We start from the raw sequence: 47,246 nt of genomic DNA, 5'->3' as shown, positions 1-47,246 counted from the left end.
TTGATTAATCGAAATAATTTTCATTGATTGATTGGTTTAAATTACTCGAAGTTTATTTGAGCGAAATTTAAGTCAGTAATTGATGAGCCAGAATTGGTACCTTGTCTTTAAATAAGGTACAAAATGATTTTAACTGAAGAGTTTGATCATGGCTCAGATTGAACGCTGGCGGCAGGCTTAACACATGCAAGTCGAGCGGAGAGAGGTAGCTTGCTACTGATCTTAGCGGCGGACGGGTGAGTAATGCTTAGGAATCTGCCTATTAGTGGGGGACAACATCTCGAAAGGGATGCTAATACCGCATACGTCCTACGGGAGAAAGCAGGGGATCTTCGGACCTTGCGCTAATAGATGAGCCTAAGTCGGATTAGCTAGTTGGTGGGGTAAAGGCCTACCAAGGCGACGATCTGTAGCGGGTCTGAGAGGATGATCCGCCACACTGGGACTGAGACACGGCCCAGACTCCTACGGGAGGCAGCAGTGGGGAATATTGGACAATGGGGGGAACCCTGATCCAGCCATGCCGCGTGTGTGAAGAAGGCCTTATGGTTGTAAAGCACTTTAAGCGAGGAGGAGGCTACTTTAGTTAATACCTAGAGATAGTGGACGTTACTCGCAGAATAAGCACCGGCTAACTCTGTGCCAGCAGCCGCGGTAATACAGAGGGTGCAAGCGTTAATCGGATTTACTGGGCGTAAAGCGCGCGTAGGCGGCTAATTAAGTCAAATGTGAAATCCCCGAGCTTAACTTGGGAATTGCATTCGATACTGGTTAGCTAGAGTGTGGGAGAGGATGGTAGAATTCCAGGTGTAGCGGTGAAATGCGTAGAGATCTGGAGGAATACCGATGGCGAAGGCAGCCATCTGGCCTAACACTGACGCTGAGGTGCGAAAGCATGGGGAGCAAACAGGATTAGATACCCTGGTAGTCCATGCCGTAAACGATGTCTACTAGCCGTTGGGGCCTTTGAGGCTTTAGTGGCGCAGCTAACGCGATAAGTAGACCGCCTGGGGAGTACGGTCGCAAGACTAAAACTCAAATGAATTGACGGGGGCCCGCACAAGCGGTGGAGCATGTGGTTTAATTCGATGCAACGCGAAGAACCTTACCTGGCCTTGACATAGTAAGAACTTTCCAGAGATGGATTGGTGCCTTCGGGAACTTACATACAGGTGCTGCATGGCTGTCGTCAGCTCGTGTCGTGAGATGTTGGGTTAAGTCCCGCAACGAGCGCAACCCTTTTCCTTATTTGCCAGCGAGTAATGTCGGGAACTTTAAGGATACTGCCAGTGACAAACTGGAGGAAGGCGGGGACGACGTCAAGTCATCATGGCCCTTACGGCCAGGGCTACACACGTGCTACAATGGTCGGTACAAAGGGTTGCTACACAGCGATGTGATGCTAATCTCAAAAAGCCGATCGTAGTCCGGATTGGAGTCTGCAACTCGACTCCATGAAGTCGGAATCGCTAGTAATCGCGGATCAGAATGCCGCGGTGAATACGTTCCCGGGCCTTGTACACACCGCCCGTCACACCATGGGAGTTTGTTGCACCAGAAGTAGCTAGCCTAACTGCAAAGAGGGCGGTTACCACGGTGTGGCCGATGACTGGGGTGAAGTCGTAACAAGGTAGCCGTAGGGGAACCTGCGGCTGGATCACCTCCTTAACGAAAGATTGACGATTGGTAAGAATCCACAACAAGTTGTTCTTCATAGATGTATCTGAGGGTCTGTAGCTCAGTTGGTTAGAGCACACGCTTGATAAGCGTGGGGTCACAAGTTCAAGTCTTGTCAGACCCACCATGACTTTGACTGGTTGAAGTTATAGATAAAAGATACATAACTGATGATGTAAGCTGGGGACTTAGCTTAGTTGGTAGAGCGCCTGCTTTGCACGCAGGAGGTCAGGAGTTCGACTCTCCTAGTCTCCACCAGAACTTAAGAGAAGTTCGGATTACAGAAATTAGTAAATAGAGATTTCGGTCTTGGTTTATTAACTTCTGTGATTTAAGTATCACGGTATTAAGCATGACCTGACGAAGGCGTGTTTATTCATTAACAGATTGGCAAAATTGAGTCTGAAATAAATTGTTCACTCAAGAGTTTAGATTAAGTAATTAATCTAGATGAATTGAGAACTAGCAAATTAACTGAATCAAGCGTTTTGGTATATGAATTTAGATTGAAGCTGTACAGTGTTTAAGTACACAGTACTCTAAACTGAAATGTTGAAGTTACTAACTTGTAGGTAACATCGACTGTTTGGGGTTGTATAGTCAAGTAATTAAGTGCATGTGGTGGATGCCTTGGCAGTCAGAGGCGATGAAAGACGTGATAGCCTGCGAAAAGCTCCGGGGAGGCGGCAAATATCCTGTGATCCGGAGATTTCTGAATGGGGGAACCCACCTACTTTAAGGTAGGTATTGCAACATGAATACATAGTGTTGCAAAGCGAACGAGGGGAAGTGAAACATCTCAGTACCCTTAGGAAAAGAAATCAATTGAGATTCCCTCAGTAGCGGCGAGCGAACGGGGATCAGCCCATTAAGTTATGTGTGTTTTAGTGGAACGCTCTGGGAAGTGCGAACGTAGAGGGTGATATTCCCGTACACGAAAGGGCACACATAATGATGACGAGTAGGGCGAGGCACGTGAAACCTTGTCTGAATATGGGGGGACCATCCTCCAAGGCTAAATACTCCTGACTGACCGATAGTGAACCAGTACCGTGAGGGAAAGGCGAAAAGAACCCCTGTGAGGGGAGTGAAATAGATCCTGAAACCGCATGCATACAAGCAGTGGGAGCCGACTTGTTCGGTGACTGCGTACCTTTTGTATAATGGGTCAGCGACTTATATTCAGTAGCGAGGTTAACCGTATAGGGGAGCCGTAGAGAAATCGAGTCTTAATAGGGCGTTTAGTTGCTGGGTATAGACCCGAAACCAGGCGATCTATCCATGAGCAGGTTGAAGGTTGGGTAACACTAACTGGAGGACCGAACCCACTGTCGTTGAAAAGCCAGGGGATGACTTGTGGATAGGGGTGAAAGGCTAATCAAGCCTGGTGATAGCTGGTTCTCCCCGAAAGCTATTTAGGTAGCGCCTCGGACGAATACCATAGGGGGTAGAGCACTGTTTCGGCTAGGGGGTCATCCCGACTTACCAAACCGATGCAAACTCCGAATACCTATGAGTACTATCCGGGAGACAGACTGCGGGTGCTAACGTCCGTAGTCAAGAGGAAAACAATCCAGACCGCCAGCTAAGGCCCCAAAATCATAGTTAAGTGGGAAACGATGTGGGAAGGCATAGACAGCTAGGAGGTTGGCTTAGAAGCAGCCACCCTTTAAAGAAAGCGTAATAGCTCACTAGTCGAGTCGGCCTGCGCGGAAGATGTAACGGGGCTAAAACTATGTGCCGAAGCTGCGGATTTGACATTAGTCAAGTGGTAGGGGAGCGTTCTGTAAGCCGATGAAGGTGTATTGAGAAGTATGCTGGAGGTATCAGAAGTGCGAATGCTGACGTGAGTAACGACAAAACGGGTGAAAAACCCGTTCGCCGAAAGACCAAGGGTTCCAGTCCAACGTTAATCGGGGCTGGGTGAGTCGACCCCTAAGGCGAGGCCGAAAGGCGTAGTCGATGGGAAATTGGTTAATATTCCAATACTTCTGTGTAATGCGATGAGAGGACGGAGAAGGTTAAGTCAGCCTGGCGTTGGTTGTCCAGGTGGAAGGATGTAGGTATGTATCTTAGGCAAATCCGGGGTACTCTATACTGAGATCCGATAGCAAGCTGTACTTGTACAGTGAAGTGGCTGATACCATGCTTCCAGGAAAAGTCTCTAAGCTTCAGTTACACAGGAATCGTACCCGAAACCGACACAGGTGGTCAGGTCGAGTAGACCAAGGCGCTTGAGAGAACTCTGCTGAAGGAACTAGGCAAAATGGTACCGTAACTTCGGGAGAAGGTACGCTGTTGTTGGTGATGGAACTTGCTTCCTGAGCTGATGACAGCCGCAGAAACCAGGCCGCTGCAACTGTTTATTAAAAACATAGCACTCTGCAAACACGAAAGTGGACGTATAGGGTGTGATGCCTGCCCGGTGCTGGAAGGTTAATTGATGGGGTTAGCGTAAGCGAAGCTCTTGATCGAAGCCCCAGTAAACGGCGGCCGTAACTATAACGGTCCTAAGGTAGCGAAATTCCTTGTCGGGTAAGTTCCGACCTGCACGAATGGCATAATGATGGCGGCGCTGTCTCCAGCAGAGGCTCAGTGAAATCGAAATCGCTGTGAAGATGCAGTGTACCCGCGGCTAGACGGAAAGACCCCGTGAACCTTTACTGCAGCTTGACACTGAACTTTGACCTTACTTGTGTAGGATAGGTGGGAGGCTTTGAAGTTGGAACGCTAGTTCCAATGGAGCCGTCCTTGAAATACCACCCTGGTAATGTTGAGGTTCTAACTCTGTCCCGTTATCCGGGACGAGGACCGTGTCTGGTGGGTAGTTTGACTGGGGCGGTCTCCTCCTAAAGAGTAACGGAGGAGTACGAAGGTGCGCTCAGCGTGGTCGGAAATCACGCGTAGAGTATAAAGGCAAAAGCGCGCTTAACTGCGAGACCCACAAGTCGAGCAGGTACGAAAGTAGGTCTTAGTGATCCGGTGGTTCTGTATGGAAGGGCCATCGCTCAACGGATAAAAGGTACTCTGGGGATAACAGGCTGATACCGCCCAAGAGTTCATATCGACGGCGGTGTTTGGCACCTCGATGTCGGCTCATCTCATCCTGGGGCTGAAGCAGGTCCCAAGGGTATGGCTGTTCGCCATTTAAAGAGGTACGCGAGCTGGGTTTAGAACGTCGTGAGACAGTTCGGTCCCTATCTACCGTGGGCGCTGGAAATTTGAGAGGATCTGCTCCTAGTACGAGAGGACCAGAGTGGACGAACCTCTGGTGTACCGGTTGTGACGCCAGTCGCATCGCCGGGTAGCTATGTTCGGAAGGGATAACCGCTGAAAGCATCTAAGCGGGAAGCCTACCTCAAGATAAGATTTCCCTAGGAATTTATTCCTCTAAAGAGCCGTTCGAGACTAGGACGTTGATAGGTTGGATGTGGAAGCATAGTGATATGTGAAGCTGACCAATACTAATTGCTCGTGAGGCTTGACTATACAACACCCAAGCAGTTGTATATAAAGCATCAATCGATTCATAAATCTACAAACAAACTTGATTTAGTTACTTCACTAGATAAAATGAACAAGTCAGATTCAATCAGCCCAATCTGTAAAGATTTGGAAAACGCTTCGGCAATCAATAAGACCAAAGCAAGTATCCATAAACAGTTGTGCTGGCGACCATAGCAAGAGTGAACCACCTGATCCCTTCCCGAACTCAGAAGTGAAACCTCTTAGCGCTGATGGTAGTGTGGGGTTACCCATGTGAGAGTAAGTCATCGCCAGCTCATTATTCAAACACCCCGGTCTCGAAAGAAACCGGGGTGTTTTTTTATGGATAATAAAAAAATAAAGATAAAAAACAACTCTAAAAGAACATTTGTACAGATACTCTGTTCTAGAAATTATTAGTGGGAAATGAATAAGAGCTAACTTTAAAATTAAGAAAGCTCTTCTAAATGTATTATTTTAACTGTCTACGTGCATGTTTTAGAGCCGTGCGGAGACCTTCTTCTAAAGTAGGGTGATAGAAAGGCTTTTCTAGAATATCATTTAAAGTTAATCCTTCACCAATAATCCAGCTTAACAAATGCGCCATATGTTCTGTTGCTTCTGTAAATAACTCGGCACCAAGTAGTTTTTGAGTTTCTCGTTCTATATAAACTTCAATAGCACCTTTATTTTTTCCTAGAACAATAGCTCTTCCTTGTCTTTCATAAGAAACTTCACCCGTAACAAACTGTACTCCATTTTCTTTTAGTTGCTTATAACTTTGCCCTACAATTGCCATTTCTGGATGACTGAACACTATTCCTAATGGAGTGAGTGTCTTAACTGGATTAACTTGTGGGTAATTCAAACAGTTATAAACTATTTTTCTACCTTCATGGGCTGCTTCATGTTGCAGTGGCGTTGAAGTATAAGCGTCCCCAGCAATAAAAATTGGATAGTTATCTAGCTGTTTTGTTTTCGCATTTATAGGCAATAACTTAATATCCATAAAAGATTTATCAATATTATCTAGCTTTAGGGTATCAAGTAGGCTTGAACGACCTGTTGCAGATAACACATACTCAGCTTGAATAGATTTTTCTTTTTCATCAATTTTATAATTTAATATAACGCCATTAGAACCAGACTTAACTTCAGTAGGTAAAGTCTCAAATAAAATCTTTAATTCTTTCCCTAGTTCTTCTTGAGCAAGTTGCTGTAATTTAGAGCTAGTAAATATCCCAATTCTTTTACTTCGTGCAAATATAGTTGTTTCTACACCTAAACGGTGTAAGGCTTGCGCAATCTCTAGGGCGATTACTCCACTTCCAATAACGGCAATAGATTTAGGTAGAGTGTTTAATTCAAATATTTGGTCTGTGGTAATAAGGCGATCACCTAATTCTTGTTTCCATTTTTGATCATAATTAGGAGTGGAACCAACTGCTAGGATAAAGCTTTTTGATTGGTATTGTTTACCATTCACTTCAATAGTTTCCGAATCAATAAAACGTGCTCTACCTGAAATTCTATGTTCAGTTGGCCATTGCTCTACATCGTTAAGGGTCGCCTTCGTAAAGCGGTCACGTAAGGTTCTTACATGTTCCATAACCTGATCAGTATTAATATCTACTGAAGCATTCAACCCAACTTTTTGAGCATTTTGTATGTCATACATACGATTTGCAGTAGAAATTAAGACTTTACTTGGCATGCAGCCTACACGTGCGCATGTGGTATCCCATGGCCCATCATTTATAATTAGAAGATTATTGGTGTACTTTACTGCTTCTTTATAAGCGCTAATACCAGCAGTACCTGCGCCAATGATAATAATATCGAACATTGTCATTAAGCTATTTTAATAGATATTTAGAATATATAGAAAAACCCTCTTAAGCAGAGGGTTTGATTCTAATTATTTAGCTTTAAAATGTAAATTTTTGCTCAAAAGGTGATTTTAAAGTAGTTGAAACAGTTCCATTTTGATTAGTAGACTGACCTTCAACATTTATACTATTAATTATATGTTTAAAATTTAATGTGGTTCCATTCGGAGACTGTTTAAAAGTGAAAATATTTTTTCCTTCCAGATAGATGCTACCATTAAATTTTTGCGTATTCGTTGTTGGAGATTGATTCTCAACACGACTTCCTTCAATACCCGTAATACTTGGTAAACTCAATACTTGATTACCGTTGAGTTTCACTTGATATGTCGCATTATTCTTATTGCCTGGAGTCGAATTTACAACAAATGAAATTGGTTCTGCGTAAGGAACATTTGGATTATCATTGATGAGTACGTTAAAACCTGATCCCCCTTGAATTACATATAGATCACCATCAGTTGATGTATTATCTTTATATACACTCATCGCACCTGTAGTGACCTCTTTTTCAGTTGGTTGACCTGTTTGTGGATCTTGAACTGTGGCCGTTGTAGTAATTTTATAATCACTTGTCGTTGAGTTAATTAATACAAATCTTTTTTGCTTGGTTTGTTGGAGTCCCCATGATTGTTGGAATGGGTATGCAAAAGCTCCAGTAATAGTTACATCTTGGAAATTTTTATCCTTATTTTCATTTTCAAAAATATAAATTCTGGTATTAGATTGATATTCCTCTAGATTTGGTGAGATATTGTCAGATGCTAGTTTAATATTCTTTAAATCATCTGCCGTAATATCAAAATCCCAATCGTTATAACCTGTAAGTAATGATTTTATTTCTTCCCCTTTAAAAACGTAGCAAGCGCGATAGTCTGTAGTACTATTAATAAAACATTTGTCACGATAGTGATCTGAATATTGAGTGAGATCTACTTTTCTAATATCTAGAGTTAACTTTAAGGGTCCTTGTGCGAAAGTATCTAATGCATGATCGATATAACCTTTTGATAAGTTTTCATCATTAAGGTTATAGGCACCAAATAAATATTTTCCTTCTTGCTGTACGCTTTTTAAAACAGAAGTAGCCAACTCTTGATCTGTTGATGGTGTAGTTGGTGTAGTTGGTGTAGTTGGTGTCGTTGTAGAGTTAGAATTTGAATTTTGGTTATAGTAGCCATCACCGCCACCTCCACCACAAGCTGTCAAAAAAGCAGCCAGAGTAATCCCACATACCCCATGAGTAAGTTTCATCATTATCCCCAATTAAAATGATAAGTTATTTAAAATAATTTTTTAGATTTATAAAATAACATATATTTCATGAGGTTGCTCATTATATTTATGAGCGGTTAGCTAATCAAATTCTTGTACTCATAGTTACTCCAACCGTAGGTTTTACTTGTATTGAGGAGCATGCTGTAAGAATTAAACAGCTTAAAAGTGCAAATATGAACTTATTCATAAAAATTAATAAATGATTCAACAAAAGACTTAAATACTTTAGATTAATATTATTATTGGTTCTGTTGAATTTGTGCAGACTTATGCAAAATAAGTTATTCAAAAACCCTACTTTAAGGAACAAATAGGGTTTTATAGAATATTAATTTCTTAAGATTAATCGTCTAACAAATCCATTTGTTTTGCTAATTGATAAAGATTGTTTGAACGGTTTCCTGTACGGCAGAACATAAGTACAGGTTTTGGAAGTTCATTATAGTGATTTGCAAAAGTACGGACATCAAGCTCAGTAATTTGACCTGCAACTACAGGTTGGTAAACGTAATCTAGACCTGCTTGACGTGCTGCTTCTTCAATTTGAGCACTTGTTGGTTGCTCTGGACCGCCTTCCATGTCAGGACGGTTATTTATAATAGATTTAAATCCTTTTTCTACAACTTGTCCCACATGTTCTGGACCAATTTGACCTGCGAAACCAACATTATCTGACATTTCGTCACTCCAAAATTTAATAAAACCTCTTATGCTGTATCATAGCATTAAGCTTAACCTGAGATACAAGACACTAAAACGTTGTTCCTACATAGATAAAAATTATGTAAAAGAACAGCTATAGATTTTTAAAAGGCGATCAGGATGTTTTTTGTAAATTCATTACTTCGACCATAATGCCACGGAGCACATATGCACGCTTATACGGTTGAGCCTTTATATGTTCCATGTGATCAGGAAATGATCGCAGCTGACTTTTATATTCCAAAAACAAATAATAAATCCGCGGTAATTATCATGGCACATGGTTTTGCCGGATTACGTCAATTCAAGCTTATCCAATATGCCCAGCGTTTTGCTCAGGCAGGCTATGCCGTTATTTTATTTGATTATCGATACTGGGGAGGGAGTACAGGTAAGCCACGAGAGATGATTTCTATCAATTCTCAACTTGAAGACTGGAAGACCATTATTCAATACGCGTCTACCTGTAAATTAATAGATAATCGAAGAATTGTTTTATGGGGCACATCTTTAAGTGGAGGATATGCTTTAAGTCTAGCTTCTGAACTGAAAAATATTCAGGCCATTATGGTACAAATTCCATATGTAGATGGTGCAGAAACTGCAAAACTATATCCGTTACAGCGTTACCCCCAAGCTTTGAAGCTATCGAGCCAAGATTATATGGGTTCAAAAATGGGCCTTAATCCAAAGAGATTACCTGTTGTTGATCAACTTAAATTATGTTTTATGCCAACAGCAGATAGTTACTATGGGTATTTGTCGATTGTAAATCCAGATTATTATTGGAGTGGTGAAGTACCAGCACGTGTCTTTTTTAATTTGATGCGTTACCGTCCAATTCAACTCGTACGTCAGATTAATATTCCCGTTTTATTTATTGCTGCTCAGCATGATTCTTTGATCCCGATTGAGTCTAGTCGTGAAGCTGCGACTAATATTGCACCTTTTGTGAGTTATCATGAATGGGATATGAAACATTTTGATATTTATCATGGCTCATGGTTTGAAAAAGCAGTGACGACCCAATTAGAATTTTTACATCAGCATATAGGAGTGATGTAAATGATTATTGTATGTGCATCGTGTGGTGCAAAAAATAGAGTGCCAGAGGAAAAACTTAGCGCGCAACCGAGTTGTGGCCAATGCCATCAGCCATTACTTCCGCTTGCACCGATTGAGTTAAATGAACAAAACTTTAGCAACTATATCACGAATAGTGATCTGCCTATTTTGATAGATTTATGGGCAGAATGGTGTGGACCTTGTAAAATGATGGCACCACATTTTGCACAAGTTGCAAAACAGAATCCACGTGTCATTTTTGCCAAGATTAATACCGAAGAGTCTCCTCGCTTAAGCCAAGCATTTAATGTGAGAAGTATTCCTACCCTTGTATTAATGAATAAAACCACAGAAGTTGCTCGAATGAGCGGTGCATTACGCGCGCCTGAATTGCAACAGTGGCTAGATCAACAACTTCAAACGAATTTCGGGAGCTAAGGTGTCAGAAGCTTATACCAAACCAGAAGGAATTTTATCCTTACAAACGATTGCCATGCCAGCAGATACAAACTGGAGTGGTGATGTGTTTGGTGGGTGGATCGTGTCACAAATGGACTTGGCTGGAGCAATTCACGCGGAGCGTTTTAGTCGTGGACGTTGTGCTACGATTTCCATTAATCAGATGACCTTTTTGGTTCCGGTAAAAGTAGGCTTTGTGATTAGCTGCTATACCAAAATCTTAAAAGTGGGTAATACCTCTATTCAAATGCAAATTGAAGTTTGGGATAGTCATGATGATTCTCGTGCTCCAATTCGTATTACCGAAGGGGTCTTCACTTTTGTCGCTGTTGATGTAAAAGGTAACAAGCGCCAAATTCCAGAAGAGGCGAAACAAAAGTTTTTAGAAACTCAATAAAACGTATTATAAAGCCTGAATATCAGTATTCAGGCTTTAATTTTTGTCACTAAAACATTGTATTAGAGTTTTTACTTTGCTCTGGAATGTTTTGTATCACATCCCAATGCTCTACGATTTTTCCATTTTCTACCCGGAAAATATCAACAATTGCTCTGCCTCGATCTTTTTCGTTTTCAGTAGAATGGACATGTAAAACAACCAAGTTGCCTTCTGCGATTGCACGCTTAATTTCATTTTTTGCTTGTGGATTTTTCTGGAATTTCTCAGTAAAGAAATTAACGAAAGGTGCCTTCCCATCAGGAACATTAGGGTTATGTTGTATATATTCATGACCAATATAACGGTCGGCATATTCTTTAACTTGATGTTTTAAAAAGACACCTTCATAGAAATCGGTTACGATTTTTTTATTCTGGGCGCTTATTTTATCTGCTGCCTCAGTTTTAGTTTGAATAATTTTACTGGTTTTGTTTGTAGGTTCGGCAGCTTGAGTAGCCACTGCTGTAAATATAAAACTGGTAAATAACGAGGATAGAATCAGTGTTCTTTTCATTGTGACCTCAAGATATAAATTTGTAGTTTTATATCTTGAGGTAAATAACAATCTAAAAATATTTTAAATTAGTTATCATTTCTTACGTTTAGGTAACCATGCCCAGAGCATTTGGCATTGGATTGGTTCATTACCTGCATCATCAATAACTGTAACAGGAATGACAAGTTCGCCTTTTTCATGATCAGCAATATATTTTTGCTGTTCGATAGAGAGCGTAGCCGTTGCTGTTAAACCACCTTCTACCACTTTTAAATAATCAACATGTAATGATTTGATTAATAAAATACGGTTATCAGGAATATGTAAACCCGTTAAAAAACCTGTTGCAGTCTCTGCTAAAAGTGCCATTGCAGCAGCATGAACACCTTTAATATGGTTCTGCATGTTTTTCTGGTTTTCTAAGCGAACAGTCACATGGCTTACATCTACTTCTAGATAGCGAATATTGGCTGTACCCACCATTGGCACAATACGGCCAAATGCCTTGCTCCAAAGCGTACTTCGAACACCTTTAGGAAATTTTGAAGTTGCTTTTACCAGTTTTAATAGTCGATTGGATTGAGACATGGGATTACCTTAACTTTGAATGTCACTAAAAGATATTAATCTTTAAAGTTATTAAACTGTAATGGCACACCAAATTGTTGTTCACGTAAAAAAGTCATGACTTGTTGTAAAGTGTCACGTTTTTTATCGGTTACACGGATTTTGTCGCCTTGAATAGAAGATTGCACTTTAACGCCGCTTTCTTTAATGGCTTTATTAATTTTTTTTGCTGTATCAGAGTCAAGGCCATCTTTAAGTTTAATGACTTGTACAAAATTTTTACCTGAAGCAGCAGCTTTTTGTGGATCTAGTGCTTGCACATCAATTTTACGTTTATAAAAATGGTTTTCTAACATGTTATAAACTTGTTCACACTGGAAATCGCTTTCAGTGCTGATTTTAATCTCTTTATTTTTTTCGTTTAGTTCGATAGAAACATCGTGACCACGGAAGTCAAAGCGTGTTGCAATCTCTTTTTGTGTGTTTTGAACCGCATGATTAACTTCAAATAACTCTAATTCAGAAACAATATCGAAAGAAGGCATGGTTTAGACCTTTACAAAGTGAAAGAATATTTGAGATGCTAAGAGGGTTTTCTTCATTTGCCAAGTGTTGTTTACATCAAAGGAGTGCACAATGATCCGTAAACAAGAAATTACAACATTTGAGTTCCCAGAAAATGCTGTTATCTGGGATGTCCGTGATTCAAGTGCTTATGCAGAAGGGCATGTTAAAGGTGCGATAAGTCGCCCGATTAATGATTTAAATGCTGATATTTTGAGCCAAGTCGCTGCGGATCAGCCGATTTATATTTTATGTGGTGGTGGTAGCAAAGCTCCTCGTGCAGCTGAGAAACTAGAAGACTTAGATGCCTCGCGTGAATATGTCGTGCTGATGGGGGGGACGCGTGCAGCTCGTGATGCAGGTTTACCTCTAGAGCAGGGCGCATAAAAAAAAGCACCTTCGGGTGCTTTTTTATTGGAACCAAATTTTCTCAAGCGCACTATTGAGATTTAAAATAAGGTTTCTTTGGTTTAACTTTCTTTTGAAAGCGTAGAGTACTTAATTTCTGTAATAGACTTTCCGGGACAGGACAAGTCTCTCCTAAAATTTCCGCTACAAGTACTTCACTGCAAAGCGGTGCAAATAGAAAACCTTTTGAACCTAACCCTGCAAAAGTTGAAACACGACGTTCATTCTGCATTTTACCTATTACTGGGAAATAATCTGGGCTTTGAGCCCGAACCGCTGCTCGACCTTGCCATTGTTCTACAGGTGGCAATTGTTTTGCATAAGTAGGGAAGATGCTGTGGATTAATTCAAAGTTATGCACATGGTCGTCGCTAAGTACATCTTGATCTTCTCGGTTCGGATAGAAAGATGCCCCTAAAATGAGTTGAGAAGAGTCAAGCTGCATACAGTAGCCACCATAGCTATACGCTTCATGCAAAGGTAAAGGCGCAAAAGAGTTATTAACCCAGCTCACTTGTCCACGTATTGGCTTTAAAGGGGGATAGTTCTCAAATAAAGCGGCACTTTCTCGGGCACAGCACACCACAACATGATCTGCCTCTGCAATAACATCATTATTAGTCTTTAATTGAACTGTATTGTCAAAAGATGTGAGTGCCGTGATATTAGCAATTTTTAATTCAATACCTGAATGCTGCAAAATTTCATCACGTAACTGGTGTGGAGAAACTGCTCCAGCCTCATTTAATACAATATGGGGATAGTCCGATTCAAGTGAGCTTGTTTGATGCGTAACAATATCAGCAGGATATTGATCAGCAAGATCGAGAAGATCTTGGGCATTTTTTAATGCCATTTGCTGTATTTGAATTGGACGAAATGCTTGAAATTTTTTATAGAAATTCAGCGCATGTTGCCAGCTTAAAGTCATTAGATGCTCATGACTTTGTTCAATTGGGCAGAGCTTTGGGTTGAGCAATGCTAGAGGGTTACCAGAAGCTCCTGATAAAGGCGCTGTACGCTCGAATAGGGTAACTTGGTGCCCACGCTCAGCAAAAGCCCATGCTGTGCTTAAACCAGCAATTCCTGCGCCAATCACGGCAATATGCTGCTGTTTAAAATTGAAAGTATGGCTATCTGGTTCTAGTGCAGTGTCTTCACTTAACGATGCTTTCCAGACTGCTTTAAGCATTTCACGTTTATGCCCAAAGCCGCGAGGACGTGAAATATCAATGCCATGAGCTTTTAGTCCACGTTTGAGAACACCCGCTACACTAAATGAGGCAAAGGTAGTGCCATAGTCAGAAAGACGAACAATATTGTTTAAAACGTTTTGTTCCCACATGTCTGGATTACACGAAGGTGCAAAACCATCTAGGAACCAAGCATTCACTGCTTTCGTTTTTACCATACTTGGAAAAATATCTTGCGCATCTCCTAACCATAGGTCGATGCTAAAACGTTCATCGGGAAAACTTAAACGATGGCAGCCAGCCAGAGGTAACGGATATTGCTCAATAAGTTGTTTAGCAAGCGGTTTAAGTTCATCCCATACATTGAGGGCACGAATGAGGTCTGTTTTACTTAATGGAAATTTTTCTACACTAATTGCATGTAAATGGCTGTGATTATTAGGACGGACCTGTTGCCAAAGCTGCCAGAGTGCAAGAATATTTAAACCAGTTCCAAAACCGGTTTCTCCTACACTAAAATATTCAAAGTCTTGTAAATTGGCTAATCGTTCTGATAGGTCATTGCCATTTAAAAATACATGTCTTGTTTCAAGCAGACCATTATCTTTAGAAAAATAGACATCACCAAATTGTTTGGAAATGGGTACCTCAATACCATCAATAGATACCCAATCCAGCTCAGCAGTTTGTATACGATTTGATTTGTTCATTCGGTTTAATAAGTCGCTCAGGTTTACCACTGACGACGACGTTTTGTATGAATATAACTAGCGATAAAGAAACCAAGGAGTACGCCACCCGCTAGAGTTACCGCACCATATAAAAACATTTGTGCGCTACGTTCGCTCTGTAAAACTTGCACCTGAACAGACAAGTTATCGTTTTTTAGCTGTAGCTCTTGGTTTTGTGCAAGTGCTTCAAGGTTTGCATGTTCTAGCTGTTTAAGGCGAGATGCTTGATCTTGAACTAAAGCTTTGATTTTTGCATCTTGCTGCTGCTTATTCTTTGCGATTTGTTCTGCTGTAAGCGGCTGTGTTGTGGCTGCCGTCGTGGTAGCCGCAGGTTTAGCTAGAGTTGCAGAAGTAGGTGCTGGTTTGGCAGCCTGAGTTGAAGGTGCAGTTGTTGCTGGTGTCGCAGCAGGTTCAACTGCGCCAGCAGTTGAACAGATCAAACACAAGCCAAGAAAGCTTTTGGTTGCAAGCTGCATGCGGTTACCCTTTTGGAAATGCTTTATTAAACGGTTTGACATCAATATGGCTATAGATACCTTCTTTCAGGAATGGTTCTTCTTTTAACCATTCATCTAAAGCTTCACGGCTATCAAACTCTACGATCATGGTACTGCCATAAAAACCAGCCTGAGGGTCATTCGGATCTTTAGGCATAGCTCCAGCGGCAACAAGACGACCTTCATCATCAAGCTTTTGTAAACGTTCGATGTGTTGAGGGCGAACTGCTAAACGTTTCTCTAGAGTTCCTTCGTTATCGGTACAGCTTAGAACAAAAAAAGGCATGTCATCGTATCTCTATAATCAAACCGAAATAACATTAAGCTTCTGGTGACTTAAAATGTTTACGTAAAATAATGAACTGAATAATGATAAATGAAAACATGACGATCATGTCACCAAATGCGGTAAATTCGCCCCAATATTTTCCGCCGTGAAATAAAAACGCGAAGAAAACATGTAAACCAGACATGACGACAAACATTGCAGCCCAAGCAAAATTTAAGTTTTTCCAAGCTTTTTCGCTTAGGTCTAAAATCGGGTCAAATAATCGTTTAATGAGAGGCTTACGTTCTTTACCAAACCAAGGTGAAACCAAGAAAGCACCAGCAAATACCAAGTTCAAAATTGCAGCTTTTAAACGAATATAAAAATCATCGCTTAACATGAGCGTAATACCACCAAAAATAACGGTCATAAACAATACAAACCATTGTTGTTTATCTAGACGGAATTTTTGGAAAATAAATAAGGCGCCATATACCACAAGCATTGAAATAATTAAGCCTGTCGTTGCGACAAGAATATTATTGTTATTTACACCCCCAGCGGAACCGATCAGTTTAAGCAACGGGTGATGAGCATTTGCAGGATCAACAGTTTTATATAAATAGAAGAAAATAATTAATGGAACAAAGTCCAGAAGTGCTTTCATGTTAGAGTATCTGATCAGGTTTGGTGAATGGCATAGTATAAAAGATGCAAGGCATAGATTTACATACACATAGCAATATTTCTGATGGAACTTTGTCTCCGGAATTGTTGGTGCAAGCTGCTGTGGATGTGAAGTTGCATACTTTAGCACTCACGGATCACGACACAATGGACGGCTTGCAACGTGCGAGAAATGCTGCACAAGCTTATGATTTACAAATTATTTCTGGTGTGGAAATTTCAAGCCAATGGTCTAGACCAAGCACAAAAAAAAGCTATGGTGTACATATTGTGGCTTTGAACATGCAGGATGAAGCACCAATTTTGGAAGCATTAGAACAACAAAAAAGAATTAGAGCACAAAGGGCTGAAGTTATTTGCGAACTATTAAAAAAATGTATTGGCTTTGATATTTACCAAGATGTGCTTGATAAAGTTGAAAATCAGCCAGACCGTATTACCAGAACCCACATTGCCAAAACCTTGGTTGAAAAGAATGTAGTGACTCGTCCTCAACAAGCTTTTGATCGTTTTTTAAAAGAAGGTAAGCGCGCCTTTGTAAAGTTTGAAGGATTGGGCTTAAAAGAAACAATTGAAGTTATTCATAACAGTCAAGGTTTGGCAGTTTTAGCTCATCCAACTCGTTATGATTTGTCGGCAACTAATACGCGATATCTGATTGAGTTATTTGCCAGTTGTGGTGGAGACGCTGTGGAATTGCCGCCTCCTGTAGATCCATTATCTACTCGCCAAATGATTGATCGTATGATTGATCAGCATCATTTGGCTGTTTCAATTGGCAGTGATTTTCATGGTGAAAATATGCCATGGATTAAATTAGGTAATACCCCTAAACCAAAAAGTGACCAGCAGGGGATTTGGGAGCGTTTTCTCTAATACAGCTCTAGAGCAAGTTGTTATCTTGAGCTTGAATTGGAGGAGGTGTTGGTTTCCCCAGCGTTCCTAAGAGTTCAATTTCGATATTACGTACCATTGCATCTAAAGGTAAATCATTACTTTGAGTACCAAAAGGCTCTTCAATTTCAGAGCTTAGGGCATCTAGACCTAAAAATGTATATGCCAAAATTCCAACCAGTAAAGGTGTAGCTAATCCAAGCAAAGAACCCAAACTAAATGGCAGCATAAAACAGAAAAAGTAAACAGTGCGGTTGAGCAAAACTGAATAGGCAAAAGGTATAGGCGTATTTGCAATACGGTCACAGCCAGTCTGTACCACACTTAAATCTGCAACATTCTTATTCATTTGAGCATAAATAATATCTGAGATTTCGCCTTCTTTAAGCGCTTGTAATAATTCCCACTGAATAAGGCTAAGCGTATATTGTGGCGCGTTATTTTGTTGATATAACTGGGTTAATGCTTGTTGACTCATGCCACTAGTTTGAATTAATTCAGTTGGGTTGGCTGTTTGGCGGCGTAAACGGTCGCGTAATACGTTTGCAAAAACAATAACATGGTGAATGACACGTTCGCGGCGAGCCTGAGTTAAAATACGGCAGTCTCGATCAAAATGACGTGAAGTTGCGATCAGGACACCCCATAGTTTGCGTGCTTCCCACCAACGGTCATAACATGCAGTATTTTTAAAACCTAAAAAAATAGAAATGACCACGCCAATTAGGGTAAAACTAACTAAAGGAATTTCTGGAAAACGGTAGAGATTAATATATTCAACTCCACCAATGATTGACGAGATCAACATGAGTACCCCTAAAGAGGGTAGAATTTTTGGTAATATCGTCCCTCGCCAAGAGAATAAAACTTTAAAAATACCAGGCTGTTCACGAACAATCATTTTATTTTAAACGTCGCTATTTTTGTTTTTGATATTCTAAGCTTAGTGAAGCTTTGTCAATATCATTGAACGGCTATTGGGATGGGGTTGAGCAGTTGTTGTTCAGCAAATGAAAAGCTACCCTCTGGTGAGATAATAAAATGGTCCAGTAAAGGTATTTCAACCAACTGACAAGCCTGTTGAAGTTGCTGTGTAAGTTTAATATCTTCAGGAGATGGCTGAGCGGAACCAAAAGGATGGTTATGTGCTATTACCAGTTGGCAAGCATGTTGTTGTAAGGCATAACGTAAGGTTTGATTCACTGAGACTGCACAGTGCTGAATTGATCCAAAAAATAATTTTTTAAAATGCAGTTTTCTTAATTCAGCATCTAAGCAAAGTACTGCGAAGACTTCTTGTTTTTCACCTTTTAATTCATAGCGCAAATAATCCAAAACTAAATCAGAAGAATGAAGACTAAGATTATTTTTCTGAAAGTGATGATCGAGATAACGCCGTCCAAGTTCTTTTACGGCCAGTAATTGCGAATACTTGGTGGCTCCAATACCATTAAATTGAGTCAATTCATTGAAAGATGCATCAAAAACGGCATTTAGGCTTCCAAATTGTTGAATCAGTAAGCGTGCGAGTTCAACTGCTGAATGTTGGCGTGAACCTGAGCGAAGAAAGATCGCAAGTAATTCAGAGTCAGAGAGGCTTTGTGGGCCTTGTTGTAATAACCGTTCTCTTGGCCGTTCTTGTTCTGGCCAATTTTTAATAGAAGTATTCATATTCCCCAGCAATATTCTGCTTAAAATTTTATTTTGTTTGCCCAATCAATCTTGGGTCTGCGCGTATTTAATGCTATTGTGAGCGCCACTGCAACAGTAAGGTATCCTGTTCGTGAGCTTTGATTTAAGTGTTATTCCTCATAAAAACATTGTTTTAGCCGTTACAGGTGGAATTGCTGCCTATAAGAGTGCCATTTTGGTTCGTCGTCTTAAAGATTATGGTTTCGACGTTCGGGTTGTGATGACACACGGGGCTCAAGCATTTATTACACCTCTAACGTTTCAGGCTCTTTCGGGAAATCCTGTACATACCGAACTCTTAGACCCTGAGGCTGAAGCTGGAATGGGCCATATTGAGTTGGCTCGTTGGGCTGATTTATTACTGGTTGCGCCTGCAAGCTGTGACACTCTGGCTAAGTTTGCTAATGGTTTAGCAGATGACTTACTGAGTACTTTGTTTTTAGCGACTAAAGCACCTGTGTGGGTTGCCCCAGCGATGAACCAGCAAATGTGGGCTGCAAAAGCAACACAACGTAATTTGCAAACGCTAGTTGAAGATGGCGTGCATGTGATTATGCCAGATTCAGGTGAACAGGCTTGTGGTGATGTGGGGTTAGGCCGTATGCCAGAACCAGAAGAAATAGCCCGTCAAGTGGCTGGTTATTTCCATCAAGCCCAACGTGCCATTGCTGAAAAATTTGGTTTGCTGGCTGGTAAGCGAGTTGTGATTACTGCTGGACCAACACGTGAAGCGATTGACCCAGTTCGTTATATCTCAAACCATAGTACTGGAAAAATGGGCTTTGCTTTAGCGGCTGCATGTTATGCGGCAGGGGCAAAAGTCACTTTAATTGCTGGTCCTGTAAGTTTAGATACACCAAATGGTGTTCAACGTGTCAACGTTGCATCTGCACGACAAATGTTGGATGTCAGCATGAACTCACTTGAGACTGGTTGCGACATTTTCATTGCGACAGCAGCAGTAGCCGATTATCGCGTTGCGGAAGTCGCTGAGCACAAGATTAAGAAAGCAGGGGATGAACTGAATGTTTCCCTTGTGAAAAATCCGGATATTGTGGCAACCATTGCAGCTCAGGAAAAACGTCCATTTATGGTGGGCTTTGCTGCCGAAACGCAGAATGTTGAAGAATATGCAGCAGGTAAACTGGTTGCTAAAAAACTAGACATGATTGCGTGTAACGATGTTTCTCGTGCTGATATTGGTTTTGCTTCGGATGAAAATGCGATGACTGTTTTCTTTGCTGAAAGTTACCATATGAAAAAGCGTGAGTTAGAGAAAGCATCTAAGCAAGAAATTTCTCAACAATTGGTTGAAGCTATTTCGGATGTATTACGCCGTAAATAAATTTTGAGCTTAATAAAAAAACCGCGAATAAATCGCGGTTTTTTTATATGTCTTGGTTTAACAATCAAGGAATTTCATCTTCAAATTCAGGTTTAACCTGAACGATGAAGTCTTGACGGTTAAGACCACGCCATAACGCAAATGCTGTACCGATATAAATCGAAGAGTAAGTACCGACAAAGACACCCACAAACATTGCTACAGAGAACCAGTGTAAGCCATCACCGCCCAAGAACATCATTGCAAGTACAACAAGCAATAAGGTCATTGAGGTATGAACTGTACGACGTAAAGTCTCAGTTAAAGCAATATCCACGATTTCACGTGGAGTCGCGCCGCGAATCTTACGGAAGTTTTCACGGATACGGTCTGAAACAACGATGTTATCGTTAAGTGAGAAGCCAATCACCGCGAGTACCGCAGCTAATACGGTAAGGTCAAATGGCCATTGGAATAATGCAAATGCACCAATAATGATGATGATGTCATGGAATAAAGACATTACAGCACCCATCGCGAGTTTAAACTCAAAGCGAATGGTCACGTAGATCAACATTAAGATAAGCGCAAGAGCAACCGCTCCAGCCGAACGTACATAAAGCTCATTACCAACCTGACCGCCGACAGAGTCCACTTTATGAACTTCGGCAGCGTTATTTGGTAATTGCACAGCTTTGGTAATCGCGTTATTAAGATCTTCAACCTTAACTTCTTGTACCGGCATACGCACGAGTAAGTCTTTATTACTACCTAGCGTTTGTACTACCGCATCTTTAAAACCAGCTTTGTCGAGAGCCTGAATAACTTCAGTCTGATTTGCTGGTTGCGCATAGTTAAGCTCGGCAGAAACACCACCTGTAAAGTCCAAACCTAAGTTAAGACCTTTAGTCGCGATAAAGAAAATACTCGCTAAAGTAATAAGGATCGAGAAGATTGCTGCTGGTTTAGCAATCTTCATGAACGGGATGATTTTTGCATCATCCGGACGACCATATTGTTTTGAAGGCTGTTGAGTCACTTTAGTCATCATAGATCTCCTTAAATGCTCAACTTTTTCAAATTACGGCGTTTACCATAAATGAGCTGTACGATTGCACGTGTTACTGTAATTGCAGTAAACATCGAACACACAATACCAATCATTAATGTTACGGCGAAACCTTTGATCGGGCCTGTACCAATTGCAAACAGAATGAATGCAACGAGGAACGTGGTTAAGTTCGAGTCAAAAATGGTGTTATAGGCTCGATCATAACCTGCCACAATGGCCTGTTTGGGTGAGGCACCCCAGAGCATTTCCTCTCGAATACGCTCACATATCAGTACGTTCGCATCGACCGCCATACCAATGGTAATAACGATACCCGCAATACCTGGTAAGGTGAGGGAAGCCCCTATCCAAGACATCACTGTTAAAATCATTGCCAAGTTAACAACAAGCGCAAAGTTCGCAATTAAACCGAATACGCGGAAGAACACGATCATCCAGATTGCAACAAGCAAGAAACCGATTTGAGTTGAAAGTACACCTTTATCAATGTTTTCTTGACCAAGGCTTGGACCAACAACACGCTCTTCAACGAAGTACATTGGCGCAGCTAAAGCACCGGCACGAAGCATCAACGCAAGTTCAGATGCTTCTTGAGGAGAACTTAAACCAGTAATACGGAAAGTTGAACCTAAAACAGCTTGAACTGTTGCAGCATTAATGACGACAGACTCGGTATATGGCGTACGAACTTCTGTTTGAGCGCCAGTTTTTGGATCTGTAACGTAAGTAATCTTTTGCTTGTTTTCGATGAACAATACCGCCATGCGTTTACCAACAGCATTACGGGTTGCATCTGACATGAGCTTACCACCAGCACTGTCGAGCGTAATATTTACTTCGGCACCGCCAGAGTCTTGGCTAAAGCCAGAACTTGCATTTTGAACACGTTCACCAGTCAAGATACGGTTACGTTGCAACAAAAGTTGACGACCGCTATCTAAAGATTGATAAGCAAAAACTTCTGTACCTGGAGGTAACGGTTGACCGTTATATTTACCTGTATATGGGTCAATATATTGATCATTTAAGTCAGATACTAAACGGAATTCGAGGTTAGCAGTACGACCTAAAACACGTTTAGCTTCTGCTGTATCTTGAACACCCGGTAATTCAACGACAATACGGTTGCTACCCTGACTTTGTACTAATGCTTCTGCAACACCAAGTTCGTTAATACGGTTACGTAGTGTTGTTAAGTTCTGATTGACTGCATATGCCTGAATTTCTTGACGACGTACATCGGTATAAGTGAGTTTTAAGGTAGAACCTGTCGTACTCGCTAATGCCTGTTGGGTATATTCATTACCATTACGGCGTAAAAAATCCATTGCTGCATCACGATCAGCATTGTCAGCAAATTGAACAGTGATCACATTATTATTTAACGCAAGGTTGTTAAATTTAATTTTGTTTTCACGGAACTGACGACGCAAATCGGTTGCAGAGGTTTCCATACGTTGGGAAATGGCTTTGTCCATATCTACTTCTAGCAAGAAGTGGACACCACCACGTAAGTCCAAACCAAGTTTCATTGGTTTAGCCCCAATTTTTTGCAACCATTCTGGTGTAGTTGGTGCAAGGTTTAGGGCAACAACATATTGATCACCTAAGTCACGGCGTAATACTTCTTTTGCTTTTAACTGCGCTTCAGAAGAGCTGACACGCAAGAGAGCTGCATTATTTGTAAAAGTATTATCGTGGCTCGCAATATTTGCTGTTTTTAAAATTTGCTCTGCTTTTTGCACCACACTTTGATCAATTTGGGTACCAGCTTTGGCACCGGAAATTTGAACTGCGGGCTCATCCGGATATAGACTAGGCAGTGCGTATAATGTACTGACTACCAGAACAACCAGAATCAGTAAATATTTCCATGCAGGGTAACGCATTCGCTTTCTTCTTAAATGAAAAAGCCGTGCTAAAGCACGACTGTTTTATGATTAAAGGTTATTTAGAGTGCCTTCAGGTAATACAGAAATTACGCTGGCACGCTGAATTTTTACTTCTACACCACGGTTAAGTTCAACAACCGCATAGTCACCTTCAAGTTTGGTTACTTTGCCCATTAAACCACCAGCAAAAACAACTTCGCTACCTACACCTAAGCTTTCGATTAAAGAACGGTGTTCTTTTGCACGTTTTGCTTGAGGGCGCCAGATTAAGAAATAGAAGATTGCAACGAATACGACAATCATCAAAATGTTTGGCAAAAGACCCGGGCTTTGGGCTGCTGCTGGAGCTGCATGTGCAGTAGAAATGAACAAGCTCATTTTAATTTCCTAAAGTTAAAAAATATGAGTCAGATACCTGACATAATCCTAATTCGTTTTGCAATTTACCTTGTCTTGCGGTTGAGCGCAAATCTCGCTTATTCATCGACAGGGCAAGGTGGAACTTCTAATCCGCGGCGGGCATAAAAGTCCTGAACAAATTCATCAAAAGTGCCATTATCTAATGCATCACGTATACCTTCAGTTAAACGTTGGTAATAACGTAAGTTATGAATGGTACCAAGCATAGATGCTAGCATCTCTCCACATTTTTCAAGATGGAACAGATAAGCACGGGTAAAGTTCTTACATGTGTAGCAATCGCAGTGTGGGTCAAGAGGGCCTTGGTCATGGCGATATTTACTATTACGAATACGTACCAGACCATCAGTGACAAAATAATGACCATTACGTGCATTACGAGTCGGCATTACGCAGTCAAACATATCGACACCACGGCGCACCGCTTCAACGATGTCTTCAGGTTTACCTACGCCCATTAAGTAACGAGGTTTGTCTGCTGGCATTTTATTTGGAAGATAATCTAAAACTTTGATCATCTCTTCTTTTGGTTCACCTACAGATAAACCACCAATTGCATAACCATCGAAACCAACTTCAAGTAAGCCATTTAAAGACTCATCACGTAAGTCTTCATACATGCCGCCTTGAATAATGCCGAATAAGGCATTTTTATTTTTAAGCTCATCATGGTGATGCGTTTTACAACGTTTTGCCCAGCGCAAAGAAAGCTGTAATGATTTTTGTGCTTCTTCGTGTGTTGCAGGGTACGGTGTACATTCATCAAAAATCATGACGATGTCAGAGTTCAATACATGCTGAATTTCCATTGAAATTTCAGGCGATAAAAATACTTTTGAACCATCAATCGGCGAGCGGAAAGTAACACCCTCTTCCTTAATTTTACGCATAGCGCCAAGACTAAATACTTGGAAGCCGCCAGAGTCAGTTAAAATTGGCTTATTCCATTTAATAAAGTCGTGCAATCCGCCGTGTTGCTTGATTACTTCAAGGCCCGGACGCAAATATAAATGGAAGGTATTACCTAAAATAATTTGTGCCTGAATATCTTCGATATCACGCGGCAACATGCCTTTGACTGTACCGTAAGTCCCCACTGGCATAAAAACAGGTGTTTCAACAACACCATGTTCTAAAGTTAAACGACCACGACGGGCACGACCCGACTGACCTAATTTTTCAAACTTCATTTAAAAATCCTGAACAATAGCAAGCAATACCGTAGGGTAGTGCAAGGGCGAAAAAACAGTTCGCTGCTAAATAGGGGCTGTAACATTATGAGCTTTAAACGGGAAGACCAATTTAAAAACACAAATAGCCCTAAAAATAAGAGGGCTATTTTCCTTGATTCTGCCAAGTAGTTCTACTACTAAATGTAGCTGGCTATAAAATAGGTCAATTTTCCGATTGAATGACCAATTTTTTATTTAGACTAAAAGTTAGGTTTGTAGTCAAAATTGTCTGTAGCCAAATTATCGCGAAAAGGACGAATTGCTTTTTTAGATAACGTCATTGTATTGATCAGGTTATTTGGGAACACTTCAATCTGGTTGTTAAATACTTCGACATTGCGGTTAAAAATGCTGATTGCCGCACCAACATTTTCATTTTGTTCCTGAATATCATCCATCATTTTGCTATAGAGCGTATCTGCTTTTAATTCAGGATAGTTTTCAACTACGATATTTAGGCTGCGGATCAGCTCTTTGCTCATTTTTTCAATCTGCTGTAATTGAGCAATATCAGTATGATCGACATTTAAACTGAGAATTTGCTGACGTAAGGCAGTCACTTTTTCTAGAGTCGACTTCTCGAACTGAGTATATTGATTGAGAGTAGTTTCTAATGCTTCAAGTGTTTTTACTTTTTGGCGTTCGAAATTTGCAACCTCAGCCCAAGCGCGTTTGGTCGCGTTAAAATAACGCACAATGTTGTTACGAATGTGAATGCCCCATGCAATCAGTACAACGAATATCCCCAAGAAAATGAATAAACCTTTCATTTTCACTCCTCTTATTTTTATTCCCTCGTTGAGCCTTTTAACTTCTTATTTTTTATAAGTTGCCAGTTCAGCACTACGAGAGATTTATTTAATTAAATTAAGCATGAATTGCTGAAATTTTTCATATTGCGGCATGGTCATGGTACGTAAATGTCCACGTAATGCTGGAATATCATGAATTTCACTACGTTTGCTGGTGGTTTGAAAAAGATCTTGCTCACCGAGATAACATAATATTTGCTCTTCATGATGATAAATTAAATCACCTTTAAAATGTTGAAAAAAATCATGAAGTTTTAAAGTTAGACTTGGGCTAATTTCTTTAGCTAACTGGTGTTGGTCAGTACCGAAAATATTGAGCTCTTGGTTAATCAGAATGTCAGTACTTTGCCATTCGCTTAAGTAGGGTGCAAAAAAGCGAGAACGTTGATTACTTACGGCAATACCTAAGGCTGGTATTTGAAAAATAAAAGCGCCCCACAAATCTTTATGAATCTCTTTTACTATTTTTTTATCGCTGTTTTGATCTTGAAGAATAGGTAAATTATTTACATAGTGATATTTAAATAGCAGGACTTGATGATCTGTAATGCCATCATTCCATGTCACTGAAGCAAACTCTGTAATTTCATTTGCTTCATTGCCTCGATTAAACAATGGGAAATATTGTTTTAGTCTGCTCAAGACTAAAATGGGTTGGGCTTGAATTGGAAGATAAGCTGGTAAGTGTTGAAACTGTAAGCCATAACGTAAAGCAGTCATACGCTGCTCTAAATAGTGAATGACTTCGCTTAGAGGTTTTTGCGGTTCATAGAGCAAATAGGCCAGAAAACCAGTTAAAAATGCCCATAGGAGACTTAAAATATATTGAATATGAGGATGAAAAAAGTATCCAAATAATAAAGTCGTAATACTGCAAATACCTAACAAATACGGCAGTACATTTACAAAACGAAGGTTATGATCTTCACGCCATGGATGTAACGCGTTTAAGAGCTCTTGATCTGTTTGTGACTTTTGCCCCGCGTCCCAAAGTCGAGCAATATTACGAAAGACCTGTGCATTTTTTTTACGTCTTATATGAAGTGCTTGTTGTACGGTATCAATTGGCATGAAATTAATGAGTTGATTATCATAAAGTGCTAACTCTAGATTATCTTTTAAATTGAAAGAGATAAATAGAAATACCAAGACTATTTTTATTTTAATTATAGTTGCTGGGTTAAACCTTAAATTAACTTAGTAGGTTTAACCCATTTATAAATTTTAAACTTCTAATTTATCAATCAACATTGCATCGCCATAACTAAAGAAACGATAGCGGTTTTTAACTGCATGTTCGTAAGCAGCCAAAATATTGTCTCGATTCGACAATGCTGAAACTAACATGAGTAGGGTAGACTCAGGTAAATGGAAGTTAGTAATTAAACGGTCTACGATGCAGAACTCATAACCCGGATAAATAAAGATTTGTGTGTCGCCCGTCCAAGCTGCGATTTTTCCGCCGTGTGCTTGAGCTGCACTTTCTAAGGCACGTGTTGCGGTTGTACCGACAGCAATGACTTTATTGCCGCGCGCTTTTGTCGCCAAAATTAAATCAATAGTTTCTTGAGGAACATCACACCATTCACTGTGCATAACATGATTGGTAATGTCATCAGTACGGACAGGCATAAATGTGCCAGCGCCGACGTGTAAAGTCACAAACGTTTTCTTAACATTTTTTTGCTCTAACTTTGCTAGTAATTCTTCGTCAAAGTGCAGGCTCGCAGTTGGCGCAGCCACACTGGCAATTTTCTCAGGGTTATGGAAAACCGTTTGATAGCGTTCAGTATCAATTTCTTCTGCTTCACGGTTAAAGTAAGGCGGAATAGGTAACTGACCATATTGTTCAAGTACAGGCAAAATTGGCTGCGAAAACTCAACCACAAATAAGTTTTCGTGACGACCACGCACAATCACAGGAATATTATCTGTACCTACATAAAGCTCGGCACCAGCTTTAGGAGAGTTACTCGATTTGATATGACAATACGCAGTGGTGTGGTTCAACATACGCTCAACCAAAATCTCAATCGCACCGCCTGTCGAGCGTTTTCCTTTAAGTCGAGCTTTCATGACTTTGGTGTCATTCAGCACCAACAAATCACCTTCTTCAAACAGATCGATAATGTCTGTGAACATGTGATCGTGATATTGACCCTTTGAATCTAGGTGCAATAACCGTGAAGCACTACGTGATTCAAGAGGGTAACGGGCAATAAGTTCATCGGGTAATTCAAAGGAAAAGTCAGACAGTTGCATATTTAGGAAAAAACACCGCAAAAATTGGGCCTAGTATAAACTTTTTCGCTTTTTTATGGCTGTGCTTCTGGCCTAAATCATGAAAAATGTTTAAATGATCTAAAAGTGAACGATAATATTCACTTAGGGTTTGACAAGTTTTACAAACGCGCTAATATACGCAACACAAACATACTTCCTCTCCCGAGGTGGTGAAATTGGTAGACGCGGCGGACTCAAAATCCGCTGTCAGAGATGACGTGTCGGTTCGAGTCCGACCCTCGGGACCATATTCAGAATTGTAAGATTCTACGAAAACCCCTAAGCTAAAGGCTTAGGGGTTTTTTTGTTGGTCTAATTTTTAATTTGCTAAAAGCTTTAGTTCAATTAAAGATATAAGGGAAGCTTATTGGTTTAATGAAATTATTCCTGAAAAGAACCGTATTGAAAATACAATCAATGAATGGGCAGGGGATACAATCGTTCAATTTAAAAAAAATAAGTGAATTACATTAGAAAAAAATAGTTAAAAATTAATTTTTAATCTGTAAAATTCAATAAAAGATACTAATTAATTTGGATTAAAAATGTCAATTGAGCTTTATGACCTTTTAGCAAAAATGAATAAGAATGGTGGAAGAGGTTTATTTTTAGTTGGGTTGATAGGTGCTTTCGGAATTGCATTCTACTTATCAGCTCTTTATTATTTTGATGACCATGCTGTTTATTTGACTGCATTTAGAACCTTAATACCATTTATGGCAATTTTTATATCTGCAATTATAACCCCATTACTCTTAAGGTATTTAAATGATTCTAATTATGAAATTGCTTCAGAAAATAATGAGGAATTGGGGTTAAAGGTTAATAAAATTGAAGAAAGATTGGTGGAGATAGAACAATTATCTTTTGATAAGAGCTTAGTAGAAAGTTCTGCAAATGATAGTGATGAGCATAAAAAGGAAAATTTATGGAAACTAATTTCAAAATACTCTTATGAATCAATTCAAAGAATAAATATTGAAAAAGAAAGTTTATCTAGAAGAAGTAATCTAAATCTAATAATTGGTATGTTCTTAAGTATCAGTGGAATAGCTGTACTCGGAAGTTCCGTTTTTAACTTTATAAATATTAATGACTTTAATGTTTTATTAACAAAAATGATTCCAAGATTTTTGTTTGTAATTTTGATTGAATTATTTGCTTATTTCTTTCTAAATTTATATAGAAAGAGTCTTGAAGATATTAAGTATTATCAAAATGAGTTGACTAACTTAGAGGCAAAGTATTTGTCTTTGCAGACATCACTTGCTCTTAATAATTATAAGCTAATTAATAATGTAATCGACCAACTTGTGAAAACAGAAAGAAATTTTATTTTAGAAAAAGACCAATCAACAATTGAATTAGAAAAAGAACGTATCAATTCTAATAATACGAATAATACTTTACAGGTACTGAAAGATATTTTTAAAAATAAAGTTTAAAACCTTTATTGCTCCCACTATCCCTTTACTCTAAGTTTTGGGAGGTCAGATAGGGAGGTGAAATCCTGTCGTTCAATCACATGAGATGATATTCTTGCTGTCTTCCGAATACCATTCCAACTAGTTGGTATTATTCATTCAACAAATTAATTTTTTGAATTTAAAAGATAGAGATACTTAGTGTCTTTATCTTTTTTTGTTTATACTTCAAAGTGACTTAACAATTACCATTTTGAACATGCAAGAAATAGAAAATAATTCAAATAAAGATTTAGAGAAAATAGATAAAGATATTAATTTTCATCGAATCATTATTTTTTTAATCATCATTGCAGTCATCTTTTTTTATCTCATAATGAAAGATATAGATGTTAAAGATGCAGCTCAACATTGGGGGCCAGTAGGGGATTTTTTTGGAGGCATTTTAAATCCAATATTTGCACTCTTTGCTTTCTATTGGCTGACATATTCTGTACGACTACAAATTAATGAACTCACAGAAACTAGAAAAGAATTAAAAAAAGCAGCATCAGCACAAGAGGAATCAGCTCGGCATCAAAAAGCAATTGCCGAGTTGGAAAATGAAAATGTTATTACTCAAAAAGAGTTATTAGATTTACAGAAAAAAACACTTCTTTCACAACAAATATCAAATCAAGATCAACAACAACAAATTGAAATTCAGAATTTTGAAAGTTTATTTTTTGAGTTAATTAAAACTAAAAATGAAGCAATTAATATGATTCGAATGAGTGAAAAATTTGAGGGTAAAGAGGAATATTTTGATGGAATGAATGTATTCATAATTAAAGTTAAGGATTTAAAAAATAGTGAACTAACTTGGCATGGTTATTATGAAAACTTTTTAATTGATCTGTTTTCTAGTTATATTAGTATATGTAATCAAATCATGATATTGATTTTAGATAATAAGAAGAGAATGAATAATAGTAGGTCATATGAAGATATCTTTAAGGCTACCTTAAGTACAGTAGAACTGGAAATTATTTTCTATAGTGGCATTTATAATTCCAAATTAAAGAAAAATGTTGAGGAAACATCATTATTAGAAGCTTTAAGTCCAAATTTAGGTTTTAAAGAAAATAATAAAAAATATTTAATAAAAAATGCTTTTTTTTATAAGAGAGAAGCCTTTGGGTTTAATAATGAATGGTTACAGTATTTTGATGATTTTGAAAGATGTGAGTTAATTTATTCTGATTGTGAAAAGCTTTTAAGCGATAAATATAAATTTAATAGGGTTTTTAATATATATAGGTTTGATGATGATATTAAAATTAATGATGTGAATTGTTTAATAAATCTAGTAAATAATGGAATATTGGAATATGAAAAGAAATTGAAGACGTATAGTGAAATGGATAGAGAAAAATTTGAATTGAAAAATTTAAAGGGTGAATATAATTCCTTTATTGATACATTAAATGATTTAAAAAATATAAAAGTTACAAATGAATTATATTTTGTGCTTAAGTATAATATCAATGATATAAGTCTAAAAAAGTTTAGTTCAAATGCATAAGATATTGACCCTAGAAAGTATCTAAGCTACTCTAAATTTACCACCCACATGGTGGTCGAGTTTGGTCGCTCGTTTAGAAACATATGGTAGACAACCGCTACTAGCGGATTTTTTTTGTCTATAATTCGGTACACCCGTTGTTATGGTGGATCGGATGGGGAGGCTAACGCCTGCCGTTTTACCTGTGTTTCACGGTCGACCAACCCCGTTCGGTCTGCCACCCTAGTTTGGTCGCTGGGATGGCATAGAAAAAACCAAACACAGGTGAATAGAACTATGACTCCATTATTAAAAGCTGGTAACAAACCAGCAAGTCCAGAAGACTTACTTCAAACAGTCAATGACTCTCTTTCTAAACTAGAACATTACCTATCAGCTCTGTCACGCATGCATTTTGACGATGACCTACCTAGTGATGAGTTCAATGCCATCATGTGTGGGTTACACCTTCAGGTACATGAGATCTACCAGCAAATCAAAGCCTAACTAAAATCTGAAGAGAATGGTCCAAATTTGCTCATTCTCCTTCAGCGCGGGCGGTTGTTCCCCCACCACACCTGGTCAGTAAATATGTCGATTTCTCTACAAAAATTCAGCTACCCACATTTGTAGGTAAAACCGCTTTAGATATGGCATACGTTAGCGCAAACCCAATCAAAATTGATTCTGCATTTTTCTACACGGTTTCCTCAAATTTCTACAGAAGGAAAATCATTGAAAAGTCCTAGCTCAAAACATGCTTTTTAAAATCAAAATAAAAAATCTGAAATTAGGTAACACACTCATGAAACTATGTGTAAATGCATGAATTAAATAAGAAAAAAATGTCACAAAGAAAGGTGACATTAGGGAACAGGTTAGGTAATAATATGATTAAGTTATTGATAAATAATAATTTGTTTAGTAACGCTCTGTTACCTGAAAAGTGGGTAACTTGTCACCTAGTTGTCACCTGATTGTCACTTTATAAAATTATTAAATTAATTATATAATTCAGATGTTTAAATGCTATTTCTTAAAACTGTTACTTTTGTTACCTATTTTTTTCGTCATTAGAAATTTTGAGTTTTCATTATTTTGGTACTTCTTTTGATGCTTTATAAAAATCACCATAAATCGTACCTTTCTCCACATTTACCCACATTATTTTGATTAAACCTCTGTTATTCAATTATTTTCAGATCCCGACCCTCGGGACCATATTCAGAATCGTAAGATTCTACGAAAACCCCTAAGATAATGGCTTAGGGGTTTTTTGTTGGGTTAAAATAACTGCCTATCAATTATAATTTTATCTTTTATTATTAATTCTTAATTTATAGAAAGTTTAGATCTCTTATGAAATTTCATTTGGGAGCCGATTTGTGAAAATAAGTGATGATCAATAATTTTGGTGGAATAAATAGATCTGTCCTTCATTCAAAGTCTTGAGCTGTAAATTTTGATTAAAATATAAAAGACAAGATAATGTATATGATTTAGGTAGGATTATTTTTCTACTTATTATTTTACAATTAGAGAGTAAATTATGAATAAAAAAATGATAGGGGTAATCTTCGGATTAATCATTTTGATTTTTGGATATTTATACGCTTCGCCTTATATCATCTTAAATAGTATTAAGAATGCATTGAAAGATAATGATAGTGAAAAGGTTTCTGCTTATATTGACTATACAAGCGTACGCCAAAGTCTGAAAGATCAGATGAATGCTTATATGTTAAAAGAGATCACAACTAAAGAAGCAAATGGTTGGGAAGCTTTAGGTGCAATGATGGTTTCAACTTTGGCCGAAAAGATGGTCGATGCGGCAGTAACACCTGAAGGTATGACCTTGATGCTACAAGGGAAGGATCTTAAAAAAAGTTTATCTGGTAATAGAGAGGATACGCCTAAAGAACGAACAGATATCTCAAAGATAGAATACAGAACTCGGTATTTATCAATAAGTATGTTTGAGGTAACTTTTAAAAATAAAGAGAATGGTTCGGATGTAAAAATCATTATGGAGCGTGATGGTTTAAGCTGGAAAATAAAAAAGATTGCTCTACCGATGGATGAGATAAAGCCTAAACAAAAATTAGAGTCGTAATTATACTGTTGATATGGAAGCTAGTATTCAACTGTATGGTTATAATGTACAAGATAGTTAAATTAATAATATAAATAGTAATCTGAAAAAGGCCAGTTTATTGGCCTTTTTTTAAACAATACTTTTAATCAGCTTTTAAAAATTCTGAACTCGCATTTCTAACATCTTACAACTCTCTAGCTTCAAACATTTGTTGTATTTTTCTCAAGCATACCCACTTTATGTATCTGAAAACCTTTAATTGAAACTTCACATTTCTATTTTGAAAAGAACGTTGCTCTTTTTATGTACTGTGTTAAAGTTTGTATTAGATCATAATGATTATAAGTACATTTCTTGAAAGCGGTTCCGACCAACAACGACAAAATCTGTGAGGCGGGCAAATGACATTCCAGCGTTTAGAACTACATCAGATCGAGCAGTTAAGTGCTTGTAGAATATCACTATTACTTGGATTAAATGCCGAGCAGAACTATATCGAGCAATTTTTCCGATTTAGTCTTCGTCTGTTGAAGTGTCAAAAAGCCTTATTAACTTTTAATCAGGAACCTTACTTTTGGCACCGTTGCCCTGAAGGTATAACTGCAATTTCGTTTAAGCCTTCGAAGCATTTGAAACAGTGCTTTGCTAAACAACAGATCATTAATCATCTACATCCTTCCTATCAAAACTTGACCAACTATTTAAAAGAACTAAACATCGAGTGCAGTAGGGCATTGGCTGTACATCTTTTACATCCCGATAAGACTTCGATGGGCTTTGCTGTCTTTTTTGATGATGATGCAGCTACCTTTGAAGATGATGATATTCAATTGCTGCTCGATTATTGTTCTACGTTTATGCAACAGGTTGAGTTGAAGTTTAACTATGAAGAGTTAAACGAACTTTATGAACAACAGGTGGCAATTAATTCAAGTAAAACAAAATTTTTCTCGATTATTTCGCATGACTTACGTGCGCCATTTCATGGGTTACTTGGGTTTTCCGAGGTACTTGCCAAAGAGCGCGAGACTTTAGATGAATCTAGCATTCAAAATATTGCAGATTATTTATATGAAACCTCGCAATCGACCTATAACTTGCTTGAAAGTTTACTGACATGGGCCATGGCAGAGGGTGGACGTTTTGTATATCACCCAATTAACTTTAAGCTGAGACAAGTGAGTAATATTGTTTGTGATGTACTGCGTACCTTAGCGATAAAGAAAAATATTGAACTGGTAAATGATGTTCCAGAAGATTTAAAAATCTATGCTGATATTAATATGATGACTTCTGTGATTCAAAACTTGGTATCAAACGCGTTGAAATTTACCGATATTGATGGCTCAGGCAAAGTGTTTATAGAAGCTAGACAAGCTGATAAAAATATAGAAATAACAGTTCGAGACACTGGTTTGGGTATGACAGAACAACAAATCAAAAATTTGTTCCATCCACGTATTACAGCCAGCTTTAAAGGTACGGCAGGCGAGAAAGGCGCTGGTCTAGGTTTAAGTCTTTGTAAGCGTTTTATTGAAATTAACCAAGGGCAAATTAATGTTGGTTCTAAAGAGGGTGTTGGAACAACATTTAAGGTTTTACTACCTTCTGCTCAAGAAAGTCATGACGCACTAACCGAGCATCATTCTTCACCAGAAGCAAAATTAGTCTAATCCCTTTTCCTACCACTACTCGAACTGCTATAACTAAAAACAGAGTACGAGGAAAAGAGCTTTTTATATGAATGCGGAGCAGTTACAAAAAACATTGCGTGCGAGTCAGTACGCAGAACAAGTTTTAGGCTTGCATCAAGCTGTTTTAGAACAAGATTATCAAATAGATCAATTTGCTGCACCGCTCTCGATCGAACAGATTTATCAATTTGTACAAACTACATTAGATGGAATTGCTGACGAAATATCTTGGATGCGTGGATTACGCATTTTACGTAGTCGTTTAATGTTTCGTTGGATTTGGCAGGATGCCAATCAGCTTACCGATGTTGTGACACTCACTCGTGAACTTTCTGACTTTGCTGATGCTAGTATTTGTGCAGCAAAAGACTTTGCACGTGTTGCACTTGTGGCGAAACATGGTGAACCTGTGGGCTACTCTGGCAAAGTTCAAGATTTAATTGTGGTTGCCATGGGGAAACTTGGGGCACAAGAGCTTAATTTATCGAGTGATATTGACCTGATTTTTGCCTTTGATGAACAAGGTGAAACCAATGGCCGAAAATGCATAGATATACAGCAGTTCTGTATTTTGTGGGGCCAAAAACTTATTTATTTGCTTGAACACATTACTGCCGATGGTTTTGTGTTTCGAGTTGATATGCGCTTACGTCCTTGGGGCGATGGCTCGGCATTAGCGATTAGTCATGCTGCTTTGGAAAAATATTTAAGTCAGCATGGACGTGAGTGGGAACGCTATGCGTGGATTAAAGCCCGTGTTGTGACTGGTGGCAAAGAAGGACAAGACTTGTTAGGGATGACACGTCCTTTTGTATTCCGCCGTTATGTCGATTACACCGCTTTTGCCGCTATGCGTGATATGAAAGCCATGATTGAGCGTGAAGTCCTGCGCCGACATATTGAAGATGATATTAAGCTCGGGGCGGGGGGGATTCGCGAAATTGAGTTTATTGTTCAGGTCTTCCAGCTTATTTACGGCGGATCTAAACGCGAGTTACAAGATCGTCAGTGTTTAGTCAGTCTAGAGCACATTGGCGAAGCAGGCTTGTTAGAAAAGCAGGCGGTATTCGAGCTTAAAGATGCTTACTTGTTTTTACGTCGTGTTGAACATGCAATTCAAGCGCTCAATGACCAGCAAACTCAGCTATTACCAGAAGAAGTGGAGTTAAGACAACGCATTATAGATACATTGGGTTTTGTTAGCTGGAATGAATTTATTAATGTTCTTAACGAGAAACGTCAAAAAGTTAAAGTTCAATTTAAACAACTGATTGAGGATACAAGTTCTAATGCTGCAACTGAAAATTTTGGGCAGTTAGAACAACAGCTAGATGAAGTGCTAGATGATAATGCGAAAAATCTGATTCATGAATTTTGGCATGGACATGCACTTAAAAAACTTCCTTCAAATGCGGTGCAGCGTTTAAAAACGTTCTGGCCTCACTTGATTGAAGCGATCTTACAGTCTGAACAACCGCAAACTGCACTATTACGTTTAATGCCGCTCATTGAATCGGTCATGCGTCGAACCGTATATTTGGTAATGCTGATTGAAAGTAAAGGGGCATTGCAACGCTTAGTGAAAATGGCGACGGTAAGCCCGTGGATTTGTGAAGAACTAACGCAATATCCGGTGCTGCTGGATGAGTTTTTATCGATGGATTTTGAGTTGCCAAAACGTAAGGATTTAGAAGACTCATTACGTCAGCAGTTGCTTCGTATTGAAATTGATCAAGTCGAAGACCAAATGCGAGCACTTCGCCTGTTTAAAAAGAGCAATGTACTCACGGTTGCTGCAAGTGATGTATTAGCTGAAAGCCCTCTTATGAAGGTATCTGATGCATTAACTGATATTGCTGAAGTGAGTGTTAATGCAACCCTATATTTAGCTTACCAGACCGTAGCAAAACGTCATGGTTACCCTAAAGATGTTGAGGGAAAGCGCTGCTCACTCGACTATAAAGCCTTTGCTGTTATTGGTTATGGCAAAGTGGGTGGCATTGAACTGGGCTATGGTTCTGATTTAGACCTTGTCTTTATCCATTATCTAGATGAACAAGCTGACACCGATGGAACCAAGGCGATTAGTGGCTTTGAGTTTGCTATGCGTGTTGCTCAAAAGTTTATGTCACTCATGACCACTCAAACACTTGATGGCCGCGTCTATGAAATTGATACACGCTTAAGACCCTCAGGTGAAGCTGGTTTATTAGTGACCAGTCTGAAAGCCTATGAACACTATCAGTTGAAAAGTGCATGGCTTTGGGAGCATCAGGCACTCGTTCGAGCACGCTCTATAGCAGGTGATGAAACGCTTTGCCAAAAATTTGAAATATTTCGCCGCGAGATATTGACTCAATCTAGAGATGAAGCTTATGTTCGTGAAGAAGTGTTGAAAATGCGTCAGAAAATGAAAGACCACTTAGGTTCGTCTTCTGAACAAAAAAAACATGGTATTTTTCATTTAAAACAGGACGCAGGTGGTATCGTAGATATCGAATTTATGGCACAGTATGCTGTACTTGCATGGAGCGGGACGAAACCCGATCTCGCCCATTATTCTGATAATGTAAGAATATTAGAAGATGCTGCTAAAGCAGACTGCTTATCCAGTGAAGATGCCACAGCATTAATTCGAGCCTATCTTAGTGAACGTGCCGAAAGCCACCGCTTAGCCCTTGCAAATCAATCCATGCAAGTCAGCGCAGCGGACTGGCGTAGTACCCGTGCGGTCGTTTGCAATTTATGGCAAAGATTAATAGACCCAACCGCCTCGGTTGAGTTGGATAGTGAATGATTTTATAACAATTTGGAGTGTTCCATGAATTTGGCTGATCGTGATGGTTTTATTTGGCAAGATGGAAAATTAATTGATTGGCGTGATGCAAAGATTCACGTTTTAACCCATACACTACACTACAGTATGGGCGTATTTGAGGGTGTTCGTGCTTATGAAACGCCTAAAGGTACCGCCATTTTCCGTCTTCAAGACCACACAAAACGTTTGTTAAATTCAGCAAAAATTTATCAAATGAAAGTGCCGTATGATCAAGCAACGCTTGAACAAGCACAAATTGATGTTGTTCGTGAAAATAAATTAGCTTCTTGCTATTTACGCCCATTAATCTGGATCGGTTCAGAGAAACTAGGTATTGCAGCAACAAATAACACCATTCATGCCGCTGTTGCTGCATGGGCGTGGGGTGCATACCTTGGTGATGAAGCGATGGCTAAAGGTATTCGCGTTAAAACTTCATCATTTACTCACCATCATCCAAACGTGACTATGTGTAAAGCAAAAGCATCTGGTAACTACACGTTGTCAATTCTTGCTCACCAAGAAGTTGCACACTCTGGTTACGATGAAGCAATGCTCATGGACCCACAAGGTTATGTATGCCAAGGTTCTGGTGAAAACGTATTCTTGATTAAAGATGGTGTTTTACACACTCCAGATATCGCTGGCGGTGCACTTGACGGTATTACACGTCAAACTGTGATGACAATCGCTAGAGATCTTGGTTATCAAGTTGTTGAGCGCCGTATTACACGTGATGAATTCTACATTGCAGATGAAGCATTCTTCACAGGTACTGCTGCTGAAGTAACACCAATTCGTGAATATGATGACCGTCCAATCGGTTCAGGTACCCGTGGCCCAATTACCACTGAAATTCAAAAAACTTACTTTGATGCAGTTCAGGGTAGAAATCCAAAATATGAACACTGGTTAACTTACGTAAAATAAGTTAATCCGTTAACATAAAAAGGCGAACTTTAGTTTCGCCTTTTTATTTTTGGCTTAGGGAGCTTTTATGCATATTGTCTATGTCTCTGATGGTAAAGCAGGGCATCGCTCACAGGCTTTGGGTTTATTTCAGGCGATGCAGAGACAACAGGCAAATGCAACTTTTGAAGAAGTCTCTATTAATGACTTGCCTATTTTTTCTCTAATCAAAGCGCTTTTCTCTTCAAAAAATACTCTATTTGAACAAGCACCCGATTTTATATTTGGAGTCGGAAGCCATACTCACTTTCGTGTCTGGTTGCTAGGCAAAATTTTCAAAAAGGCCAAGACCGTTATTTTAATGAAGCCGAATTTACCTATTGCTTGGTTTGACTATGCCGTAATTCCCGAGCACGATGGTATTCCAGCAAATAGCCGTGTTATTGTTACTCGTGGTGCATTAAATCCAATTCGTAATGAAAACCGCCATCAAAAAGCCAGAATTTTAATTGCATTGGGTGGTTCATCTAAACGACATCAATGGAACCAAGAAAAAGTATTATTGAGTATTCAACAAATAGTTGAACATAATCCAAACTCTGAAATTATTTTAACGACCTCACGTCGTACCCCTGCGGAATTTATCGACATTTTAAGACAGCAAAGCTTCGCCAAGTATTTACAGATATGTCCGGTTGAGCAAACCCCTCAAGGTTGGATTTTTGAAGAAATGCAAAAAGCAGAAGCGGTGTGGGTAACAGAAGATAGTGTTTCTATGATTTATGAGGCACTTACAGCAGGTTGCCGAGTCGGTGTGATTGCAATGGATAGACTCAAACAAGACCGTATTACCAATTCGGTTGATGTGCTGCTAGAGAAAAAGTTTATAGCGAATGTATCTGACATAAACTTGCTTCCTGAAGGACAGCTCCTACAGGAAGCGGATCGGGTCGTGCATCAGCTCACTAAATGACATTGGCTATCGTCATGACCTTTATCATAGTTGACCGTTTCTGATGTTGCTAAAATTTCTCTTGGATATGTTTTGAACTTTGCATTAAATAATGATCTGTCTTGAGAAATATTTTTACAGTGAATTCCTCGCATATCTAAAACTGTAGGTAATATATTAATTGAACTTATAGGATTGCTTTGTTCTTTAGAAAGAGTACTCGCCATTTCTGGATGATGTTGCTTCCAAGAGTTTGAACTCCACATAATTAAAGGGACATCAAAATTATTTTTCATATCTAAATGCAGTGAGCTATTTTCTTTACATTCTCCAAGGTTTAATCCATGGTCAGATGTATAAATTAAGTTGGCATCTAGATTAGTTGCTTTTAATTTTTGAATGACTTCGTTGAGCAAGTAATCTGTATAAAGTACCGTATTGTCATAGGTATCTTTAAATTTATTAAATTGCGGTGGATAGCGTTTTGTAAAATCTGCATGTGAGCCGTAAAGGTGTAAAACAATGAATTTATGATGTTTTTTCTCTGCTAAAGCTCGGTCAAATGATTTGAGTAGCTCTTCATCGTAATGCGTTTCAAGTGATGCTGAATATGAATGTTGCGTCAAAAATTGGGTTTCTTGAGCAGAAGATGCATATGCTGAGACAAGAGAATCATATTCACCATATTGAGCTTGTGCGCTAAACCAATAAGTTTTGTAGCCTGCTGCATTGAACGCATTTACAATAGAAGGACTTAAATTATCAGTTCCGTTGAGCTTTCCTGTTAGTAAGGTGGGTACGGACTTACTGGTCATATAAGAACCTGAAATCGTATTATTAAATAACCATAAATCTTTCTTATATTTTGCTAGATATGGTGTTGTATTATTTTTGGTATAGCCAAATAAACTTAAACGATCGCGTCGAGCACTTTCCCCAATAACCAATACTGTAATGGTAGGTCGAGTTTCTTTAACTTGTGTGCACTCAATTTCGTTTTGTGTGGCTATGAAGTCTTTTACACGATTTACTTCAAGGCTCGCTGCTGGTAAACCGAGCACTAAATTTAAAGGATAAGATTGTTTAAAATGACGATATACATTTAGGAAACCTTGCTGATGATCAGGTGCTTTAAGGTAGCGTTGAATTGGCGAAAAAATAAGACATAAAGCTAAAATACGTACCCATATTGGAGTGTTTAGTCTTTGATTTGGAATAAAATGATAAAAGAAAGCCAAAGGAATGATATAGGCAATAATCAAACCAATTGCTAAAGGAATATCTAGTGTCGATAAATAGACTCTACCTTCAGTTGTGGAACTTCCCAAAATTGTGAGCCATACTGAAATTTCAGTTGGGGCGTTATAGGTAATTTCGTAATAAAGTGCAAAAGGAGTTAGAAGGTAAATAGGTAAGCTAAGCCAGAAAAAACGGCGGTAATGATAAATTAAAAAAACGAAAAAAATAAGTGGATATAAGGCTTTGAAAAAACCATCACTGGAAATAATGAATGATGGAACAAGCAGCATAAAGCAATAAATAAAAAACCATAACTTTCCTGTTTTGAATCGAAAAATCACGCTAAGCTGTTCCAAGTGTAAAAGCGCGATATCATCCTATATTTTGCTAACTGGGTCTACATAAATTCAGGCATGATATAATATTTTAGTTCATCTCCAGAATTGATGGAATTACAGAGTTTAGAATGAAAATATTGCATATCGCAAATTTTGGCTTTAATAAACAAGGCGCACATTTTTACTGCACAGACCGTAAAATTTCTGCCGGATTAATTGAAAATGGCCATTTTGTTTATGATTTTAGCTTTCGTGATATGGCACGAATGGGGACGATTTTTAAAACAAAAAAATTGGGTGCCAATTGGGCCAATAAAGAAGTATTAAAAGTCGTCAATAATATTGAGCCTGATTTAGTACTTATTGGTCATAGTGATTTGATGAGTCCAGATGTCCTAAGACAAATTAAAGAAGCTTATCCAAATACTAAAATAGCATTTTGGTATGTTGACCCGCTTTATTTAGAGAGCAAACTTGGCTTTGTAAAAGCATTCTCTCCATATTTGGATGCTATCTTCTGTACAACGGGTGGTGAGTATCTACAGAAGTTAAAGCAGCCACATTTAAGCGTAGCTTATTTACCCAATGTTGGTCATCGTAATGTAGAAATTCTGCAACAGTTTTCAAACTCTAAAACGGATAAAACTTTTATCTTCTGCGGTGTGGTTTATAAAGAACCTGAGCGTGAAAAGTTTTTAAAGGACTTAGCAGATGCTCTGCAACAAGGTCATGTAAACTATCAATATTATGGTTGTTTTGAACAACCAGGTGTTTACGGTAAAGCTTATTATAAGGTTTTGTCTGAAACAAAAATGGGACTTAATTACTCACGCCGTAATGACGTAACCTTGTATAGTTCTGACCGTATTGTACAGCTGACTGGTAATGGTTTACTCACCTTTAGTCCAAGAATTCCTGGTTTTGAGAAACTCTATACTGAGCAGGAAGTGGCTTACTTTGATGATCAATTTGATTTGGCTAAGAAGATCCAATTCTTTGATCAAAACCCAGATCAGGCTGAAAAAATAGCGAAAGAGGGCTGGGAGAAAACACGTAGATCTTTCAATGCTAAACGCATCACCCAATATATGGTTGAAGTGACATTTAAGCAGCCCCTTTCAGAAGATTATGAATGGTCACATGAGGTTTATGTATGATGTGGTTTTTGTACGTTGCGGTAGGCCTACTAGCACTTGCTGCACTGTTATATGTGCTGGGTAATTACACTTTCTGGCTTCCGTTTCGTTCGAACAAACTACCACGCATTGTGATGTTGCATCAGGTTACCCCTAAAGATGCAGCCTCTGGTATGAATATGCCTCCTGAAAAGTTTGAACAACTTTTACAGTTGTTGAAGCGTAAAGACACTACTTTTTGCTTTGTCTCTGAGCTTGAACAATACCGCAATCAAAAAAATGTGGTTGCTTTAAGTTTTGATGATGGCTTTATGGATAACTATCTTTATGCCTATCCACTACTTAAAAAATATAATGCAAAGGCAACCATTTATTTGGCGACGCAAATTGAAGGTATTGAAAAGCTCACTCACGATCAAATCCACGAAATGGCCAACTCTGGTTTGATTGAGTTTGGTGCGCATACTCAACATCATGTCAACTTGCTTAAGCTTGATGATCAAACGGCTTACAATGAGATGCTTCAGTCTAAGCGTGATGTTGAAGCGTTAGTTGGAAAATGTCCGAGCTTTGCTTATCCATTTGGTCGTTTTAATGAAAAGCACCAGAAAATGGCCCAAGAGATTGGCTTTAAAAATGCAGTATCAACTCGTAAAAAAATCGAAGCTTACGAAGCAGTTAATCAATTTAATATTCCACGTGTCAGCACGCATGGTGCCATGAATGCTTTACAGATGCGTATCGCCCTTGCTAAAGGACGTTATAAGTTATGAATAAAACTCCATGTAGTGTCTATATTGTCACTTTAAATTGTGGTGCTTGGTTAGAGCGAACTTTGCAAAGTGTTAGTGAGTTTGATGAAGTAGTTATTTTAGACTCTGGCAGCACTGATAATACTTATGAAATTGCAGAGCGCTTTGAAAATACGCAAATCTCTCATCAAGATTGGCAAGGTTATGCTGGGCAAAAAAGTTTGGCTTTAGCAAAGTGCCGAAATGATTGGGTACTTAATCTAGATGGTGATGAAGTCTTATCTAAAGAGTTAAAACAAGAAATTGTTGAGACCATTCAGCAAAATAAACTTGATGCATTAATCACACCAATTAATGATGTATTTTTAGGTGTTCCCAACAGCAAACATACTAAGAAACATGCAAAGGTGCGTTTTTTCCGTAAGTCTAAAGGGCATTATGACCTTGCTAATAAAGTCCATGAAAATGTGATCGTAGACGGTGAATCTCAGCGTGCTCAACATGATATTTATCATTATGGCGAGTCGAGCATTTTCGTTAAGGTTGAAAAAAATAACCACTATTCCAACCTCAAAGCACTAGAGAAATACCAAAAAGGAAAATCTCCAAGCATTGCAAAATTGGTTTTGGTGATGCCTGTGACTTTCATGAAGTCTTATTTTATTCGCCGTAGTTTCTTAAATGGTTGGCGTGGTTTCGTAAATAGTATGATTAACGCGTTTTATGCTTTTTTAAAAGAAGCCAAGCTATTTGAACAGACGATGAATAAAGATAAAAAATAAGTAGGCAGGCTATGAAAATTGTTCAGGTATTGGCAACTAGTGGTGGAGTTGGTGGTCTAGAGCAGCACACTTTTAACCTTGTTAATGAGCTCGCTTTAAATCATGAAGTACATGTGATTGCACATCCTTGCTATCTAGACAAGTTTAGCCAACAAGTACATTTTCATTCGGTTGATTTTGCACGTAGCCGTTGGAATATTTTTTTACTCTGGCAACTTAAAAATCTTATCCAGCAAATTCAACCTGCTATTATTCATGCACAAGCAGGAAAGGCGGCTGAACTGATTGCCCGAATTAAGCCATTTTTATCTGGCCCAAAGTTTGTGACAACAGTACATGGTACTAAAAAGAATAAGTCTGCTTATTTAACGGGTGATGCCGTTATTGCGGTGAGCCAAGCACTAACGCAAGGCATACCTGAGTCTAAAGCACATGTGGTTTACAACGGGGTCTATCCTCAACCTGTACTTACAGTTGAAAATAAAGAAAAGTTACTTCAATCGATTCAAAAAGATTTTGCTGAGCTAGACGCAAGCAAAAAAGTTGTTATGTGTATTGGACGTCTAGAGCCAGTAAAAAATATCAGTTTACTGATTGAGTCGATGCAACAGATTGATGCCAATTTATGGATTATTGGTGACGGTTCACTTCGAGCAAGTTTAGAAAAACAAGTCAGTGAATTAAACATGCAAAATCGGGTCGCTTTTCTTGGGTTTAGATCTGATGCTCGAGATTTGGTGCAATTAGCAGATATCGTGGTTTTGTCATCTGATCGTGAAGGTTTTCCACTTGTTATGGTCGAAGCTTTACAGGCAGATAAAGCAATGGCTTCAACCAAAGTGAACGGTGTGATTGAATGGCTGCCAGAGCAATATCTGGCACAGATTGGAGATGCACAAGGTTTAGCAAAAGCGATTAAATGTGCGCTTCAAACTGAGGCTCAAAACGATTTTGGCCCTTTATATGCAAAAGCCAAGGCTGAACTGACTGTACCAGCCATGACTGAGCAGACGCTTAATATTTATAAAGGCCTGCTGAAAACTTAATTATTCTTCGTTGTAAGGCGGATAGCATCAAGTACCACGAAGTTATCTTCGACATTAATGGTATGACAACCGTCATCTGCTTGATTCCAGTCAGGTAAAACCACTTCTAGTAATTTTTCTTCGTAAGCTGTCGGGCTAAGCTGAGTAATCGCTTTTAACTCAATATTGCCACCATACCGTTTTAAAGAATCTTGGCTTGGTCGAACCAGTTGCCCTTTATAAATAAAAGGTTTGCCTGCCATACGGAATTGCTGACGGCCTCGGCACACTGGATTCATGGGGTGCTCTTGCCATTCAGGCTTCAAAATATCTTCGGTAAAGAATAGATCTAAACGGTCACCAAACTTCTTACAATCACGGCGCGTTGAAGTAAAAAGATACCATAAGCCTTCATGATAAAAAGGGGTGCTGTCGACTGCTTCAATATTTTCAATAAGGTTAGAATGTTTTTCCCATTTCAGCGGAAAATCAGTACATTTCCAAAGCTCAATCGTTTTGTTGGCAGAAGACTCAGGAATCATGTACCAAGTGTTATCTATTTTAAATACGCAAGGATAGGATAGGTGGTAATCGAGTTTTAAGATTGTCTCGGGTGGTGTGTAGGTGCCATCTTTAAAAACTTCTAAGACAGAAAGAAAGCCTACCGGATGTTGGTCATCGACTTCTTCAAAAAAAATGAAATGACGATCATTTTCATAAGCATAAAAGCTATCTGCAAAGGTAAACTTTCTAGGGGAGTGAATTTCAAAGAGTGAATCTAATTGCTTAAGTGTAGTAAAAGGTTGCTCTAACCAGCCAAAACGCATATACCAATGGGAGTCAAAAGTTTTCGCTTTTTTTGCTTGTTGGTACTTGTACCATTTTTTTTGTAGACTGCGAGTGATTAACATCTAAGTACCTGTTAGCTGCCCGTTTTATGTGATTGTGTAGCGTTTAGGAAAAAGGCTAATCGAATAATTTTTTTGAAAATGAATAAAGATATAATTCGAGAAATTAAATCATTTTTCATTTTGTTAAAGTTCTTTTTAAAACGATTTGGTTTTTTCATGTATTCTTTTCTATCCGATGCAATATGACTTTGCATCTCATCATCATGTTCAAAGCAATAATAAAAGGGAGTTGAAACATCGCCTGCTAATAAGTACTTCCAGTCATCAATATAAGTCAATTTGTGAATTTGCTTAGAAACAAAATTTTTGGCTGTCTCAGCAGTTAAAGAATAAGCATATGTTGCTGTATAGAGATCTTTAGGCCCAGTCATATTGAAGTAAAGTTCATCATTACTTGTATAACCTCTTATTCGACGTCTAGAAGGTTCAGAGTGCCCTCCTAGGAATGCGAATGAAGGATTGGTTTGTAATAGAGAGTGTAGCTTCTGCTGTATATGTTTAGTTTGAAAAATTACATCATCTTCAATTATGATGACACGATCATATGCTTGATAATCACCTTGAGCTAGACGTTGCCAAATAATCATATGACTTAACCAGCAGCCTAGTTCACTTGGTCCTAATTCATGATCACATAATCCTGAAAATTGACGACTTAAATTTAAAAAAGTTAAATATTCTTGAGGAAGTTTTTTCCCATAAATAGCATCGAAGAACTGAAAATCAATTTGTATATCGTGAATAATTGATTGCAAGTTTTGGTGTTGCTGTTTAATTTTTTCTTGACGCTCATTACTTCCTTGTAAAGATACACATAGGATAAGAATCTTTTTCATGTTTCAACTAACTTGATACAATACAGTTTAGATATTCTATACTTCTGTATTTGTTGTTGATAGTCCTTCTACATATTCATCTAGCTTAGCTCTAAAAAGTTTAGAAGTTAAAAAGTAATATTGGTGGTTACTTTTTGTACCTCTGATGAGGGTAAGTATGTTATCTGAAGAGGCAACAATAATACTATGGGCAAAAAAGAGTTTTAAAGGCTATACCTAAATGATGTCAAATAATTTACCTATCATTCATGCTTTGTGGATTGGAGAAAAACTCGGAGCAATTTCTAGATGTTGTTTACGTTCTTTTGTAATGAGGGGGCATGAGGTTCATTTACATACATACGCTGATATTGCAGATGTTCCAGAAGGCGTACAGTTGGTTGATGCAAATAAAATTATTTCTAAAGACCAGATTATAAAGCATAAGGAAACAGGGAGTTATGCATTATTTTCAGATATTTTCCGTTATGAATTAATGCGTAAAGTTGATGGAGTCTATGTTGACTGTGATGTGTATTGTTTAAAACCTATTTCCATACCAGAGCATGGATACTTATTAGGCTTTGAAGATGATGAATGGATTAACGGAGCTATTTTGCGCATTCCTAAAGAAAGCGACTTACTTAAAGAATTATTAAAAGCCGCATATGACCCATTTTTTGTACCGCCATGGTTTTCTACGAGTAAAAAAATTAAATTAAAAACAAAAAAAATAATCGGAATAGGAAAAAGTTTAGCGGATATGCCATGGGGAGTTATTGGCCC

Annotated in this window: 41 protein-coding genes, 3 tRNA genes, 3 rRNA genes and 1 pseudogene (1 of these 48 cut by a window edge); 26 read left to right on the top strand and 22 right to left on the bottom strand. The window is 38.6% G+C overall.

What is annotated here, in order from left to right:
• Positions 1-130 precede the first annotated feature (130 nt).
• The 5 genes from ACLCEG_RS15050 (at position 131) to rrf (ending at position 5,459) form a co-directional block, all read left to right on the top strand.
• Positions 131-1,668 (top strand): 16S ribosomal RNA (locus ACLCEG_RS15050).
• A 59-nt stretch (positions 1,669-1,727) separates the two neighbouring features.
• A tRNA-Ile gene (locus ACLCEG_RS15045) sits at positions 1,728-1,804 on the top strand.
• A 55-nt stretch (positions 1,805-1,859) separates the two neighbouring features.
• Positions 1,860-1,935, top strand: a tRNA-Ala gene (locus tag ACLCEG_RS15040).
• 340 nt (positions 1,936-2,275) lie between these two features.
• Positions 2,276-5,166, top strand: a 23S ribosomal RNA gene (locus ACLCEG_RS15035).
• A gap of 178 nt (positions 5,167-5,344) precedes the next feature.
• Positions 5,345-5,459 (top strand): 5S ribosomal RNA (rrf, locus tag ACLCEG_RS15030).
• Together the 16S, 23S and 5S rRNA genes with 2 tRNA genes alongside form the textbook arrangement of a ribosomal RNA operon.
• 176 nt (positions 5,460-5,635) lie before the next feature.
• Here rrf and ACLCEG_RS15025 read toward each other — a convergent pair.
• From ACLCEG_RS15025 to ACLCEG_RS15015, 3 genes are all read right to left on the bottom strand, one after another.
• Positions 5,636-7,009: a dihydrolipoyl dehydrogenase gene (locus tag ACLCEG_RS15025; protein ID WP_410568122.1), complete on the bottom strand. Its 1,374-nt coding sequence runs from the start codon at positions 7,007-7,009 to the stop codon at positions 5,636-5,638.
• 82 nt (positions 7,010-7,091) lie between these two features.
• Positions 7,092-8,306, bottom strand: a complete 1,215-nt coding sequence (locus tag ACLCEG_RS15020; RefSeq protein WP_410568120.1) for a hypothetical protein — start codon at positions 8,304-8,306, stop codon at positions 7,092-7,094.
• Positions 8,307-8,672: 366 nt separating this feature from the next.
• A complete protein-coding gene (locus ACLCEG_RS15015) occupies positions 8,673-9,008 on the bottom strand; it encodes a TIGR01244 family sulfur transferase (protein WP_049063451.1) in 336 nt (111 codons plus the stop codon).
• A 192-nt stretch (positions 9,009-9,200) separates the two neighbouring features.
• Between ACLCEG_RS15015 and ACLCEG_RS15010 the strand changes: the two genes are divergently transcribed.
• From ACLCEG_RS15010 to ACLCEG_RS15000, 3 genes are read left to right on the top strand one after another with little or no spacing between them, the layout of a single operon-like run.
• Entirely contained in the window at positions 9,201-10,097 is an 897-nt protein-coding gene (locus ACLCEG_RS15010; RefSeq protein WP_039253040.1) for an alpha/beta hydrolase, read from the top strand.
• The gene (trxC, locus tag ACLCEG_RS15005) at positions 10,098-10,535 is read left to right on the top strand and encodes a thioredoxin TrxC (protein WP_002051446.1); all 438 of its coding nucleotides are present in this window, start codon (positions 10,098-10,100) and stop codon (positions 10,533-10,535) included.
• A gap of 1 nt (position 10,536) precedes the next feature.
• Complete coding sequence (locus tag ACLCEG_RS15000; RefSeq protein ID WP_002051216.1) at positions 10,537-10,953, top strand: acyl-CoA thioesterase; 417 nt, start codon at positions 10,537-10,539, stop codon at positions 10,951-10,953.
• A gap of 49 nt (positions 10,954-11,002) precedes the next feature.
• Here the strand turns inward: ACLCEG_RS15000 and ACLCEG_RS14995 are convergent, their stop codons facing one another.
• The 3 genes from ACLCEG_RS14995 to ACLCEG_RS14985 form a co-directional block, all read right to left on the bottom strand.
• Positions 11,003-11,509, bottom strand: a complete 507-nt coding sequence (locus ACLCEG_RS14995) for an ester cyclase (protein WP_004705646.1) — start codon at positions 11,507-11,509, stop codon at positions 11,003-11,005.
• A gap of 75 nt (positions 11,510-11,584) precedes the next feature.
• Positions 11,585-12,079, bottom strand: coding sequence for a DUF4442 domain-containing protein (locus ACLCEG_RS14990; protein ID WP_191016527.1), 495 nt, complete (start codon positions 12,077-12,079; stop codon positions 11,585-11,587).
• A gap of 35 nt (positions 12,080-12,114) precedes the next feature.
• Positions 12,115-12,603 carry a YajQ family cyclic di-GMP-binding protein gene (locus ACLCEG_RS14985; RefSeq protein ID WP_002051423.1) on the bottom strand — a complete coding sequence of 163 codons (489 nt, stop codon included), beginning with the start codon at positions 12,601-12,603 and terminating at the stop codon, positions 12,115-12,117.
• A 91-nt stretch (positions 12,604-12,694) separates the two neighbouring features.
• On the opposite strand from ACLCEG_RS14985, the gene ACLCEG_RS14980 reads away from it, so the two are divergent.
• A complete protein-coding gene (locus ACLCEG_RS14980; protein WP_019457454.1) occupies positions 12,695-13,009 on the top strand; it encodes a rhodanese-like domain-containing protein in 315 nt (104 codons plus the stop codon).
• 52 nt (positions 13,010-13,061) lie between these two features.
• On the opposite strand, the gene mnmC is transcribed toward ACLCEG_RS14980, so the two are convergent.
• From mnmC to ACLCEG_RS14960, 4 genes are read right to left on the bottom strand one after another with little or no spacing between them, the layout of a single operon-like run.
• Complete coding sequence (gene mnmC / locus ACLCEG_RS14975) at positions 13,062-14,933, bottom strand: FAD-dependent 5-carboxymethylaminomethyl-2-thiouridine(34) oxidoreductase MnmC (protein ID WP_410568118.1); 1,872 nt, start codon at positions 14,931-14,933, stop codon at positions 13,062-13,064.
• 23 nt (positions 14,934-14,956) lie between these two features.
• Positions 14,957-15,430, bottom strand: a complete 474-nt coding sequence (locus ACLCEG_RS14970; RefSeq protein WP_240061995.1) for a hypothetical protein — start codon at positions 15,428-15,430, stop codon at positions 14,957-14,959.
• Between the two features lie 4 nt (positions 15,431-15,434).
• The gene (locus ACLCEG_RS14965) at positions 15,435-15,737 is read right to left on the bottom strand and encodes a YciI family protein (RefSeq protein WP_002051453.1); all 303 of its coding nucleotides are present in this window, start codon (positions 15,735-15,737) and stop codon (positions 15,435-15,437) included.
• Between the two features lie 34 nt (positions 15,738-15,771).
• Positions 15,772-16,386, bottom strand: coding sequence for a septation protein IspZ (locus ACLCEG_RS14960; RefSeq protein ID WP_191012165.1), 615 nt, complete (start codon positions 16,384-16,386; stop codon positions 15,772-15,774).
• Positions 16,387-16,430: 44 nt separating this feature from the next.
• On the opposite strand from ACLCEG_RS14960, the gene ACLCEG_RS14955 reads away from it, so the two are divergent.
• Positions 16,431-17,282, top strand: coding sequence for a PHP domain-containing protein (locus ACLCEG_RS14955; protein WP_410568116.1), 852 nt, complete (start codon positions 16,431-16,433; stop codon positions 17,280-17,282).
• Between the two features lie 7 nt (positions 17,283-17,289).
• On the opposite strand, the gene ACLCEG_RS14950 is transcribed toward ACLCEG_RS14955, so the two are convergent.
• Complete coding sequence (locus ACLCEG_RS14950) at positions 17,290-18,201, bottom strand: bestrophin family protein (protein ID WP_019457460.1); 912 nt, start codon at positions 18,199-18,201, stop codon at positions 17,290-17,292.
• 62 nt (positions 18,202-18,263) lie between these two features.
• A complete protein-coding gene (gene radC, locus ACLCEG_RS14945) occupies positions 18,264-18,983 on the bottom strand; it encodes a RadC family protein (protein ID WP_081400323.1) in 720 nt (239 codons plus the stop codon).
• 100 nt (positions 18,984-19,083) lie between these two features.
• On the opposite strand from radC, the gene coaBC reads away from it, so the two are divergent.
• Positions 19,084-20,337, top strand: a complete 1,254-nt coding sequence (coaBC, locus tag ACLCEG_RS14940) for a bifunctional phosphopantothenoylcysteine decarboxylase/phosphopantothenate--cysteine ligase CoaBC (RefSeq protein WP_410568114.1) — start codon at positions 19,084-19,086, stop codon at positions 20,335-20,337.
• Positions 20,338-20,401: 64 nt separating this feature from the next.
• Here the strand turns inward: coaBC and secF are convergent, their stop codons facing one another.
• The 7 genes from secF to queA form a co-directional block, all read right to left on the bottom strand.
• Complete coding sequence (secF, locus tag ACLCEG_RS14935; protein WP_077162371.1) at positions 20,402-21,367, bottom strand: protein translocase subunit SecF; 966 nt, start codon at positions 21,365-21,367, stop codon at positions 20,402-20,404.
• Between the two features lie 8 nt (positions 21,368-21,375).
• The gene (secD, locus tag ACLCEG_RS14930; RefSeq protein WP_039253059.1) at positions 21,376-23,277 is read right to left on the bottom strand and encodes a protein translocase subunit SecD; all 1,902 of its coding nucleotides are present in this window, start codon (positions 23,275-23,277) and stop codon (positions 21,376-21,378) included.
• Positions 23,278-23,328: 51 nt separating this feature from the next.
• On the bottom strand, positions 23,329-23,658 hold the full coding sequence (gene yajC / locus ACLCEG_RS14925; RefSeq protein ID WP_000051669.1) for a preprotein translocase subunit YajC: 330 nt from the start codon (positions 23,656-23,658) through the stop codon (positions 23,329-23,331).
• Between the two features lie 98 nt (positions 23,659-23,756).
• On the bottom strand, positions 23,757-24,890 hold the full coding sequence (tgt, locus tag ACLCEG_RS14920) for a tRNA guanosine(34) transglycosylase Tgt (RefSeq protein ID WP_410568112.1): 1,134 nt from the start codon (positions 24,888-24,890) through the stop codon (positions 23,757-23,759).
• A gap of 242 nt (positions 24,891-25,132) precedes the next feature.
• Positions 25,133-25,702 (bottom strand): LemA family protein, encoded by a 570-nt coding sequence (locus tag ACLCEG_RS14915; RefSeq protein ID WP_042075909.1) that lies wholly within the window; start codon positions 25,700-25,702, stop codon positions 25,133-25,135.
• An 84-nt stretch (positions 25,703-25,786) separates the two neighbouring features.
• On the bottom strand, positions 25,787-26,815 hold the full coding sequence (locus ACLCEG_RS14910; RefSeq protein WP_410568110.1) for a hypothetical protein: 1,029 nt from the start codon (positions 26,813-26,815) through the stop codon (positions 25,787-25,789).
• 153 nt (positions 26,816-26,968) lie between these two features.
• Positions 26,969-28,006: a tRNA preQ1(34) S-adenosylmethionine ribosyltransferase-isomerase QueA gene (gene queA, locus ACLCEG_RS14905; RefSeq protein ID WP_410568108.1), complete on the bottom strand. Its 1,038-nt coding sequence runs from the start codon at positions 28,004-28,006 to the stop codon at positions 26,969-26,971.
• Between the two features lie 182 nt (positions 28,007-28,188).
• Between queA and ACLCEG_RS14900 the strand changes: the two genes are divergently transcribed.
• From ACLCEG_RS14900 to ACLCEG_RS14855, 10 genes and pseudogenes are all read left to right on the top strand, one after another.
• Positions 28,189-28,275 (top strand) — tRNA-Leu (locus ACLCEG_RS14900).
• A gap of 78 nt (positions 28,276-28,353) precedes the next feature.
• Positions 28,354-28,491 (top strand): annotated as a pseudogene (locus ACLCEG_RS14895) (phage portal protein); the annotation flags it as partial.
• 81 nt (positions 28,492-28,572) lie between these two features.
• Positions 28,573-29,472, top strand: coding sequence for a hypothetical protein (locus tag ACLCEG_RS14890; protein WP_410568106.1), 900 nt, complete (start codon positions 28,573-28,575; stop codon positions 29,470-29,472).
• Between the two features lie 238 nt (positions 29,473-29,710).
• Positions 29,711-31,015, top strand: coding sequence for a putative phage abortive infection protein (locus ACLCEG_RS14885; RefSeq protein ID WP_410568104.1), 1,305 nt, complete (start codon positions 29,711-29,713; stop codon positions 31,013-31,015).
• A gap of 276 nt (positions 31,016-31,291) precedes the next feature.
• Positions 31,292-31,501 (top strand): hypothetical protein, encoded by a 210-nt coding sequence (locus ACLCEG_RS14880; protein WP_410568124.1) that lies wholly within the window; start codon positions 31,292-31,294, stop codon positions 31,499-31,501.
• A gap of 1,042 nt (positions 31,502-32,543) precedes the next feature.
• Complete coding sequence (locus tag ACLCEG_RS14875; RefSeq protein ID WP_410568102.1) at positions 32,544-33,107, top strand: DUF2939 domain-containing protein; 564 nt, start codon at positions 32,544-32,546, stop codon at positions 33,105-33,107.
• Between the two features lie 383 nt (positions 33,108-33,490).
• Positions 33,491-34,762, top strand: a complete 1,272-nt coding sequence (locus ACLCEG_RS14870; RefSeq protein ID WP_191012160.1) for a sensor histidine kinase — start codon at positions 33,491-33,493, stop codon at positions 34,760-34,762.
• A 67-nt stretch (positions 34,763-34,829) separates the two neighbouring features.
• Positions 34,830-37,580 carry a bifunctional [glutamate--ammonia ligase]-adenylyl-L-tyrosine phosphorylase/[glutamate--ammonia-ligase] adenylyltransferase gene (gene glnE / locus ACLCEG_RS14865; RefSeq protein ID WP_410568100.1) on the top strand — a complete coding sequence of 917 codons (2,751 nt, stop codon included), beginning with the start codon at positions 34,830-34,832 and terminating at the stop codon, positions 37,578-37,580.
• A 24-nt stretch (positions 37,581-37,604) separates the two neighbouring features.
• Positions 37,605-38,531, top strand: coding sequence for a branched-chain amino acid transaminase (locus ACLCEG_RS14860; protein ID WP_004705670.1), 927 nt, complete (start codon positions 37,605-37,607; stop codon positions 38,529-38,531).
• Positions 38,532-38,598: 67 nt separating this feature from the next.
• On the top strand, positions 38,599-39,483 hold the full coding sequence (locus ACLCEG_RS14855; RefSeq protein WP_410568098.1) for a mitochondrial fission ELM1 family protein: 885 nt from the start codon (positions 38,599-38,601) through the stop codon (positions 39,481-39,483).
• Here the strand turns inward: ACLCEG_RS14855 and ACLCEG_RS14850 are convergent.
• On the bottom strand, positions 39,468-41,042 hold the full coding sequence (locus ACLCEG_RS14850) for a phosphoethanolamine transferase (protein ID WP_227501325.1): 1,575 nt from the start codon (positions 41,040-41,042) through the stop codon (positions 39,468-39,470). The genes ACLCEG_RS14855 and ACLCEG_RS14850 overlap by 16 nt on opposite strands.
• 125 nt (positions 41,043-41,167) lie before the next feature.
• On the opposite strand from ACLCEG_RS14850, the gene ACLCEG_RS14845 reads away from it, so the two are divergent.
• Genes ACLCEG_RS14845 through ACLCEG_RS14830 form a run of 4 tightly spaced genes read left to right on the top strand, consistent with a single transcriptional unit; the run spans position 41,168 to position 44,755 of the window.
• Positions 41,168-42,196, top strand: coding sequence for a glycosyltransferase (locus ACLCEG_RS14845; protein WP_410568096.1), 1,029 nt, complete (start codon positions 41,168-41,170; stop codon positions 42,194-42,196).
• Positions 42,193-42,948, top strand: coding sequence for a polysaccharide deacetylase family protein (locus ACLCEG_RS14840; protein WP_410568094.1), 756 nt, complete (start codon positions 42,193-42,195; stop codon positions 42,946-42,948). The genes ACLCEG_RS14845 and ACLCEG_RS14840 overlap by 4 nt, the downstream gene beginning before the upstream one ends.
• A complete protein-coding gene (locus ACLCEG_RS14835; protein WP_410568092.1) occupies positions 42,945-43,709 on the top strand; it encodes a glycosyltransferase family 2 protein in 765 nt (254 codons plus the stop codon). The genes ACLCEG_RS14840 and ACLCEG_RS14835 overlap by 4 nt, the downstream gene beginning before the upstream one ends.
• An 11-nt stretch (positions 43,710-43,720) precedes the next feature.
• A complete protein-coding gene (locus ACLCEG_RS14830; RefSeq protein WP_410568090.1) occupies positions 43,721-44,755 on the top strand; it encodes a glycosyltransferase in 1,035 nt (344 codons plus the stop codon).
• Here the strand turns inward: ACLCEG_RS14830 and ACLCEG_RS14825 are convergent.
• Both ACLCEG_RS14825 and ACLCEG_RS14820 read right to left on the bottom strand, forming a co-directional pair.
• Positions 44,752-45,645 carry a hypothetical protein gene (locus tag ACLCEG_RS14825; RefSeq protein ID WP_410568088.1) on the bottom strand — a complete coding sequence of 298 codons (894 nt, stop codon included), beginning with the start codon at positions 45,643-45,645 and terminating at the stop codon, positions 44,752-44,754. The genes ACLCEG_RS14830 and ACLCEG_RS14825 overlap by 4 nt on opposite strands.
• 11 nt (positions 45,646-45,656) lie before the next feature.
• Positions 45,657-46,481 carry a glycosyltransferase family 25 protein gene (locus ACLCEG_RS14820; RefSeq protein ID WP_410568086.1) on the bottom strand — a complete coding sequence of 275 codons (825 nt, stop codon included), beginning with the start codon at positions 46,479-46,481 and terminating at the stop codon, positions 45,657-45,659.
• 220 nt (positions 46,482-46,701) lie between these two features.
• Between ACLCEG_RS14820 and ACLCEG_RS14815 the strand changes: the two genes are divergently transcribed.
• Positions 46,702-47,246, top strand: the 5' portion of a protein-coding gene (locus ACLCEG_RS14815) for a glycosyltransferase (RefSeq protein WP_410568084.1). It continues 244 nt past the right edge of the window; 545 of the gene's 789 nt are visible here — the first part of the coding sequence; the start codon lies at positions 46,702-46,704; the stop codon falls past the right edge of the window.

Origin of the sequence: Acinetobacter sp. H1(2024) (genome assembly GCF_046557555.1) — a bacterium.
Lineage (GTDB): Bacteria > Pseudomonadota > Gammaproteobacteria > Pseudomonadales > Moraxellaceae > Acinetobacter > Acinetobacter seifertii.
This window is presented reverse-complemented; position numbering and strand designations above follow the sequence as displayed.

Bases quoted from the DNA above. Each gene is read 5' to 3' on its own strand.
- ACLCEG_RS15025 (WP_410568122.1), bottom strand. From the start codon at position 7,009: ATGTTCGATATTATTATCATTGGCGCAGGTACTGCTGGTATTAGCGCT.
- ACLCEG_RS15020 (WP_410568120.1), bottom strand. From the start codon at position 8,306: ATGAAACTTACTCATGGGGTATGTGGGATTACTCTGGCTGCTTTTTTG.
- ACLCEG_RS15015 (WP_049063451.1), bottom strand. From the start codon at position 9,008: ATGTCAGATAATGTTGGTTTCGCAGGTCAAATTGGTCCAGAACATGTG.
- ACLCEG_RS15010 (WP_039253040.1), top strand. From the start codon at position 9,201: ATGCACGCTTATACGGTTGAGCCTTTATATGTTCCATGTGATCAGGAA.
- trxC (WP_002051446.1), top strand. From the start codon at position 10,098: ATGATTATTGTATGTGCATCGTGTGGTGCAAAAAATAGAGTGCCAGAG.
- ACLCEG_RS14995 (WP_004705646.1), bottom strand. From the start codon at position 11,509: ATGAAAAGAACACTGATTCTATCCTCGTTATTTACCAGTTTTATATTT.
- ACLCEG_RS14990 (WP_191016527.1), bottom strand. From the start codon at position 12,079: ATGTCTCAATCCAATCGACTATTAAAACTGGTAAAAGCAACTTCAAAA.
- ACLCEG_RS14985 (WP_002051423.1), bottom strand. From the start codon at position 12,603: ATGCCTTCTTTCGATATTGTTTCTGAATTAGAGTTATTTGAAGTTAAT.
- ACLCEG_RS14980 (WP_019457454.1), top strand. From the start codon at position 12,695: ATGATCCGTAAACAAGAAATTACAACATTTGAGTTCCCAGAAAATGCT.
- mnmC (WP_410568118.1), bottom strand. From the start codon at position 14,933: ATGAACAAATCAAATCGTATACAAACTGCTGAGCTGGATTGGGTATCT.
- ACLCEG_RS14970 (WP_240061995.1), bottom strand. From the start codon at position 15,430: ATGCAGCTTGCAACCAAAAGCTTTCTTGGCTTGTGTTTGATCTGTTCA.
- ACLCEG_RS14965 (WP_002051453.1), bottom strand. From the start codon at position 15,737: ATGCCTTTTTTTGTTCTAAGCTGTACCGATAACGAAGGAACTCTAGAG.
- ACLCEG_RS14960 (WP_191012165.1), bottom strand. From the start codon at position 16,386: ATGAAAGCACTTCTGGACTTTGTTCCATTAATTATTTTCTTCTATTTA.
- ACLCEG_RS14955 (WP_410568116.1), top strand. From the start codon at position 16,431: ATGCAAGGCATAGATTTACATACACATAGCAATATTTCTGATGGAACT.
- ACLCEG_RS14950 (WP_019457460.1), bottom strand. From the start codon at position 18,201: ATGATTGTTCGTGAACAGCCTGGTATTTTTAAAGTTTTATTCTCTTGG.
- secF (WP_077162371.1), bottom strand. From the start codon at position 21,367: ATGATGACTAAAGTGACTCAACAGCCTTCAAAACAATATGGTCGTCCG.
- secD (WP_039253059.1), bottom strand. From the start codon at position 23,277: ATGCGTTACCCTGCATGGAAATATTTACTGATTCTGGTTGTTCTGGTA.
- yajC (WP_000051669.1), bottom strand. From the start codon at position 23,658: ATGAGCTTGTTCATTTCTACTGCACATGCAGCTCCAGCAGCAGCCCAA.
- tgt (WP_410568112.1), bottom strand. From the start codon at position 24,890: ATGAAGTTTGAAAAATTAGGTCAGTCGGGTCGTGCCCGTCGTGGTCGT.
- ACLCEG_RS14915 (WP_042075909.1), bottom strand. From the start codon at position 25,702: ATGAAAGGTTTATTCATTTTCTTGGGGATATTCGTTGTACTGATTGCA.
- ACLCEG_RS14910 (WP_410568110.1), bottom strand. From the start codon at position 26,815: ATGCCAATTGATACCGTACAACAAGCACTTCATATAAGACGTAAAAAA.
- queA (WP_410568108.1), bottom strand. From the start codon at position 28,006: ATGCAACTGTCTGACTTTTCCTTTGAATTACCCGATGAACTTATTGCC.
- ACLCEG_RS14890 (WP_410568106.1), top strand. From the start codon at position 28,573: ATGTCAATTGAGCTTTATGACCTTTTAGCAAAAATGAATAAGAATGGT.
- ACLCEG_RS14885 (WP_410568104.1), top strand. From the start codon at position 29,711: ATGCAAGAAATAGAAAATAATTCAAATAAAGATTTAGAGAAAATAGAT.
- ACLCEG_RS14880 (WP_410568124.1), top strand. From the start codon at position 31,292: ATGACTCCATTATTAAAAGCTGGTAACAAACCAGCAAGTCCAGAAGAC.
- ACLCEG_RS14875 (WP_410568102.1), top strand. From the start codon at position 32,544: ATGAATAAAAAAATGATAGGGGTAATCTTCGGATTAATCATTTTGATT.
- ACLCEG_RS14870 (WP_191012160.1), top strand. From the start codon at position 33,491: ATGACATTCCAGCGTTTAGAACTACATCAGATCGAGCAGTTAAGTGCT.
- glnE (WP_410568100.1), top strand. From the start codon at position 34,830: ATGAATGCGGAGCAGTTACAAAAAACATTGCGTGCGAGTCAGTACGCA.
- ACLCEG_RS14860 (WP_004705670.1), top strand. From the start codon at position 37,605: ATGAATTTGGCTGATCGTGATGGTTTTATTTGGCAAGATGGAAAATTA.
- ACLCEG_RS14855 (WP_410568098.1), top strand. From the start codon at position 38,599: ATGCATATTGTCTATGTCTCTGATGGTAAAGCAGGGCATCGCTCACAG.
- ACLCEG_RS14845 (WP_410568096.1), top strand. From the start codon at position 41,168: ATGAAAATATTGCATATCGCAAATTTTGGCTTTAATAAACAAGGCGCA.
- ACLCEG_RS14840 (WP_410568094.1), top strand. From the start codon at position 42,193: ATGATGTGGTTTTTGTACGTTGCGGTAGGCCTACTAGCACTTGCTGCA.
- ACLCEG_RS14835 (WP_410568092.1), top strand. From the start codon at position 42,945: ATGAATAAAACTCCATGTAGTGTCTATATTGTCACTTTAAATTGTGGT.
- ACLCEG_RS14830 (WP_410568090.1), top strand. From the start codon at position 43,721: ATGAAAATTGTTCAGGTATTGGCAACTAGTGGTGGAGTTGGTGGTCTA.
- ACLCEG_RS14825 (WP_410568088.1), bottom strand. From the start codon at position 45,645: ATGTTAATCACTCGCAGTCTACAAAAAAAATGGTACAAGTACCAACAA.
- ACLCEG_RS14820 (WP_410568086.1), bottom strand. From the start codon at position 46,481: ATGAAAAAGATTCTTATCCTATGTGTATCTTTACAAGGAAGTAATGAG.